Origin of the sequence: Ruegeria intermedia (assembly GCF_900129345.1) — a bacterium.
GTDB lineage: Bacteria > Pseudomonadota > Alphaproteobacteria > Rhodobacterales > Rhodobacteraceae > Ruegeria > Ruegeria intermedia.
This window is the reverse complement of record NZ_FQVK01000004.1, coordinates 110433-166917: the sequence shown is the minus strand read 5'-3', so window position 1 is coordinate 166917 and position 56485 is coordinate 110433. Positions and strand designations below refer to the sequence as shown.

Below are 56485 nucleotides of genomic sequence, written 5' to 3'. Positions count from 1 at the left end.
AATCGCTCAGATCGGCGAAACCATGCACGCGCAAGCGATAGAAGGTGCGGCCGCCGCTCGAGGTTTTCTGGATAACACGTTGTTTTCCCTGCATGTACTCGCCAAAGCGGCGGTACAGGCGATCCCATTCGGCGCGGGCCACATCGGGGCTCTCGAACGCGCCCAACTGGGCCAGACGCGTACCCTTGGCCAGCGAGTCCGGATCGACATCCAGGCCCATGGCCGATTTTACGGCAGCATTCACCGCATCCGCGTCGATTGCACCACCCACTGGAGCGGCGCGACGCAACCCGGCGGGGCGCGTCAGCGGACGCAGAGACCGCCGCACGCCGGGCAAGGCGGCAAGCTCGGGGTCGGGCAATTGGGCGGCCAGATCGGCCGGGTCGATGGCGGGTTCGTCCTCGGGCGTGGCCAGCGCGGCCAGTTGCACGCCCGGTTCCGGTTCGGCGGCGGCCAGGGCATCTCGCGTCAATTCCGAAGCCAGCGGCTCCACGGCGTCCTGCCGCAGCTGGGCAGCTTGCTGATCGGTGATGGTCTCTTCGACCTTGAGCACCGCCGGGGTCGGCTTCAACGCCCCCATCGGCGCGTCTTCGTCGGTCAGCGAGACCGGGCGCGGGGCAAGGATCAGCCGATCGGCCGGCGGCGCGGCCGTCCCGACGGCGGCCACGGCGTTGACCGCCAGGCCCTGGTGATCGGCAGGCGTTCCACCGGGGTTTTCGGGCTGCACCCGCATCGGGCCTTCGACCGCCCGCACCACCGGCACGCCGGACACGTCCCGCATCACCAGCTTGTAGCCCCAGACCGCCACTCCGGCCACCAGCGCCAAGGACGCAACCGCGCCGAGTACATTGACGATACGTCCCAGACCGGGGCCGACAGCGGCCAGCCCGTCATAGTCATGCATTTCGTCGGGATAATCGTACCCGTCCTCGGGGTTCACCTGATTCGCGTAATGCATATGCTCGGGGCCGGTGTGCCCCGAGAAATCGTAACGTGCCATATCCGCCTCACTGCCCGAATTGCGCCTGAAATCGCGGCGCGCGGGTCCTTTCTTGCCTACCTCGGACCGGCGGTTCGGGCGGTGTTGGTTACCGCATCTCCTGCGCCGGCGTGACCCCAAGAATACCCAAGCCCGCTGAAATCACAACCGAAACGGCCCGGGCCAGGGCGATTTTTGACTGGCTTGTGGCCACATCACCATCCTGCAGGAACCGCAGCGCGGGTTCGTCGTTGCCACGGTTCCACAAGGCGTGGAAATCCCCTGCAAGTTCATACAGATAGAAGGCGATGCGGTGCGGTTCGTTGGTGCGGGCCGCGATCTCGACCAGGCGTGGCCATTCGGCCAGTTTCCTGGCCACGGTCAGTTCCGCCGGGTGATCCAGCGCCGCCAGATCTGCCCCGCGCAGGGTTTCGTCGGTGGCGTCGATGCCCGCCTCGGCGGCGCGGCGCAGCACGCTCATCACCCGCGCATGGGCGTATTGCACATAGAACACCGGGTTCTCGCGGCTCTGCTCCAGCACCTTGTCGAAATCGAAATCCAGCGGCGCGTCGTTCTTGCGGGTCAGCATCACGAAGCGTGTCACGTCCGGGCCCACCTGATCGACCACGTCGCGCAGGGTGACGAAGTTGCCGGCCCGTTTCGACATCTTGAACGGCTCGCCGTTCTTCCACAGCTTGACCAGCTGGGTCAGCTTGATGTCCAGCGGCACCTTGCCGTCGGACAATGCCGACACGGCGGCCTTCATCCGCTTGACATAGCCGCCATGATCCGCCCCGAACACGTCGATCAGCGCGTCGAACCCGCGGGTCACCTTGTCATAGTGATAGGCGATGTCGGGGGCGAAATAGGTCCAGCTGCCATCGGATTTCTTGACCGGGCGATCCACGTCATCGCCATGCGCGGTCGAACGGAACAAGGTCTGCTCGCGCGGTTCCCAATCCTCGGGCTTCTTGCCCTTGGGCGGTTCCAGCACCCCCTCATAGATCAGGCCCTTTTCGTTCAGCGCCTCCAGCGCGGCCTCGATCTTGCCGGTGCCATAGAGTGATTTTTCCGAGAAGAACACGTCCATCTCGACGCCCAGCGCCTTCAGATCGGCGCGGATCAGATCCATCATCGCATCGGTTGCGAATTCACGCACCTCGGCCAGCCATTCGCTTTCGGGCTTGTCCAGCAGGCTGTCGCCGTATTTCTCCTTCAGCGCCTCGCCGATCGGGATCAGGTAGTCGCCGGGGTACAGGCCCTCGGCGATTTCCGGGCTCAGGCCGTTGGCCTCGCGGTACCGCTCATAGGCCGAACGAGCCAGCACATCCACCTGCGCGCCGCCATCGTTGATGTAATATTCGCGGGTCACGTCATGGCCGGAATAGGCCAACAGGCTGGCCAGCGCGTCGCCGAACACCGCGCCACGGGTATGGCCCACATGCAGCGGCCCGGTGGGGTTGGCCGAGACGTATTCCACGTTTACCTTCAGCCCCTGCCCCATGGTCGAGCGACCATAATCGGTGCCCTTTTCCAGCACCGCGCCCAGAACACCCTGCCAGACCGACGGCGCCAGACGCAGGTTCAGAAAGCCGGGGCCGGCAACCTCGGCGCTGGTGATCCGGTCATCCTCGGCCAGCTTCGCGGCCAGCGTCTCGGCGATGTCGCGGGGCTTCATCTTCGCAGGTTTCGCCAGCACCATCGCCGCGTTCGTGGCCATGTCGCCATGCGCCGCATCGCGCGGGGGCTCGACCGCCACGTTGTCAAAGCTCAGCCCCTCGGGCAGAGCGCCTTCGGTTTGCATCTGGGTCAGCGCGTCCAGAACAAGGCCGCGGATATCGGAGAACAGGTTCATTTCGGATGTCCTTTTGCTTGCCCGGCGGTTTATCACGCAAGGCGGCAAGGTCAATGCGGGCGATGGCCAAGGGCGCTTAACGCTCCAGCGGCGTTTTCCCGGTCAGGCGTGCGTGATCCTGCAGCGCGAACCGGTCGGTCATCCCCGAGATATAGTCCGACACGATCCGGGCCAGTTCGGTTTCGTCCGCGGCGGCCTCGATATCGCCATGCCAGTGCCGGGGCATCTGCCGGGGGTCGTTCAGGTAGATCGGAAACAGCTCCTCGACCACGCGGCTGACCCGGGCGCGCACCTCCATGACGCTAGGCGCGCGATACATGCGGGTGAACAGAAAAGCCCGTATCTCGCGCAGTTGCACCCATAGATCCTCCGAGAACCGGATGACCGGATGGCCCAGGTGGCGGATATCCTCGACCGATTGCGCCCTCGAGGCGGCCAGAATGGCGCGGGACGTGTCGATGACATCGGACACCATCACGCCGAACACCCGCCGCAAGGCCTCGTGCCGCCGACGATAGGGATCGAGGCCGGGATACTTGCGATCCACCTCCGCGTAGCAGTCACCAATGATGGGCAATTGCGTGATTTCGTCGTCGGTGAACAGCCCGGCGCGCAGCCCATCCAACAGGTCGTGGTTGTTATAGGCGATGTCATCGGACAACGCCGCCACCTGCGCCTCGGCACTGGCATGGGTGTGCAGCTCCAGATCGAAGGCGTCATTGCATTCGGCCAGCGCCCAGGGCAGATCGCCGGTGACCGGACCGTTGTGCTTGGCGATCCCCTCAAGGCATTCCCATGTCAGGTTGCACCCGTCGAATTCGGCATAGTGACGCTCGAGCCTCGTCACGATCCGGATGGCCTGGGCATTGTGATCGAACCCGCCATAGGGCGCCATCAGCGCGTGCAGCGCATCCTCACCAGTGTGCCCGAACGGGGTGTGACCCAGATCATGCGCAAGCGCGACAGCCTCGGTCAGTTCCGGATTCAGACCCAAAGCGCCCGCGATCGTGCGGGCGACCTGCGCCACCTCGATGGAATGGGTCAGCCTGGTGCGGTAGTTGTCGCCCTCGTGTTCAACAAAGACCTGCGTCTTGTGCTTGAGCCGCCGAAAGGCGCTGGCGTGAATGATCCGGTCCCTATCCCGCTGGAAGCAGGACCGAAAGCTGCTCTCCTCCTCCGGCACCAACCGCCCCCGTGCGCGGCTGGGGTCAGAGGCAAAACCTGCTCGCTCCAATGGTCTTGTCCTTGTCGCCCTTCTTCGGGTTTTCTATATTGTACGATGGTCAAGAAAGAAACCTTTGGAGTCCGGCATGAAACTGCCCCCCACAGTCACGGAACGCGCGTTTGAGCGGTTGGCCGAGATCGGCGCGGCCGACAACGGCAAGGCGCTGCGCATCGCCGTTGAGGGCGGCGGCTGCTCCGGCTTCCAGTACGAGATCGCGCTGGACGAGCCCAAAGAGGACGATCTGGTTTTGGAGGGCAAAGGCCAAAAGGTCGTCGTGGACGCAATTTCCCTGCCCTTCCTCGAAAACGCCACCATCGACTTCACCGAAGAGTTGATCGGCGCGCGATTCGTTATCGACAACCCCAACGCCACCTCATCCTGCGGCTGCGGCACGTCCTTTTCGATGTAGAGCATCGTGGGGGCTTTGCCCCCACACCCCCAGGATATTTTCAGCCAGATGAAGCGCAAGTCGGCCCTCCGACCCCAAAGCCGGAGGGCTTCACCTGGCGCGGTCATCGGCGTCCCCGCCTGTACCGCCCAATCTGTCTCCCACAACTTGGTTAATGCCCGGTTACTTCATCTGGCCTCAAATATCCCGGAGCGCGAGGCAGAGCCTCGCATTCCCGGCTTCCGGCTTGCCGTTGGGATGGTTCTGCGCGATAGGTTGCCTTAGTTCACTTGGAGGGCTCGCATGAAAATTGCCTCGTTCAACATCAACGGCATCAAAGCCCGCGCCGACGCCCTGCTGCGTTGGCTGGACGACGCCCAGCCCGACGTCGCCGTGTTGCAGGAAATCAAATCCGTCGACGAGAACTTTCCGCGAGAGATCTTCGAGCAGCGCGGCTACAACGTCGAAACCCACGGTCAAAAAAGCTTCAACGGGGTCGCGATCCTGTCAAAACTCCCGTTGGAGGATATCACCCGCGGACTGCCAGGCGATGATGACGACGATCAAGCTCGGTGGATCGAAGCGACCGTCGTGGGCAAGAAAGCGCTGCGGGTCTGCGGGCTGTACCTTCCGAACGGGAACCCCGCCCCCGGACCAAAATTCGACTACAAACTGGCATGGATGGAACGGTTGCATCGACGCGCGGTCGAATTGCTGAAGGCCGAGGAACCCGCCCTAATGGCAGGCGACTACAACGTCATTCCGCAGGCCGAAGACGCCAAACGCCCGGATGCCTGGCGCGAGGACGCGCTGTTTCGTCCCGAAAGCCGCGCCGCCTTTCGAAAAATACTGAACCTCGGGTTCACGGACGCGTTCCGCGCACGAACCCAAGGCCCTGGGCATTACACGTTCTGGGACTATCAGGCTGGTGCCTGGAACCGGAATGACGGGATCCGTATCGACCACTTCCTGCTGACCCCGCAGGCCACGGACCTGTTGCAGGATTGCCGGATCGATGCCGAGGTACGCGGGCACGAAAAGCCTTCGGATCACGTTCCGATCTGGGTGGACCTGGAACTCTGACCTGTCACGCCGTCGGATCGTAGTCGTAGATCCAGTCATAACTCCGCGTCAGCCTGCGACCGATCAGCGACAACGCCGCCTGCGCCGCAATCCGCGCTGGACCTTTCAGGTGGAAGTTGCGTGCGTTGCTTGCGGCGGCAGAGACCACCGCCCGGGCGCGGGGGCGGCGCCTGGCTTCATAGGCTGCGAGTGCGCGTTGGATGCCTGACTGGTCATCGAATGCACGCCTGAGGACCCAGGCGTCCTCGAGCGCGAGGCATGCGCCCTGGGCCATGAACGGCAAGGTCGGATGGGCCGCGTCACCCAACAGGGCCACACGCCCGTTCTGCCACTTCTGTGCCACCGGACGCAGGAACAGTGCCCAGATGTTCACCTTGTCGATACGGGCAAGGATTTCCCCCGTGACCCCGCCGAAATCGGCGAAGCGCGCCCGCAGGTCGCCGGCGTCGCCTTCCAGTTTCCAGCCTTCCTCGGTCCAGTCCGAGCGCTCCTCGATCGCGACGATGTTCATCTGCGATTGATCGCGCAGCGGATAGGTCACCACGTGGCGGCCCGGCCCCATGGTCAATGTAGCCATGGGGGTCGCCGTACGGTCGGCCCAGGGAATGGTCGCGCGCCACGCGACCTGATGGGTGAACCGGGGCGCCTCGGTTCCGTTCAGAACCGGGCGGAGATGGCTGCGCCCGCCGTCCGCCGCGATGACGCATTCGGCCCGGAGGCGGGTCCCGTCGCGCAACGAGATCTCGGCGTCCGAGGGGTGTTTGCGCACATGCGTGACCCGCGCGTTCAGACGCAGTTCTACCCCCGACCGCAGGGCCGCGTCGCGCAGCAGGTCCAGCAGATCTGCACGATGGTAGTAATACGTCGCCCCGGCCGCGGGCGGCGGCACCCGGCTGATGACGCGCCCGCGCCGATAGTCGCGCAACACGGTTCCGTGCGAGATCTGCGCGGCCTCGGGCGGAGACCCGGCCACCCCCAGCGCGCGCAGCACCGCCATTCCGTTTGCGCTGATCTGCAGCCCGGCGCCGACCTCGGCCAGCTCGGGCGCCTGTTCCAGCACGGTCACCTGCGCGCCGCGCTGCTGCAGCGCGACGGCGGCGGCAAGGCCACCGATCCCGCCGCCCACCACCGCAAATTTCAAGACGTCGATCTTCATGCAGCCGGCATAACGCAAAAACGCCGGAACCACAGGCCCCGGCGTTCGGATTCGTCAGAACTTTCCAGCGATCAATCGTCGCGGTGCACCTTTTCGCGACGCTCGTGCCGCTCTTGCGCCTCGAGCGTCATGGTCGCGATCGGGCGGGCATCCAGCCGCTTGAGCGAAATCGGATCGCCGGTGACCTCGCAATAGCCGTACTCGCCCTCCTCGATGCGGCGCAGCGCGGCGTCGATCTTGGCCACCAGCTTGCGCTGACGGTCGCGGGTGCGCAGTTCCAGCGCGCGGTCCGTCTCTTCGCTGGCGCGGTCGGCGACATCGGGAATGTTGCGGGTGTTGTCCTGCAGCCCTTCGATGGTGTCGCGGCTGCCCGCCAGAAGTTCGTGTTTCCAATTCAGCAGCTTGCGGCGGAAATACTCAAGCTGTCGTTCATTCATGAAAGGCTCATCTTCGGCCGGTCGGTAGTCTTCCGGCAGAAAAACTTCCTGCTTCATATCTGCTCCCTTGGCATGGCCGGAAACGTCTTTTGCGGTTGCATCGCCTGACATTCGGCACCCCCTTCTGCGCAGCATTTATCCCACGGGGCCGGGAATGTCACTATGCAAACGCCAGCCCGGTACGCCGCCGATGAAATTGGTACAAACATGAGACTTAGCGCACAAAATCGACTTTTTTCGTGAAACGGATCCGGCCATTTTGCGGCAGGTTCAACGCCGGATCGAACCGGGCGATCCGAATCAACCAGGGGGCGGTTGATTGGCCGGGCCCAACCCGCGACGCTGCGACCCGGGTTGTAAAAGATCACCCCTGCCGGTAACCCGGTGCCCGAGTTCTTTGCCGGCGCGCCGCGCGACAACCATCACGAGGGCTACATGACCACACGTTTCGAAGGCACCGCAGACTATGTTGCCACCGACGATCTGACCATCGCGGTGAATGCCGCCGTGACGCTGGAGCGACCGCTTCTGGTCAAGGGTGAGCCGGGAACCGGCAAGACCGAACTGGCCAGGCAGGTGGCCGCGGCGCTGGGCCTGAAGATGATCGAGTGGAACATCAAATCCACCACCCGCGCCCAGCAGGGCCTGTACGAATACGATGCCGTCAGCCGCCTGCGCGACAGCCAGCTGGGCGACGAACGCGTGAACGACGTCCGCAACTACATCAAGAAGGGCAAGCTGTGGCAGGCCTTCGAGGCCGATGAAAAGGTCGTGCTGCTGATCGACGAGATCGACAAGGCCGATATCGAGTTTCCCAACGACCTGCTGCAGGAACTCGACAAGATGGAGTTCCACGTCTACGAGACCGGCGAAACAATCCGGGCCAAGAACCGCCCCATCGTGATCATCACCTCGAACAACGAAAAGGAACTGCCCGACGCGTTTCTGCGCCGCTGTTTCTTCCACTACATCCGCTTCCCCGACGAGGCCACGATGCGCCGCATCGTCGAGGTCCACCACCCCGGCATCAAAGAGGCGCTGCTGACCACCGCCCTGACCCAGTTCTATGAAATCCGCGAGACACAGGGGCTGAAGAAAAAGCCCTCGACCTCCGAGGTGCTGGACTGGTTGAAACTGCTGCTGGCCGAGGATCTGGACGCCGAGGACCTGAAGCGCGACGGGGTCAATGCCCTGCCCAAGCTGCACGGTGCCCTGCTGAAGAACGAACAGGACGTGCACCTGTTCGAACGGCTGGCTTTCATGGCGCGCGCCAAGCGCTGAAGCTTGCCGGTCGTTGACCATTCCGTGATCGCGGCTTGCCTTGGGGCGCACCTGATGCCAGCATCGGCGCGCGCCCGTCCGAGGCCACCAATCGAGCAACCAGACCGCAAAGGCTCCCAAACGTGACCCAGCCGTGCATTCGCCCGCTGACCGCCCAGGACCGGCCGGAATGGACCGCACTGTGGCGCGCCTATCTGGCCTTTTACGAAACCGAGTTGCCGCAGGCGGTCTATGACAGCACTTTTGCGCGCCTGCTGGGCGATGACCCCCGTGACTTTTCCTGCCTCGTGGCCGAGCGCGACGGGCGATTGGTGGGGTTGACCCATTTCCTGTTTCACCGGCATGGCTGGAAGGTCGAGGATGTGTGCTACCTGCAGGACCTCTACGCCGATCCGCAGGTGCGCGGCGCCGGGGTCGGCCGCGCCCTGATCGAGGCCGTCTACGCCGAGGCCGACCGTCGCGGTGCGCCCTCGGTCTATTGGTTGACGCAAGAGTTCAACCACGCCGCGCGCCGGCTGTATGACAGGGTCGGGCAGCTGACCCCGTTCATCAAATATCAGCGTCCATGACAAGGCTGGCGGCCTTCGTCCTGGCCCTGGCGCTGGCGGGCTGCAGTACGGTCGAAACGATCGAACTGCCCGCCGAGGTCAAATCGACCGAAAGGCCCCTGCCCCCGGCCAAGTCCTTCGGCGCGCCGCGCCCGGTTCCGCCCACGCGCGCGAACGCCAACATCGCCGCAGATTTCCTCGACCTGTTCTTCTTTCTGGAAAGCGGCACCCCGTTGCCGGTGTTCACCCGGTTCGAAACCCCGATCACGCTGCGCCTGACAGGCACCCCGGCCCCTACCATGCAGGCCGACCTGAGCCGGGTGCTGACGCGCCTGCGCACCGAGGCCGGAATCGACATCCGGCAGGTCCCGGACGGGCCGGCCAACATCACCATCCAGGCCGTCCCCCAGCGCCAGATCCAGCGCGTTCTGCCGCAGGCGGCCTGTTTCGTCGTGCCCAACGCCCAAAGCCTGGACGAGTACCGCCGCGACCGGCGCAAACCCAAAAGCAGCTGGTCGGCCCTGCGCAGCCGCGAGCGGCTGGGCATTTTCATCCCCAACGATGTCAGCCCGCAGGAAATCCGCGATTGTCTGAACGAAGAACTGGCGCAGGCGCTCGGTCCGTTGAACGACATGTACCGCCTGCCGGATTCGGTGTTCAACGACGACAATTTCCATACCGTGCTGACCGGGTTCGACATGCTGATCCTGCGCGCCGCCTATGCGCCCGAACTGCGCACCGGCATGACGCGGGACGAGGTCGCGCAGGTGATCCCCGGCGTGATCGCCCGCCTCAATCCGCGCGGCGCCCGAGTGCCCGCCCAGGCGGTATCGGCCACGCCGCGCGCCTGGATCGACGCGGTACAGATCGCGGTAGGCAACGGGGCGCCCTCGCCCCGGCGGCTGCGCGCGCTGGACCGGGCGATGCGGATCGGCCAGCAGATGGGCTGGACCGACCACCGCCGCGCCTATCCGCATTATCTCAAAGGCCGGATGATCCAGTATGACGACCCCGAAGCCGCCCAGCGCGAATATGCGATTGCCCTGCAATTCCTGCGCGAAACGCCCGGAACCGAGGTGCATCAGGCCCATGTCATCGCCCAGATGGCCGCCTATGCGCTGGGACGGGATCGGGGGCCGGACATGCTGCCGCAACTGGACACGGCCATCGAAACGGCGCGACGGGCCGAGAACGCCGCGTTGCTGGCCACCCTGCTGCTGCTGAAATCCGAGGCGCTGGATCAGGCCGCCCGCCCCAAGGCGGCACGTACCGTCAGGCTGGACAGTCTGGGGTGGGCGCGCTACGCCTTCGGTTCTGAATTGGTGGTGCGCGCGCTGGTGCAGAACATCGCGCTGCGCAACCCGTGACACAGCAAACGGATGGCAGGCGAATGGGACTGGTTTGGGGCATGGCGATCGCAGGAGCGATTCTGGGCGCGCTGACGGCACGCAGGCGCAAGGGCAGCGGGGCCGACATCGCCCAATACGCCGCCGGATACGGCATCGCCTTCGCCCTTCTGGGGCTTGTGGCATCGCTGATCCTGGTTCGGATGGTGGGCTGACCGGATGTTCATTCCCTTTTTTGAAAACCTCAGAAAAGCCGGCATTCCCGTCTCGTTGCGGGAATACCTGACCTTTTTGGAGGGGATGAAAAAGGGGCTGGCCACCTATGACATCGAGGCGTTCTACTACCTCGCCCGTGTCTCGATGGTGAAGGACGAGCGCAACATCGACAAGTTCGACCGCGCCTTTGGCGCCAGCTTTGAAGGGCTGTCCGAGATCACCATGGATCAGGTGCTCGAGGCCGTGGACATCCCGGCCGAGTGGCTGGCCAAGATGGCCGAGAAGCACCTCTCGGACGAGGAAAAGGCCGAAATCGAAGCGCTTGGCGGGTTCGACAAGCTGATGGAGACGCTGCGCGAGCGGCTGAAGGATCAGCAAGGCCGCCATCAGGGCGGCAACAAGTGGATCGGAACGGCGGGCACCTCGCCCTTCGGCGCCTATGGCTACAACCCCGAGGGCGTGCGCATCGGCCAGAAGGAAAGCCGCCACCAGCGCGCGGTCAAGGTCTGGGACAAGCGCGAGTTCCGCAATCTGGACGACACGGTCGAGTTGGGCACTCGCAACATCAAGGTCGCCTTGAAACGCCTGCGCCGCTGGGCCCGCGAGGGCGCCGCCGAAGAGCTGGATCTGGACGGGACCATCCGCGCCACCGCCGAGCACGGATACCTGGACGTCAAGACCCGGCCCGAGCGGCACAATGCGGTCAAGGTACTGCTGTTTCTCGATGTGGGCGGCTCGATGGATCCGCATATCAAGGTGGTCGAGGAATTGTTCTCGGCCGCGCGGGCCGAATTCAAGCACCTGGAATATTTCTATTTCCACAACTGCCTGTACGAAGGCGTCTGGCGCGACAACCGCCGCCGGTGGGATGCGCAGACCCCCACGCATGAGGTGCTGCGGACCTACGGCCCCGACTACAAGTGCATCTTCGTGGGTGATGCGTCGATGTCGCCTTACGAGATCGCCTATCCCGGCGGCGCCAACGAGCACTGGAACGCCGAGGCCGGTCAGGTCTGGCTGCAGCGCGCGCGCGAACAGTGGACGTCGAACCTGTGGATCAACCCGGTGCCCGAGAAATACTGGGAATACACCCATTCCATCGGCATGATCCGCGAGATCTTCGAAGACCGGATGGTGCCGATGACGCTGGCCGGGCTGGAGCGCGGCATGCGCGAGCTGACGCGCTAGCGCCAGCCCGGCTTTGGTTTTATCCGGCGATTGCCTGGACGCCCAGGAACAGCAGACCCGACAGCAGGGCCGCCGCAGGCACGGTGATCACCCAGGCCGCGATGATCGTCAGGAAATGCGACCGGCGCACCAGCTTGCGGCGGCGGCGCTCTTCGGGGGCCAGCACCGGGCGTTCCGGCACGGCACCGCGCGCCTTGATCAGGCGCCGCTCGGCGTCCCATTCGCGGAAGAACCCGACACCGAACACCGCGCCCACGGCGATGTGGGTCGAGCTGACCGGCAGGCCAAGCCAGCTGGCCACGATCACGGTGATCGCCGCCGACAGCGCCACGCAATAGGCGCGCATCGGGTTCAGCTTGGTGATCTGGCTGCCGACCACCCGGATCAGCTTGGGCCCGAACAGGAACAGGCCGAACGAAATGCCGAAGGCGCCGATGATCATGACCCAGGGCGGAATGTTCACCGCATGGGTGAAATCACCCACCGCCGAAGCCTGAACGATCGCGGCCAGAGGCCCGACGGCATTGGCCACGTCATTGGCCCCATGCGCAAAGCTGAGCAGCGCCGCGGAAATGATCAGCGGGATGCCGAACAGGATCTTGAGCGATTTGTTGCGGTTCTCCAGCCCTTCGGCCTGACGGCGAATGACCGGAATCGTCACCATCCAGATCAGCACTCCGCTGACCAGACCGATCACCAGGGCCGTCTGCAGATTGATCTTGAACAGATGTTTCAGGCCTTTCAGCGCAAGGTACGAGGCAAACGCCCCGGCCATGATGCCGACCAGAACCGGAACCCATTTGCGCGCCGCGGCGATCTTGTCGTCCTGGTAGATGATCCGGGACTTGATGAACCACAGGAACCCGGCGGCGATGACACCGCCCAAAACCGGTGAGATGACCCAGCTTGCCGCGATCTGGCTCATCTTGACCCAGCTGACCGCGCCGAACCCCGCCGCCGCGATCCCGGCCCCCATGACGCCCCCCACGACCGAATGCGTGGTCGAGACCGGAGCACCGACCCAGGTGGCCAGGTTGATCCAGAGCGCGGCAGACAACAGCGCCGCCATCATGCCCCAGATGAAGACGGTTGCCGTACCCATGCTTTCGGTATTGATGATGCCTTTGGCGATGGTCGAGACCACGTCGCCCCCCGCGATCAGCGCGCCGGCGCTTTCGAAAACTGCGGCAATCGCGATGGCGCCGCCCATGGTCAGGGTGTTTGCGCCCACCGCCGGGGCCATGTTGTTGGCCACATCGTTCGCACCGATGTTCAGCGCCATGTAGGCTCCGAACATGGCCGCGATCACGACGATCATCGTGTTGCTGGCCTGTCCGAACAGCAATGCGGCCGCGATCCCGGCGATCACGATGAACACGAAGGCGATGCCCGATCCGACGACCGGCCGCCCGACCTGCGCCGCTGCGACCTCGAGGCGGGAAAACCGCCGCAGGTCACGATCCAGTGTTTCCAGGTGCCGGGCTTCGGAGTCTGTATTGGCCATTTGTCCCTCTTGCATAGCGCGCGCGCACGGCGCGCGCCGCGCCCTAGAGGGGTTTTGCCCGCACTTCAACCTTTGAAATATGGAACTTGCGATCTGACGCCGCGCGATTTCCGTCTCATGAACTGCCTAAAGTCGCCCATGTTGCCCAAAAGTGATGAGGAACGACTTGCCCCCGCATCCCGATCCGCCCATATCTGAAATATGTTGCGTCTGACCCCAATTCTGCTGGCGATCGCCTATGCTATTGTGATGTATCGGATTTCCGTCTGGCGCACCCATCGCGAGCTGGATGCGAAGTCGACCGAGCTGGCCGATCCCGAGTTGAAGCGCATGACCGACCGCCTGGCCGCCGCCTTGGATGTGGCGCGCGTGCCGGTCTATATCTATGAAATCGACCCGGTGAACGGGCTGGCCGCGCCGGATGGGCGCATCTTCATCACCCGTGGCTTCTATCGCAAGTTCCGCAACGGCGAGGTTTCGGCCGAGGAGATGGCCAGCGTCATCGCGCACGAGCTGGGGCATGTGGCGCTGGGCCATGCCCGGCGACGGATGATCGACTTTTCCGGTCAGAACGCGATGCGGGCGGCGCTGATGATGCTGCTCAACCGGTTCATTCCCTTCATCGGCGCGTGGATCGCAAATGCGCTGACCGCGCTGCTGGCCTCGCGCCTGTCGCGGGCGGACGAGTACGAGGCGGACGAATACGCAGCCGCCCTGCTGACCAAGGCCGGAATCGGGATCGGGCCGCAGAAATCCCTGTTTCACAAGCTTGAGGATCTGACTCAGCAGCGGGCGGGCGTGGTTCCGGCCTGGCTGATGAGCCATCCCAGGACGGACGAGCGGATTGCCGCGCTGGAGGCCCTTGAGCAACGTTGGGAGCGTGGCTGAAGGTTGGGATGCGAGAGGCCAGCCTCTCGCGCTCTCCGGGATATTTTGGGCCAGATGAAGAGGTCAGGCCGCCAGAGCCTTGCCGAGACGCGGCAAGCGGGCCTTTTTCATCAATGCGCGCAGGGTCCAGCTGTTGCCCGACAGCCGGTTGGCTTCGGTCAGGACAGATTGGGCCACCTGTTCGACACTGGTCGGGTCACTCTGCCAGATGCCGTGAAGGAAGCTGTCGGGGTCGATGCGGGCAAGGCCCTCTTCCGCAAGGATATTTCTTGGGAAATCCTTGGCATTCACGGTGATGATCGTATCGGCCGAAGCGGCGACCGCGGTGGCCAGCACATGCGTGTCGGCCGGGTCAGGAAGCCAGAGGCGCTGTTCGAGACCGGGTGACTCGGGGCGTTCGGCCTGCGGCCAATGTGCCTGCACCAAGGCGATTTCGGCCCGGGCCTGCGCCTCGCCCTCGGGGCCGAGTTTGCGGGCTGCACGGGCCCATTCCTCGAGGATGCGAGCCGACCAGAGCGGGGTGAAGTGGCCCCGCGCCGCCACGCCCAGCAGCATTTCGCGCATCACCGTCGGGTAAATGACGCAGGTGTCAAGAACCGCCTTCACAGCCGGTAGAACACGGATTTCAGATAGCCGCTCTCGGCCAGTTGCGGCAGTTGCGGATGGTCGGGGCCGGCAAAGCCGGTGTGGACCATCTGCGCCTGACGCCCGGCCCGGCCGATGCCGCGGGCGCAGGCCTCGCGGAACCGGGTCAGGTCGGCGGCATGTGAGCAGGAACACAGGCACAGATATCCCCCCGGTTTGACCAATGGCGCGGCCAGACGGGCGATCCGCTCATAGGCCCGCAGCCCGGCATCCAGCGCCTGTTTCGACGGCGCAAAGGCCGGTGGATCGCAGATGACCACGTCGAACTGCGCGCCTTCCTCGCCCAGTTGCGTCAGCACGTCGAAGGCATCGCCCTGCCGGGTTTCAAAGCGGTCGCCAAAACCCGAGGCGGCGGCGCCCTGCTCGGCCAGGGTCAGCGCGGCGGCCGAGCCATCGACCGACAGCGCGTGGTCGGCGCCACCGGCCAGCATGGCCAGGCCAAATCCGCCCACGTGGCTGAACACGTCCAGTACACGCGCACCGGGACCCGCCAGCCGAGCGGCAAAGGCGTGGTTGGGGCGCTGGTCGTAGAACAGCCCGGTTTTCTGGCCCCCGGTCAGGTCGGCCATGTAGGTTGCGCCATTCATCGGAACGGGCAGCGGAGCATCGGGCGCGGTGCCGCGCAGGGTCTGGTTCACGTCATCCAGACCTTCCAGCCCGCGGGTGCGGCCCGAGGCGTTCTTGAGCACGGTCGTCACCCCCGTCACCGCGACCAATGCGTCGGTCAGAAGGTCCAGATGCGCCTCGGCCCAGGCGGCATTGGGCTGGATCACACAGGCGTCGCCGAACCGGTCGATGATGACGCCGGGAAATCCGTCGGCCTCGGCATGGACCAGCCGGTAGAAGGGCGTATCGAACAGCCGTTCGCGCAAGTCGAGCGCCCGGCGCAGGCGGGTTTCGAACCACCCGGCATCCAGTTGCGCCGACAGGTCGCGATCCAGCACCCGGCACATGATCTTGGAGTTCGGATTGACCGCCACCAGCGCGATCGGCGCGCGTTTGTCATCCTCGAGCACGGCCAGCGCCCCGGGCGCGATCTTGCGGGTGCGCCGGTCGGTGACGATGTCATTGGCGTAGACCCAGGGAAAGCCGTGGCGCAGGGCGCGGGCATTGGCCTTGGGTTTGAGGCGGATTCTGGGGCGGTCGGGCGGGTCGGCTTGGGTCATGGCGCCCTCATAGTCGCGATTGCGCGGGCAGGAAAGCCCCGATTGGGTCACCGCGACCGGGCACGCCAACCGCCGCGCCGGCGCGGGGCCTGCGCGGTGTTCAGCCCTTCGCGCAGGACCTGTGTCATTGGATGATCGGCGTCGCGCGCGGCATAGGCGGCGTGCAACTCGGTCAGCGCCTGTTTCTGGTCGCGCCCGTCCGGCAGGCTGAGCGCCCAGTCCAGAAAGATGCTGCGGCATTCGGGCAAGGCGATGCCCTCGATGCGATAGGCCTCGCGGATCAGGCCCTTGGGGTCGTTGGGGTCGTCACTGCGCGGCATCGCGTTCCTCCTCGATCACCGCGCCTATGATGGCGGCGGCGGTGGAATAGTTTTCCTGCAATGCGGCCTGCAACTGTTCGACCTGCTCGAACCTGGTTGCCCGGCACAGAAAGGCCGTGCCCCCCTGCCCGATCTTGTCGGCCTCGATCACCTTGCCCGACAGCAGCCGCGCGGCGCATTGTACCTGCCAGAATAGGTCATAGGCCGTGCGCAGGACCTGCGCCTGAGCGACCTCCAGCAGCCCCGCAGCGACGGCGCCCTGCAGGCCCGAGGCCACATCGCGTTCCGCCGAGCCCGCCAGCAGCGCCCCGGCCTCGGCCAACAGCTCGATGTCGAGCAGGCGTCCGGGGCCGTTCTTGACGTCCCAGATCCCGGCGGGAGACTTGGCCGCCGCCAGGCGCGCGCGCATTTCCGAGACTTCGCGCAGGACCTGCCCCGCGTCCCGCGGGCGCGCGATGAAGTCGGCGCGGAAGGCCTCGATGTCGCGGGCCAGGCCGGGCTCGCCCGCGACCACGCGGGCGCGGGTCAGGGCCAGGTGCTCCCACACCCAGGCTTCGTTCTGCTGGTAATGGGTGAAGCTGGCCCAGCTTGTCGCCACCGGCCCCTGATTGCCCGAGGGGCGCAGGCGCATGTCGACCTCGTACAGACGCCCCTGAGACATGGGTGCGGACAGCGCGGTGATCAGCGCCTGGGTGAACCGCGCATAGTAGGTGCGCGTGGCCAAAGGCCGCGGGCCATCCGACATCTCCTCGCCCTGCGGGTCATAGATCACGATCATGTCCAGATCGGATTGCGAGTTGATCCGGCCCGCCCCCAGCGACCCCATCCCCAGCACCGCCGCGCCCCGGCCCGGCGCCGGCCCGTGCTTTCGCGCGAACTGATGCTCGACACAGGGCAGGATGGCGGCAATCACGGCCTGGGCCAGCTCGGCATATTGCCGACCGGCCTCAAGCCCGTCGATCAGCCCGCGCAGGTGATGCACGCCGATGCGGAAATGCCATTCCTTGCACCAGCGCCGCGCCAGATCCAGCTGGGTTTCATAATCGGTCTCGGCGGACAGGGCCGTGGCCAGTTCCTGCCGGAGCGCGGCCTGACCGGGCCATTCGGCAAAGAAGCTGCCGCCAATCACCGCATCGAAAACCTGCGCGTTCCGCGACAGGTGCGACGCCAGCGCGTGCGAGGTGCCGACGATATCGACCAGAAGGTCGATCAGATGCGGGTTGGCCTCGAACAGGGAAAACAGCTGCACACCGGCGGGCAAGCCGGCCAGAAACCCGTCCAGCGCCAGCAGCGCCTCGTCGGGGCGGGCGGTCTTGGCCAGCCGGGCCAGCAATTCGGGCTTGAGCCGCTCGAAAATGCGCGCGCCCCGTTGCGAGCGCAGTGCCGGATAAGTCGGCCAGCGGGCCAGAACGCCGGCGTCGAATTCGACCGGGGGCGCTGCGGTCGGCGCGGGGCCGGAGCCGGGCGCGAAAAAGCCCTCGGTCAGCTCGTGCACCTCGGTCAGGCGGCGGGTCAGATCGGCCGTCAGCTCGGCGCTGGTAGTGCCCATCAGGCAGGCGATGCGCTCGATCCCGTCGGGCGACTGCGGCACCTTGTGGGTCTGCGCGTCATGCACCATCTGGATGCGGTGTTCGACCTCGCGATGGGCGCGGTAATGGTCGGTCAGCTTGTCGGTCACGTCCTGCGGAACCCAGCCCTTGGCCGCCAGCGCCGCCAGCCCCGGCACCGTGCCGCGCACCCGCAGGTCGGGGTCACGCCCCCCGGCGATCAACTGTCGGGTCTGGGTAAAGAACTCGATTTCACGAATGCCGCCCTGCCCCAGCTTCATATCATGGCCGGGGATCGTCAGTGCCCCCCCGGTGCCCTTGTTCTCGCGGATGCGCAAGCGCATGTCGTGGGCGTCCTGAATGGCGGCGAAATCCAGATGGCGGCGCCAGACGAAGGGCCGCAGGGTTTCCAGAAACCGCTGCCCGGCGGCGATGTCGCCGGCACAGGGGCGGGCCTTGATATAGGCGGCGCGCTCCCATGTGCGGCCCAGGCTTTCGTAATAGCGCTCGGCCGCCTCGGTCGCCATGCAGACGGGGGTGACCGCGGGATCGGGGCGCAGGCGCAGATCGGTGCGGAACACGTACCCATCGGCCGTCTTGTCGCTGAGCGTGGCGCAGAAATTGCGCGTGGCCCGCACCATGCCCTGCCGCGCCTCGTAGAAATCACCGGGATCGTACCGGGTTTCGTCAAACAGCACGATCAGGTCGATATCCGAGCTGTAGTTCAGCTCGTGCGCACCCATCTTGCCCATTGCCAGGATCACCATCCCCGCGGCGGTTTCCACGTCGTCTTCGGTCAGGCCGGGCAGCTTCTTGCGCCGGATCAGCGCTGCGATCTCGGCCTTGGCCGCGATGTCCACGGCAAGCGCGGCGAAATCGGTCAGCGCGCCGGTGACCTGTTCCAACGTCCACGCGCCAGACAGGTCGGCCAGAGCGGTCAGCAACGCGACGCGGCGCTTGGCCAGCCGCAAACCGGGCTTCAACTGGTCGGGCGGCAGGGCGCGGGCCGCCGCCATGACGCGCTCCATCGCCTGCTGCGGGTCCCGCAAGGCCTGCGCCAGCCAGTCGCCCTCGCGCTGGATCAGGCCGTTCAGATAGGGGCTGCTGCCGGCGGCACCCAGGATCAACTCGGACTGATCGGGCGTCAGATCGGGCACGGCGGCAACGGCTTCGCGCCCCAGATCGGGGTCATAGGCGCGCGGAACACGGGTGATGGACAGGGCTTCGCTCATGCGCGCAAGGTGCACATTGCCGTCCGCCAAGGTCAATGGGGCAAAGCGGCCCCGCAGGGAAGATCCGCACGGACGCGCAAAAATGTAAATCTTTTTCACATTGATCCCTTGCAACCCGGCCGCGCGCCCCCATCTAGATCAATGTGAAAGCGTTTTACATCAAACCAGGAGAGCCCACATGACCGCATTGTCCGAACCCGCCGTCCCCCGCAACCCGGGATGGCTGCACCGCACCGAAGCCTGGCTGGACGACAAGGGCAAAGGCGCCTGGATCGCCGCCATGGTCCTTGGTTTCATCTTCTTCTGGCCCGTCGGGCTGGCCCTTCTTGCCTACATGATCTGGAGCAAACGCATGTTCAGCAAATCCTGCAGCCGCCGCCATTCGTGGCACAGCCACATGAGCGCGATGAAGCCCTCGGGCAACAGCGCATTCGACGCCTACAAGGCCGATACGCTGGCCCGGCTGGAGCGCGAGCAGCAGGACTTCGAAGCCTTCCTGCGCCGCCTGCGCGAGGCCAAGGACAAGGCCGAGTTCGACCAGTTCATGGACGAGCGCGCCCGCGCCAATGACGCGGACGACCAAGGCGAAACCGCCTGATGGACACTGGCCCTGCCCCGGTTTAGGGACAGGGCGCCCCCAACGGATATTCGGAACTTGCAATGACCCACCTGCCCGAACCCGACCGCCAGCCTGAATTCTATCAATCGGTGGCGATCAAACGTTTCTTCGCCTGGCTGTTCGACATCGCCTTCATCTCGCTGCTGTGTACGGTCGCGATTCTGCTGACCTTGGGCATGGGGCTTTTCGTGCTGGCGCTGATCTACGCGGTCGTCAGCTTTGTCTACCGGGTGGTCACCATCGCCAACGGTTCGGCCACGCTGGGCATGCGGTTCATGGGAATCGAGCTGCGCGACGCCTTCGGCGAACGGATGGACACCGGCAAGGCCGTGGCCCACACCGCCGGGTATTTCGTCAGCATGGCCTTCCCGATCCTGCAGATCATCTCGGTCATCATGATGCTGACCAGCGCCCGCAACCAGGGCCTGACCGATGCCTTCCTGGGCACGGTCATGCTGAACCAGCGCGCCTGAAGCCAACCGTTTCAGGGACTTGGCGACCCGGATTTGCGTTGCTATCATCCTCCCCGAGGAAACACGGGGCCTTCATGCGACACACGCTGCCGATTGCGCCGCAGTTCTATGTGACTGCACCACAACCCTGCCCCTATCTCGAGGGCAGGGTCGAGCGCAAGCTGTTCACCGCCTTGCAGGGCGAAGGGGCCGACCGCCTGAACAACGCCTTGTCGCAACAGGGGTTCCGGCGCTCGCAGAACGTTCTGTACCGGCCATCCTGCGCCGATTGCGCGGCCTGTTTGTCTGCGCGTATCGACGTGTCGAAATTTCGCCCGACAAAAAGCCAGAAACGCGCAGCCCGCCGCAATGCGCATCTGCAGCGGCGTGCGACCTCGCCTTGGGCCACCGACGACCAGTACGAACTGTTTCGCCGCTACCTTGATACGCGCCACGCCGACGGCGGAATGGCCGACATGGACGTGTTCGAGTTTGCCGCGATGATCGAGGAAACCCCGATCCGCAGCCGCGTGGTGGAATATGCCGACCCCGAAACAGGCAACCTGATCGCCGTCAGCCTGACCGACGTTCTGGATGACGGGCTGAGCATGGTCTACTCGTTCTACGACCCCGATCGGCCGCAGAACTCGCTGGGCACCTACATGATCCTCGACCATATCGAGATCGCGCGCGAGGCCGGCCTGCCCTATGTCTATCTGGGCTATTGGGTGCCGGGCAGCCCCAAGATGGGGTACAAGGCCAAGTTCGCGGGCCTCGAAGTCTATGTGGGCAACAGGTGGCAACCGGTCCGCGAGCCCGAGGCCTTCTCGAACAGCGAAAGCCATCCGCTGGCGACTGCCCCGATTGCCGAACAGGTCGCAAGCATCCAGCTTCCCGACCGGCACCCAACCAAGGGCTGAACATCCATGCAGCAGACGTTGCACGCCGTCACCCTGGTGGTGCCGGACTATGACGACGCGATCGCGTTCTACACCCGGACGCTGCGCTTTCGACTGACTCAGGATGTCGATCTGGGCGGCGGCAAACGCTGGGTCCTCGTCACCCCGCCGGGCGGTGGTGCCGGGCTGGTGCTGGCCAAGGCCGATGGGGCCGATCAGCAGGCCGCCATCGGCAACCAGACCGGCGGCCGGGTGGGTTTCTTCCTGAGTACGGATGATTTCGCCCGCGATCACGCGGACATGCGGGCCAAAGGCGTGCTATTCGAGGAGGCGCCGCGCCACGAACCCTATGGCATCGTGGCCGTCTGGCAGGACCCGTTCGGAAACCGCTGGGATCTGATCCAGTTCACCTGACAACCGGCGTCAGCCGGCACCAAAGCAAAGGGGGCCATGCGGCCCCCTTTTCACTTTGAGAACGCCATCCACCAATCAGTTCGGGATCAGGTCCGGCACGATGGTCACGATCGACGGGAAGAACCACAGGATCGCGATCCCCACCACCTGGATCAGCACGAAGGGGATGATCCCGCGATAGATATGGCCGGTCGTCACCTCTTTTGGCGCCACGCCGCGCAGATAGAACAGCGCGAACCCGAATGGCGGCGTCAGGAACGAGGTCTGCAGGTTCACCGCCACCATGATCGTCACCCATTTCGGGTCGAACGACCCGCCATAGATCACCGGTCCCACGATCGGGATCACGATGTAGATGATCTCGAGGAAGTCCAGAACGAAGCCCAGGATGAACAGCACCAGCATCACGATCAGGAAGACCGTGAATTCGTTGTCGAAGCTCTTGAGGAACTGCTGGATATAGTGCTCGCCGCCAAACGAGATCACCACCAGGTTCAGCAGCTGCGAGCCGATCAGGATGGTGAAGACCATCGAGGTCACCTTGGCGGTTTCCCGCACCACGGGCGTCAGCACGCCGCTGGTGAACAGAACCCAGCACGCAAACAGCAGGCCGAACAGCGCGTACAGATAGGCGGCATAGGCCAGGATGAACGCGATCCAGCTTTCGACCGAGACGCCGCCCTGGTTGATGCGCAGGTCAAAGTTCACGCCAAGCAGCAGACAGATGATGACGGCGAAGGTGGACCAGATGATCACCTTGCCCGACCGCCCCTGGTCCTGCAGCTTGCGATAGGCCGCCAGCATGATGGCCCCGCCCGCGCCCAGCGCCGCTGCCGGCGTCGGGTTGGTCACGCCGCCCAGGATCGAGCCCAGAACCGCGATGATCAGAACCAGCGGCGGGAACACCACGCGGATCAGATCGTTGGTCGCACAGCGCGCAGCCGCCGCCTTGCAGCCATACATGGCCAGCCCGAAAGGCAGCGCCAGCAGCAGGAAGGTGGCCCCCGACGAGGTGGTCGGCGCGATCAGCAGCACATCGACCAACAGCATCAGGATCAGCCCGATGGCCCCCACGATCAGCGGCTGCGGCGATTGCGAGGGCGCGATGCCCCGACCCATCACCAGCGTCAGCCCCAGCAGCACGACCGTGACCGCAACACCGGTGCCGATCGGCGCGGCTGCGGCAATCTTGGCTTCACGCGCGGCGGCCAGTTCTTCCTCGCTCAGACGATGGGCCTCTTCCGCGCCACCGGCGGCGTCGATGGCCTGCTGCTCGGCCACGGCCTTGTCCCAGGCTTCCTGCCCGTGCAGTTCGATCATCGAGGCCTTGCACTCTTCGGACACGTTGGTGCGCAATGAGGCCGCCTCACCGATGTCGGAAAAGCCCGAAACGGTGATGTTCTGGCTGCCGATGACGCCCAGGTTGCCCAGCAGAACCGCACCCACGATCAGCGCGACCGGCGCACCCAGCAGCCAGGTCAGGCCTTCCGAGCGGGTGATCGGCTCACCGCTGCCGCCCGACAGTTCGACCGCGGGTGCCTTGTGCGGGTTCAGCAGCGCGTAACCAAAGGCATAAAGCGCATAGAGCAGCGCCAGCATGATCCCCGGCAGCAATGCCGCCTGGAACAGCGTGCCCACCGAAACCACGGCCGGCTCGCCCAGATAGGTCAGCGCGTCGCTGCAGCCCGCCTCGACCGCGCGGGTCTCTTGCGCCGTCGAATACAGGTCACCCGCCAGCGTGCCCAGCAGAACGATCACGATCGAGGGCGGAATGATCTGCCCCAGCGTGCCCGAGGCCGCGATCACCCCCGTCGCCAGTTCCGGCGAATAGTTGTTGCGCAGCATGGTCGGCAGGGCCAGCAGGCCCATCGTCACCACGGTCGCGCCGACAATCCCGGTCGAGGCCGCAAGGAATGCCCCCACAACCACGATCGACACCGCCAGACCACCCGGCAGCGGGCCAAAGACGCGCGCCATCGTGGTCAGCAGATCGTTGGCGATCTTCGAGCGTTCCAGCGTGATGCCCATCAGCACGAACATCAGCACCGCCAGCAGGGTCTCGATCGACTGACCGGCCAGAACCCGTTCGTTGATGCGGTTCACGATGAAGGACACGTTGCGGTCCAGCGCGGTTTCCCAGCCCGAGGCGAAGACCGGCTCGGCGATCCTTGGCAGGTCCGGGTATCGGAACACGGATATCACATCGGGTTTCACACCCGAATTCACGATGTCCCGATAGGCTTGCGAGCTTGTGTCGATCGCCTGGTGGATCAACAATCCGGCGCTGTCCAGCGCGGCGATGATCCCGAAAGAGATGATGCCGGCCCCGCCGATGGCAAACGCCACCGGAAAGCCGCTGAGAATCCCGCCAAACAGGCAGAAGAATACGATAATGAGGCCTATCTCGACGCCATCAAGTCCGAATAGCATTGTCTTGGTCTCCGTCCTTAATGTGTGCCTTCGTAGGCTTCTTCGCCCTCGCCAAGGCTATCCTTGTCGAGGTATTTTCCAGCGCTTTCCGGGCCTTCGACGAATTCGAGATAGGACCGGTAGAAGAACGCGATCGCGTGCAGGAACACCATCGCCGCAAAGGCCACAAGCAGGATCTTGAACAGGAAGTAGGCATTGAAGCCGTTGGGGCTGAAACCGATGGTTTCGACGTTCCAGCGAAGCGCGCGGGATTTCATCACCAGCCGGTCCAGCGTGTCACTGGCCGAGGGTTTCGGCACGATCAGATGCCGCCACATGAAGAACCAGCCATACATCCAGACCAGCACGGCGATGGGCATCATGAACAGGATCGAGCCCAGCATGTCGACCACGCGCTTGGCCCGGTGCGAGATGCCGGCATAGATCAGGTCAACCCGGACATGTCCGCCCTGAACGAAGGTGTAGGTGCAGCACAGGCAGACGACCAGCGCGTTGTACAGCTTCAGCTCTTCGGCGTACCAGCTGATGTCCATCTGAAACGGGATACCCAGGCCGAACGCCATGTCGGGCCGCGCGAAGACACGCTGCATGAACACGATGACGATCTGCTGGATCACCATCAGCAGGCCCGCCCAGGCAAAGAACCGGCCCGTCGTGTTGGCAAACCCTTCCAGAACGCGCACGACGCCCCACATGAAATTCCGGCGGTAGATGCCGATGGCCGTCATCACAAGAAAGGCCGTGAAGACCACGAAGAAGAACTCGACCGACCCGCCGTAATAGACGAAGCGCATGATCGCTTCCTTGTTCGACCAGTCCAGCCACAGCTGCGGATGCGTGATCGCGTATCCGAAATTATAGAAGGCTTCGGCGATGTTCTGAACGAACCAGAGCAGTCCGTTCCACAGGGCGCCGAAGAACGAGATACCGTTTTCGTCCTGCATGATGTCCCCAGGTCCCGTCAGTTGCGATGCTGATTATACCGGATTTTGGCCGATCCGCGCATCTGCAACAGAAATGGCTTCCCCGCACGGGGCGCGGGGAAACCGAGTGATTGCCGTGCGGCCAGTTAGCCCAGAACGCGGTCGCGCTGCGCGGTGTAGACGCCCGACGACATGTTCAGCCACGACGACGAGGCCTTCATAGATGCCATCGCGCTGTCATAGACCTTCTTGAACAGCTCGTCGCCCATGTTCTCGGCCAGAACTTCCTGGCTGGCCTTGCCGAAGGCGTCCCAGACGCTGTCGGGGAATTCCATGACCTTCACGCCACCGGCCTGCAGACGCTGCAGCGCCGCGCCGTTGTTGGCCAGGAACTGCGCCAGGTTCCACTGGTGCGCTTCGGCGGCCGCGATCTCGATGATCTTCTGGTGTGCCGGCGACAGGCTTTCGAACACCTCGCGGTTGGTGGCCAGCGACAGGCCCGCGCCCGGCTCGTGGAAGCCGGCGGTGTAGTAGATCTTGGTGATCTCCTGGAAGCCGGCCTTTTCGTCGGCCCAGGGTCCGATCCACTCGGTGCCGTCGATGGCGCCGGACGACAGCGCCTGGTACACTTCCGAACCCGGAATGTTCTGGACCGACGCGCCCAGCTTGCCCAGCGCCTTGCCGCCCAGGCCCGGCATGCGGAACTTCAGGCCGTTGAAGTCCTCGGGGCTGTTGATCTCTTTCGAGAACCAGCCACCGGCCTGCGCACCGGTGTTGCCCGCGATGAACGATTTCAGGCCGAAGATCTGGCCCAGTTCGTCATGCAGCTCCATGCCGCCATCGTGGTAGTACCAGTTCACCAGTTCCTGCGCGGTCATGCCGAACGGAACGGCGGTGAAGAAGGCATAGGCCGGGTGCTGGCCGACGAAGTAGTAGTCGGCGGCGTGGTACATGTCGGCCTGGCCCGACGACACGGCGTCGAACACTTCGAACGCGCCGACCAGTTCGCCGGCGGCCTTGATGTCGACGGTCAGGCTGCCGTCGGACATTGCGGTGATGCTGTCGGCACAACGCTGGGCGCTGTCGAACACGCCCGCCAGGCCGCGGCCCCACGAGGTAACCATGGTCAACGTGCGCTTGCCCTGCGCGTAGGCCGGTGCCGCCAGCGCGGTTGCCGCCGCGGCCGAGCCGCCCAGTGCCGATGTCTTCAGAAACTTGCGACGATCCATATCAGGTGATCCTCCCCTTCATTCATTCACGGCCCGGGCGCACCCGGACCAGTCGCTTCGAGTGACGACACGTTAATCAAGGGCGCTTGAAAGTGAATACCTACTACTGCGTAGAGCGCGCGATTTTTTGGTCCGGCATGGTGGCAAATTCGGCTGTTACCGCTATCGGCGGCGTGACTTCCGAGCGCGGAACGGCGCAGGATGCCCAATCTCTTTGCAATTGGGGCGCGGCTTGCGTATCGATTCGTCCATGGGGAAACTTCGATCTCTGATCTCGCTGACCTATGCGCAGAAACTGTCACTGGTCGCCGCCATCCCGCTGGTGCTGGCGGTGGCGGCAATCGCGCTGATGGTGGCCATCGAATCCCGCGCCACGGCCGAGCGCGAGATCCAGGCGCTGGAACGTCGCCTGATCGAGGCCAAGAAGCAGGAGTTGCGCAACTATGTCACCCAGGCGCGCAACGGCTTTGCCTATATCTACGGCCGCGCCGCCCCCGATGACGCCGAGGCCAAGGAGACCGTCGCCCAGATCCTGTCGGCGATGATCTACGGCAAGGACGGGTTCTTTTTCGTCTATGACTATGACGGCAACAACCTGGTCAGCCCCCGCCAGACCGAGTTCATCAATCGCAACTGGGAAGGTCTGACCGACAGCAACGGCGTGCCCGTGGTGGACGAGTTCATCCGGCTGGCCCGCCAGGGCGCGGGCTGGCACAGCTTCATGTGGCAGAAGCCCTCGACCGGGGAAGAGGCGATGATGATCGCCTATGTGGTCGGCCTGCAGGACTGGCGCTGGGCCGTGGGCACCGGCGTGTTCATCGACGACATCGTGGCCACCGTCGCCAATGCCCGCGCCGAGGTCGAGGCGCGCGTGCAGCGCACCTTCCTCTATATCGGCGGCATCGTTCTGGCGGCGGTGCTGGTCGTTTTTGCCTCGGGGATGCTGCTGAACATCCGCGAACGCCGCCTGGCCGATGCCAAGCTGAAAGAGCTGACCAAGCGGGTCATCGACGCGCAGGAGGAGGAGCGCGGCCGCGTGGCGCGCGAACTGCATGACGGGATCAGTCAGATCCTTGTGGGTGTGCGCTATGCGCTGGACAATGCGCGCCGGCGCCTTGCAAAAGGTGACCATGACGGCGCACGTGCCCCGCTGGACAAGGGGATCGACAATCTGGGCACCGCCATCACCGAGGTGCGCCGCATCAGCCGCGACCTGCGCCCGGGCGTTCTGGAAGATCTGGGCCTCGGCCCCGCGCTCAAGGCGCTGACCGACGATTTCCGCGAACGCACGGGGATCGAGACCGAGTTTTCCACCGTCGTGTTCCGCAACCGCCTGGACCATGACAGCAAGATCGCGCTCTACCGCATCGCGCAGGAGGCGCTGACCAATATCGAGCGCCATTCCGGCGCGACGCGGGTGACGATCGACCTGCGCGGCCACAAAAAGGGCGCCACGATGCGCATCACCGACAACGGGCGCGGCTTGCGCAGCCGGCCGGGCCAGATCAGCACCGGGATCGGCCTGCGCAACATGCAGGAGCGGATCGAACAGCTTGACGGGACCCTGCGCATTCTGTCATCACGCGGCGCGCAGAGCGGAACGGTGATCGAGGTCAGCCTGCCGCTGAGCCACCTGCTGCCGCCGCAGGAAGACGCGACACCCAAAAGAAAGGCCGGTTCCTGATGACAGACACGACCCGAGTCCTGATCGTCGACGATCATCCGATGGTTGCCGAAGGCATCCAGTCGATCCTGGAAAGCTATGACGACATCCAGGTGGTCGGCACTTTGGGCAACGGGCAAGAGGCGATCGACCAGGCCGTGCAACTGCGGCCCGACGTGATATTGATGGATCTGAACATGCCCGGCATGGGCGGGCTGAGCGCCACCGAGATCATTCTGGAACGCCTGCCCCAGACCCGAATCCTGATCCTGTCGATGCATGACAGCCCCGAATACATCTCGACCGCGCTGAGCCACGGCGCCAAGGGGTACATCCTCAAGGACGTGCCGACCGACGAGATCAAGCAGGCCATCGACGCGGTGATGCGCGGCGAGCGTTATCTGTGCACCGGGGCCAGCGGATCATTGGAGCCCAAGGGCGACAGCACCCGCGAGGCGCTGACCGGGCGTGAACAGACGATCCTGCTGGAACTGGCGCAGGGCAAGTCGAACAAGGAAGTGGCCCAGACGCTGGGCATCTCGGTCCGCACGGTCGAGACCCACCGCAAGAACATCAAGCGCAAGCTCGGCATTTCCTCGACCGCCGGCCTGACGCGCTATGCGCTGGAACATGGCGTGCTGCAGGGCACCGGCGTCGGGTACTGACGCGGGTCAGTCCAACAGACGGTCCGCCCGCCGCCCCGCACGCGCCAGGTGATGCGGCAGCACCCGGCCGTACAACTGTTTCGTCCGCTCTATGCCGCCGCACATCCCCTCGGCCTCGACGAAGGAAAAGATCCCCACATAGCGCGGCCGCGGGCCGCTGACCGGCGCCACGCGGTGCAGCGAATAGCGGCCGCGAAAGATCTGCAGGTCACCGGGCTGAAGTTCGATCTGCCGAACGGCCCCGAAGTTGCCATCGAGTATCGCGGCCACCTTGTCGAAATTCTCGTGTTCAGGCGTGCGCAGGTTGGGCGCGTATTCGAACGCCCCGCCCCGTTCGGCATTCTGGATCGCCAGCGTCACGGTGAAGTTGTTGGTGTCGAAATGCCAGGGGAAGCCCTGCCCTTCCTCGACCACGTTCAAAATCACGTCGGCCAGAGGATCATCATAGCGAAAGAACCGATCCTCGGGTTCGTTCAGGGCCGCGCGGATGAAGGGCAGAAAGCCGTCATATTCATAGATGCGCCGCAGCGGGCCGGTCGGGAGGAAGTTGTCGGCCGGGACGAATGCGTTCGACCGGTCATAGAACCGTCGGATCGGATGACCGATGCCGAACCGCGGGTCGTCCCGAGTGAAATAGGCGTTGGTGCGGTTGAAGCTGCGGTGCGCGCGCGGGGCGACGGATTCGGCCTCGGCCAGCAACTGCGTCAGGCCGCCCTGATGCACGAAACCGGGCAGCACCGCGCACCCGTCCGCGTCAAGCTCGCGCCGGATATCCGCGATCAGCCGCTGATAGGCCGCCGAGTCCGGCCGGTCGATGGGATAGCGGCCCAAATCCACCAGATCCACAAGCATGCGCGCCTCCGTCGTTGCCCTTTCCGGTTCAGCCTGAACCGGCGGCGCGCGCGGCTCATGCCCGTTTCGGACATCGGCCTGCCGCTTTCTGACCTCGGGGCCCGCGCCCGCGGCGCCATTCGCGGAAATTCCGGCCATGCGTCAATCTGCGCAATAAAATGTCGCAAATTTCGACCTCAGGGACAGGAAATTGGCCAGATTGCCTGTTGACGCCCCGTCCCCCCACCCATAATGTCCCTGCACGCAAAAAGGAGCCTCTGGCGATGAAAACGCTAGTCGTAATCGTAGGAACCACGCGCATGGGCCGGTAACGGTAGACCATAATCGAACCCATGCGCCTCCGAAACTTCGGGGGCTTTTTTATGTCAAACGCAAGACACATGTCGCGAACGGAGCAAAGCAGATGACACGTGAGATGACCGGCGCAAAGATGGTGGTCCAGGCCCTCAAGGATCAGGGCGTGGACACGGTATTCGGGTATCCCGGCGGCGCCGTCCTGCCGATCTATGACGAGATCTTTCTGCAGAACGACATCCGTCACATCCTGGTGCGGCATGAACAGGGCGCGGTCCACGCCGCCGAAGGCTATGCCCGCTCGACCGGCAAGCCCGGCGTCGCGCTGGTGACCTCGGGCCCCGGCGCGACCAACGCGGTGACCGGCCTGACCGACGCGCTGATGGATTCGATCCCGATCGTGGTTCTGACTGGTCAGGTGCCGACCTTCATGATCGGCTCGGACGCGTTCCAGGAGGCCGACACCGTGGGCATCACCCGCCCCTGCACCAAACACAACTGGCTGGTCAAGGACACCAATTCGCTGGCCGCCACCCTGCACGAGGCGTTTCACGTCGCCACTGCCGGCCGCCCCGGACCGGTTCTGATCGACATTCCCAAGGACGTGCAGTTCGCGACCGGTACCTATACCGGGCCAAAGGCCTCGACCTCGCATTATCAACCGGCGGTCAAGGGCGATCTGGACGCGATCACCGAATTGGTCGCCGCCATCGAAACCGCCAAGAAGCCCGTGTTCTATACCGGCGGCGGCGTGATCAATTCGGGGCCTGCCGCCAGCCAACTGCTGCGCGAGCTGGTGGACGCGACCGGCTTTCCCATCACCTCGACCCTGATGGGCCTGGGCGCCTATCCGGCTTCGGGCAAGAACTGGATCGGGATGCTGGGCATGCACGGCCTGTACGAGGCGAACATGGCCATGCATGACTGTGATCTGATGATCAATGTCGGCGCCCGGTTCGACGACCGGATCACCGGGCGCATCGACGCGTTTTCGCCCAAGTCGAAAAAGGCGCATATCGACATCGACCCGTCCTCGATCAACAAGGTGATCCGGGTGGACATCCCCATCGTCGGCGACGTGGCGCATGTTCTGGAAGACGTGCTGAAAGTGTGGAAGGCGCGCGGGCGCAAGACCAACGCCGAAGCCGTCGCCACGTGGCAGGTCCAGATCTCGGACTGGCGCAAGGTGAACTGCCTTGCCTACACCAACAGCGAAAAGTCGATCAAACCGCAATACGCGCTGCAGCGGCTCGAGGCGCTGACCAAGGACCGCGACCGCTATGTCACCACCGAAGTGGGCCAGCACCAGATGTGGGCCGCACAGTTCCTGGGGTTCGAAGACCCCAACCGCTGGATGACCTCGGGCGGGCTGGGCACGATGGGCTATGGTTTCCCGGCCTCGATCGGGGTGCAGATGGCGCATCCCGACGCGCTGGTGATCAACGTCGCGGGCGAGGCCAGCTGGCTGATGAACATGCAAGAGATGGGCACCGCCGTCCAATACCGCCTGCCGGTGAAACAGTTCATCCTGAACAACGAACGCCTGGGCATGGTGCGCCAATGGCAGGAACTGCTGCACGGCGAGCGCTATTCGCATTCCTGGTCCGAGGCCCTGCCCGATTTCGTCAAGCTGGCCGAGGCCTTCGGGGCCAAGGGAATCATGTGTTCGGACCCGGCCGATCTGGATGACGCGATCATGGAGATGATCAACTACGACGGTCCGGTGATCTTTGACTGTCTGGTGGAAAAGCACGAGAACTGCTTCCCCATGATCCCCTCGGGCAAGGCCCACAACGAGATGCTGCTGGGCGAGGCGGAAACGCAGGGCGTGATCGATTCCAAAGGCTCGGTTCTGGTCTGAGCGGCTGCACATCCGGCGCAAGAAAGTTCAAGAAAGGGACATAAATGTCTGCCCTACATATCAAAAAAGGCTCCAACCGCCATTCGGCCTACAACCTGCGCCCGACATTTTCGGACGTGCAGGAGCGCCACACGATCGCCGTTCTGGTCGAGAACGAACCGGGCGTTCTGGCGCGGGTGATCGGGCTGTTCTCGGGGCGTGGCTACAACATCGAAAGCCTGACCGTGGCCGAGGTCGACCACACCGGCCACCTCAGCCGTATCACCATCGTGACCACCGGCACGCCGCAGGTGATCGAGCAGATCAAGGCGCAGCTGGGCCGGATCGTGCCTGTGCACGACGTGCATGACCTGACCGTCGAAGGCCCCTCGGTCGAGCGGGAACTGGCGATCATCAAGGTCGTGGGCGAAGGCGAAAAGCGCGTCGAGGCACTGCGCCTGGCCGACATCTTTCGGGCCAACGTGGTGGACAGCACCTTGAATTCCTTCATTTTCGAGATTACCGGCACGCCAGAAAAAATCGACGCCTTTGCCGACCTGATGCGCCCGCTTGGGCTGACGGAAATCGCCCGGACCGGCGTGGCCGCCCTGCTGCGCGGCAGTTGACGGGTCGCCCCCCACCGCGCAAGGGGGGCGCTTGTCTTCAAGTCCACTCCAACCCATCGCCGGTCAGTGTCAGCTGATCGGCCCCAATAGTTTGCGCAAAACCCCCAAAAGCCTGTTGCGTTTGGCCTACAAGGCGTTAGTTTGATGGCGGTTCTTTCCGATAGGAAAGCTCTTGGGGAAAAATATGCGGTATATCGATCCGAGCCGACGGCGGACGCTGCGTCGGAACAGTCGTGTCGCGTTGCCATAGGCCATGTCCGGACAAGGCATGGGTCACAAGGCACGCAAACCAGAGGAATTGCGCGCCATGCTGGGCGCGAACCTCCGGCAGTTGGTCGGCAGCTACGCTTCGGTGTCCGAAGTCTGCCGCCGTCTGGGCATCAATCGCACCCAGTTCAATCGATATCTGTCCGGCGAAAGCTTTCCCCGGCCCGATGTGCTGGACCGGATCTGCCGCTTTTTCGGGGTCGATGCCCGCATCCTGCTGACCGCGCTGTCCGAAATACAAAAAAACGACCCCGTGCCCGCGCCCCAATTCCTGCTGGAATTTTTTGGCGCGGACCGGGGACTGGCGGACGAAACCCCTCTGCGCGGCGGGTTTTACCACGTCATGGAGACCGATCCCGGAGACCGTCCGGAAACCCGCCACCTGTTGCTGTTTGCCCGAAACCAGGGCAGCTGCGCGACCGTGCGCGCCTTCGGCCCCGTCACGCCGGGCGCGACTCCGGCCTCACGTGAACTGCGCGGCCTGGCCTTCCGCTCGGGCGCGACGACACAAATCATGATGGGGCATCGCGGTGCCACCGGCACCCGGATCTACGTTCTTGCGGACGGGACCGCTCCGGCCGCGTCAGCACGCATGGGCTACAGCGTCAGGCCGGGCGCAAACGCCTGCGACTGCCGAAAGTTGGAACTGCGGTTCCTGGGGCAAGATCTGAGGGCGGCGCTGGGGGTCGCGCGGCTGGCCCGGTCCTGACCCCTCAGCAGGCCGCCACCATGTCGTTGTGAGAAAAACCCGGGTCGCGGACATGACAGCGGGCCGGCGGTGGGACTGCTTAGGCTGGGTGGCAACCGAGGAGGACCCCATGGCCAGCACCCTGACCGATCTGTCTGCCGTTCGTCAAAGCATCGAAACCGCGCTGGGCCTGCCCAACGCGCACTATACCGACCCCCGGCTGCACGCCGAGGAGAGCCAGGCCCTGCTGCTGGACGGCTGGTCCGGGTTGGCCGTCACCGCCGACGTGCCCGAACCGGGCGATGCGGTCCCGATCGAGTTTCTGGGCATCCCCCTGCTGTTGCTGCGCGACCGGTCGGGCCAGGTGCGGGTGTTCCAGAACATCTGCCGCCACCGCGGCATGATCCTTGTCTCGGAACCGCGCAGGATCGAAGGCGCGATCCGCTGCCCCTATCACAGCTGGTGCTATTCGACCGAAGGCCGCCTGGTGGCGACCCCGCATGTGGGCGGGCCGGGCCACAACGCGCATGACGCGGTGAACCGGTCCGAACTGGGCTTGATCGAGGTGCGCAGCCATATCTGGCGCGAGGTGGTCTGGATCAACGTGTCGGGAACCGCTCCGGCCTTCGAGGATGCCAACGCCAGGCTGATTGAACGCTGGGCCGAGTTCGACCAGCCGCTGTACCATGGCGGCCCCGACAGCGCCTTCCGGCTGGACGTGAACTGCAACTGGAAGCTGGCGGTCGAGAATTACTGCGAAAGCTATCACCTGCCCTGGGTGCATCCCGGGCTGAACAGCTACTCCCGGCTGGAGGACCACTATCACATCCAGGAGCCCGGCCTGTTTTCCGGCCAGGGAACCTTGGTTTACCGCCAGCTGACCGGCGAGGACGGCCGCACCTTCCCCGATTTTCCGGGGCTGAGCGCCAAGTGGGACACGGCCGCCGAATACATCGCCGCCTTCCCCAACGTGTTGCTGGGCGTGCATCGTGACCACGCCTTTGCCATCATCCTGCGCCCCGAGGCGCAGGATCGCACATCGGAACATATCCACCTGTTCTATGCCGCCCCCGACACCGATTCCGACCTGCGCGCGCGCAACACCGAGCAATGGAAACTGGTGTTCGAGGAAGACGTGTTCGTGGTCGAAGGCATGCAGCGCGGTCGCGCGGCGCCCGGGTTCGACGGCGGGCATTTCTCACCGGCGATGGACGGGCCGACACATCTGTTCCATGACTGGGTCGCACAGCGGCTGATCGCACGCCGCGACAGGCCCGCCGCCGAATGAGCGCACTGGACGACCGTCTGCTGAACGCCCATGCGGCCGGAGACATCCCGGCCCTGGCGGTTCTGTATGAACAAGCCGCAGACGCGCAGACGGACGGGGACGCAGCGGCGTTCTTCCTGACCCACGCCTATGTGCATGCGCTCGAGGCGGGCCTGCCGGCGGCCGACCGGCTGCGCCAGCGCCTGATCGACATGGGGCGCGAAGTTCCGCAGGCGTGACCGCGCCGATCAGGTCGGGGCGGTCTCGTCACCGTCATCGTCCTCGGTGATCTGCCGGTACAGGTGCCAGCTGGCATGGCCGAACAGCGGCAGCACGATCAGCAGGCCCAGAAACCACGGGATCATGGCGATGAAGGTGGCAACCGCAATGAACGCGCCCCACCCCAGCATCACGCGCTTGTTCACCGCAACATAGGCATAGCTGGAAATCATCGCCGTCACGAAATCCAGTTCACGGTCCAGCAGCATCGGAATCGACAGCACCGAGATCATGTAGAGCAGGATCGCGAAAAGCGCCCCGACCACGGCTCCGACGGCCAGCATGGTCAACCCGTTCGGTGTCAGAAACACCTCGAGCGACGAGGACACGTTGGTCATGGTCGACAGCCCCATGAACAACGCAAAGATCATGTGACCCAGAAAGAACCAGAACAGGAAGATCACCACGATAATGGCGCAGATCGACGGCAGTTGCCGGCGGCCCTGCTGGATCACAACGCCGAAGATGGCGCCGAAATCCAGCGGTTCGCCCTGTTCCAGCCGGTGCGAAACCTCGTACAGCCCCACCGCTGCAAACGGCCCCAACAGCGGAAACCCGATGGCCGCCAGCACCAGCCAGAAACTGGTGCCCGTCTGCACCGTGATCCAGGCCATCAGCCAACCGACCAGAACGTAGAACCCCGCGAACAGCAGACCGAAGATCGGCGCGCGGCGATAGTCCTGCCAGCCCCGGCGCAGCGCCGTGCGCAGCATTTTGCGGCTGGCGGGTTTCAACTTTGGAACTCCGAATGGCCTGTCCATGTTCCGTCTGTCCTCCCAGTTCCTTCAAATCTCGGGCGGCCGCTGCTGCGGCCAATGCGTCACCGCATGATAGGCAGCCCCGATCGACAGCAGCCGGGCATCGCTGCCGCGGGGTCCGAACAGCTGCATGCCCATCGGCAGGCCGCCCGGACCGAACCCGGCCGGAACCGACAGGCAGGGCAGCCCCAGCAGGCTGACCGGCGTCACCACCTGCATCCAGCGGTGATAGCTGTCCATCTCGACCCCGGCGACGCGGCGCGGATACGGCCAGTCCACCGGAAACGGCCAGACCTGTGCCGCCGGCAGCACCAGCGCGTCAAATTCGGAAAACAGCGCCACCGCCCGCCGGTGCCAGTCTGACCGGGTCACGCTGGCGGCCTGCAATTGCATCGCGGTCAGGGCCAGCCCGCGCTCCAGCTCCCACAGGGCGCTGTCCTTCAGGGCGTCTCTGCGGTCGGCCAGGGGTTGCAGCCCGGCCGCCACGCTGAACGAGCGCAACGTGATCCAGGACTCCCAGATCCGTTCAGCATCGAAGGGGGGCGGCACCTCCTCGACCGTTGCGCCCAACTGGGTGAACAGCGTCAGTTCGCGCGCGCACAGCGGCAGGATGCCGTCTTCGGTCGGGAACGCCCCGCCCCAGTCGCCCAGCCAGCCGATGCGCATGTCCTCGAGGCTTCTGACCGGCACGGGCGAGACCGGATCGCTGTCGAACGACAGGGGCTGGCGCGGGTCCGCGCCCGACATCACGTCCAGCAGCAGCCCGATATCCTCAGGGCTGCGCGCCATCGGGCCCAGAGTCGAAAGCTGATGCAGATACAGATCGCCCACCGGGTCGGACGGAATGCGGCCCCAGGTCGGGCGGAAGCCGTAGACATTGTTCCAGGCGGCCGGGTTGCGCAGGCTGCCCATCATGTCGGACCCATCGGCCAGCGCCAGCATCCCCGTGGCCAAGGCAACCGCCGCCCCGCCCGAAGACCCGCCGCAACTGCGCGTCAGGTCATAGGGGTTGCGGGTGGCGCCATAGACCGGGTTGAACGTATGCGACCCCAGCCCGAATTCCGGCGTGTTGGTCTTGCCGATCAGAATCGCGCCGGCCGCGCGCAGGCGGGCCACGATCAGGTCGTCGGCATCGGGCACATGGCCGCGAAACAGGGGAGAACCCTGGGTCGAGGGAATGCCGGCCACGTTCACCAGATCCTTGACCGCCATCGGCAGACCGTGCAGCGGGCCATGCCGGGCATGGCCGTCGGCCGCCCGCGCCTGCGCCATCAGTGCGTCTTCGTCCTGTAGCGCCACGATGGCGTTCACCCGGTCGTTGACCTGCGCGATCCGGTCCAGCGTCGCGCGCATGACCTCGACGGCCGAAACCTGCCCCGCGCGCAGCTTGCCCAGCAGTTCGACGGCCGAAGTTTCGATTGGGGTCATGGGGTTGCGTCCAGGCTGTGATCGAACTCAGCCTAGCGATGGACGGGTTGCATTTAAACCCGGTGTTTTGGATGTATCTATTGCCGGCGCCGCGCGATCAGTCGTCCGACTGCGCCTCGGCCCGGCTCTTGCCCGATACGTTCATCGCCAGAGTGGCCGCCATGAACCCGTCCAGATCACCGTCCAGCACGCCCTTGGTGTCCGAGGTCTCGTAACCCGTGCGCAGGTCCTTGACCATCTGATAGGGCTGCAGGACATAGGACCGGATCTGGTTGCCCCAGCCGGCATCGCCCTTGGCTTCGTGCGCAGCGTTGATCTCGGCGTTTCTGCGGTCCAGTTCCATCTGGTACAGGCGCGATTTCAGCGCCTTCATGGCGATGTCGCGGTTCTGGTGCTGCGATTTTTCCGAGCTGGTCACCACGATGCCGGTCGGGATGTGGGTGATCCGCACCGCCGAGTCGGTGGTGTTGACGTGCTGACCGCCCGCCCCCGAGGACCGGTAGGTATCGACACGGATATCGGCCGGGTTCACTTCGATCTCGATATTGTCATCCACCACCGGATAGACCCAGACCGAGCTGAACGACGTGTGCCGCTTGGCCGCCGAGTCATAGGGCGAGATGCGCACCAGCCGGTGCACGCCACTTTCGGATTTCAGCCAGCCATAGGCGTTGTGCCCCGAGATCTTGTAGGCCGCCGACTTGATCCCCGCCTCTTCGCCCGGGGTTTCCGACTGCAGCTCGACCTTGTAGCCCTTCTTCTCGGCCCAGCGGACATACATCCGCGCAAGCATCGAGGCCCAGTCGCAGCTTTCGGTGCCCCCGGCGCCCGCGTTGATTTCAAGGAAGGTGTCATTGGCGTCGGCCTCGCCGTCCAGCAGCGCCTCGAGCTCTTTTTCGGCCGCCTTGTCGCGCAGCTTCTTCAGGGTCTCTTCGGCATCCTTGACGACCTCTTCATCGCCCTCCATCTCGCCCAGTTCGATCAGTTCGATGTTGTCGTTCAGATCGGTCTTGATCGACTCGTAGGTCTCGATGGCATCGACCAGAACCTGCCGTTCACGCATCAGCTTCTGCGCGTTTTCGGGGTTGTCCCACAGGTTGGGGTCCTCGACGCGGGCGTTGAACTCCTCCAGCCGGTGCGGCGCGGTTTCATAGTCCATACGCTGGGCCAGCAGCTCCAGCGATTTTTGGATCTCGGCCACGATGTTCTGGATTTCGGCGCGCATGGTCAGGTCCCAACTTGCTCAATCAGGCCTGCGTGATAGCAAGAGGTTCAGGCCACCACAAGATGACCCGCGCGGGTTTGCACAGCTTTCCCGCGCTCGGCGGCAGATCAGTACAGTCCGCCGCCCTGCAGGTCGCCCTGGCTGGCCTTCGGCCCCACGATGACCGTTTCGCCGGTCGAAGTCTGAACCTGGCGGCCTCCGCTCGTGACCTCCTCGAACAGAGGCAGGTCGGACCCCATCGCGAAACCGCCATCATACACGCGGTCGATGAACCCATCGACACCATCGCGGAAGTATTCGGCCACGACGTAATCGCCCGTCGCATCATCCGGCAGCCGCGCGCCGCTGAACCGGTCGATCTTGATGAAATGGCCGCCCGGAGGCACTTCGAACGGGCCGCCGCCGTATTTCGCGACCGCCTTTTCCATGAAGCTCTGGAAGACCGGCCCGCAAAGCGTGCCGCCATAGGCCCCCCGCCCCATCGGGCGCGGACGGTCATAGCCGATATAGCAGCCGGCGACGATGTTCGAGGTGAAGCCGATGAACCACGCGTCCTTGGACTCGTTGGTGGTGCCGGTCTTGCCGGCGGTCGGCACCGGCAGATTGACCACGCGGGATGCGGTGCCCCGTTCCACCACGCCCTTCATCATCGAGGTCAGCTGATAGGCGGTAATCGGGTCCATCACCTGTTCGCGGTCATCCACGATGGTGGGGGCCGCGTCAGGTTCCAGCCAGCTGGAATTGCAATCCAGGCATTGCCGGTCATCATGCCGATAGATCGTCTTGCCGAACCGGTCCTGGATCCGGTCGACCAGCGTGGGTTTGACCCGCTCGCCACCGTTGGCGAACATCGCATAGGCCGCAACCATCTTGTAGAGCGTCGTCTCCTCGGCCCCCAGCGCGTTGGCCAGGTACGGCCCCATGTTGTCGTACACGCCGAACCGTTCCGCATAACCCGCGACCACGGGCATCGAGACCTCTTGCGCCAGACGAATGGTCATCAGGTTCCGCGACTGCTCGATCCCGGTGCGCAGCGGCGTAGGGCCGTAGAATTTGTTGGTCGAGTTCTTGGGCCGCCACAGGCCCTGCGGCGTGTTCACCTCGATCGGCGCATCCACCACGATGGTCGCCGGGCTGTAGCCACTGTCGAGGGCGGCGGCATAGACGAAGGGCTTGAAGGCCGAACCGGGCTGGCGCAGCGCCTGGGTGGCGCGGTTGAACACCGAATCCTGGTACGAGAACCCGCCCTGCATCGCCAGAACGCGGCCCGAGTTCACGTCCATCGCGACGAAACCGCCCTGAACCTCGGGGATCTGGCGGGCCGACCACTGGCCGTCTTCGGCGGCCACCACGAGGATCACGTCGCCGCGCTTGAAATTGGCATGGAAATCGCCCTGCATCCACTTGATGTCGCTGCGCGGGATGATGCCGTCGGCCGGCCCGTTTTCGACCCCCACGGTCAGTTGCTGGTCGGCAACGTCCAGCACCACCGCCGGATACCACGGCGTGGGAAGCACCACGTCGCGCGGAACCTCCAATTTGGCCAGCTCTGCGCGCCATTGTGCCTCGTCGGCCAGTTTCTCCTCGGGGATGGTCAGGCCGGTTCCGCGCCATTTCCCGCGCGACCGGTCGTATTTCTGCAACGCCTCGCGCAGGGCGCGTGCGGCTTCGACCTGCATCTCTTCGTCCACCGTGGCGCGTACGGTGAAACCGCCGGTAAAGAATTCGCCCTCGCCGAAATCCTCGCTCAGCTGGCGGCGGATCTCGTCGGTGAAATAGTCGCGCGGCGGCAGCGCGGTGCGGAAGCTTTCGAAATCGCCGTTCTGGACCGAGCGCAGCGGTTGCGCCACCTCGGTCTCATAGGTCGCCTTGTCGATGTAGCCGTTCTGGTACATCTCGCGCAGCACATAGTTGCGCCGCGCCAGCAGGCGATCCTTCTGCCGCACCGGGTGATAATCCGACGGCGCCTTGGGCATGGCCGCCAGGGTCGCCGCCTCGTGCGGGGCCAGTTCCTGCAAGGTCTTGTTGAAATAGGTCTGCGCGGCAGCGGTCACGCCATAGGAGTTCTGACCCAGGAAGATCTCGTTGAGATAAAGTTCGAGGATCTGTTCCTTGTCCAGCGTCTCTTCCAGGCGGGTGGCCAGGATGATTTCCTTGATCTTGCGCTCGGCCCGGCGATCGCCCGACAGAAGGAAGTTCTTCATCACCTGCTGGGTGATGGTCGAGGCCCCGCGCACGTTTTCGCCCTTGGACTTCACCGCCTCGATCGCGGCGGCGATGATGCCGCGCGGGTCATAGCCCTGATGGGTGTAGAAGTTTTTGTCCTCGGCCGAAATGAAGGCCTGCTTGACCAGGTCCGGGATTTCCTCGGACGGGGTGAACAGGCGGCGTTCCTGGGCGAATTCGTCGATCAGGTGGCCTTCGCCCGAATAGATGCGGCTGATGGTGGGCGGCTTGTACTGGGCCAGCGACTCGTGGCTGGGCAGGTCGCGGCCGTACATCCAGAACACCGCGCCGATCACCAGCGCCGCCATGAAGATACCAAGCGTCACGAGGCTGAAGATCGCCCCGAAAATCGAAAGAATGAACCGGATCACGTTGCTGCCTTTTGTTCGCGGTGCCGCCTATATAGTGCCGCTGCACACAAGGGTCAAAGCACCCGCGCCGATACTAGCCGTTTTGCGCCGCAGGGTCACTGCCCAATCAGGCCGCGGCGGGCCAGATCCTGCTGCCGCCAGGCCTGAAGCCCCTGAAGGATGCCACGCGCCATGGTCGATCGCCATTCGGGATTTTTCAGGTTTTTCAGGTCTCTGGGGCTGGACAGGAACCCCAGTTCGATCAGAACCGACGGAATGTCGGCGGACTTGAGCACCGAAAACGAGGCCCGGCGGACGGGGCGGCGGTTCATTGGCCCGCCCTGCTGCGCCATGCCGTTGGCCAGGCTCTGGGCCAGCGCCTCGGTGCGGGGTTGGGTCTCTTGCCGGGCCATGTCCAGCAGAACGTCGGCGATCTGGTCGTCCGAGCCGCTCAGATCGACGCCGGCGATCAGGTCGTCGCGGTCGTGCCGCTCGGCCAGTTTGCGGCTGGCCACGTCCGAGGCCTCGTTGGACAAGACATAGATCGTGGCGCCGTGGGCCTGCCCCTCGGACAGCGCGTCGGCATGCAGCGAGATGAAAACATCGGCCGCGGCGCGATGCGCCAGCGCGATCCGCCGTTCCAGCGAGACGAAATGATCGTCGGCCCGCGTCAGGACCACTTCGAACCCGCCCGCGCGCAGCAGTTCCTCGCGCAGTTCGCGGGCAAAGGTCAGCATCAGGGTCTTTTCGTTGGTTCCGCCCGCCTCGGCGCCGGGGTCGATGCCGCCATGGCCCGGGTCAAGCATCACCCGCAGCGCCCGTCGGTCATCCGTGCCGCGCTGCGCCGGCACGTCGGCCGGGGGCGGCAGATCCCATCCGGGGGTTTGCGGCGCGCCCGCGTTTGCGGCGAAGCTTTCGAAATCGGTGCCTTTCAGGTTCAGGATCAACACCGCCGCGCCCGAGGCCGGATCGACCCGCATCGCGGCCCGGTCCACCGCCAGCGGCGCCCCCAGTTCCAGCACCAGACGCGACCAGCCGGGCACATAGGCCCCGAACCGAACCGCGCTGATGCGCCGAGTCTGCAGGAAGGCCTCGCGGTTCAACCCGCTCCAGTCGACTTCCTTGAAGTCGATCACCATCCGGTACGGATCCTGAAGGGTGAAGATGCGATAGGGCACGCCCTGGCTCAGCCCCAGCTGGACCTGCACGCCCGCGCCGTCATCGTCGATGATCCGGCTCTGCTCGGGCAGCACGCGCGCCAGGGCGTTGAAGTCCTGCGCCCATGCCGCGCCGGTCAGCGCCCAGATCAGGGCGAGTGCGAGAAGGATCCTGCTCATGGCCTCAAGTTTTCCCGAGATCGTGTGTCAGCAGCCTATCGCAGCGCGGCCGGTTTGTGAACGCCTCAGGCCGACTTCTGCGCGGCCTGGCGATCCGCCATGAAGCTGCGCAGCCGTTCCAGGCCCTGCTCGATGTCCTCGGTCGACCGGGCGTAGGAAAAGCGCAGGGTCGTATGGCCGCGCATCGGGTCGAAATCCAGCCCCGGCGTCACGGCGACGCCGGCCGTGTCCAGGATCTCGGCGGCAAAGGCGCGGCTGTCGTCGGTCAGGTCCGAGACATCGGCATAGACATAGAACGCCCCGTCCGGCGGCGCGATGTTGGTGAACCCGGCCTCGGGCAGGCCCTTCAGCATCAGGTCGCGGTTGCGGCGATAGACGGCCAGGTTGCCCTGCAACTCGTCCTCGCAATCCATCGCGGCCAGCGCGGCGACCTGGCTGGCATGAGGCGCGCAGATGAACATGTTCTGGGCGATGCGCTCGACCACGCGAACCTGATTCTCGGGCACAACCATCCAGCCGACCCGCCAGCCGGTCATCGAGAAATACTTGGAGAACGAGTTGATGACATAGCACTCGTCGGTCAGTTCCAGCGCAGTGACCGCCTTGGCCTCGTATTCCAACCCGTGATAAATCTCGTCGCTGATGAACGAGGCCCCCTGCGCCTGTGCGGCCTCGATCAGCGCGCCCATGGCGGCGTGGTCCAGCATGGTTCCGGTCGGGTTTGCCGGCGAGGCCACCATCAGCCCCTGCAGGTCGAGCCCGTCAAAGTCCCGTGGCACGGGTTGCAGGCGGTTTTCCGGTGCGGTCGGCAGATCGACCGGCACCAGACCCAGCGCCCGCAGGATCTGCCGATAGGACGGATAGCCCGGCGCGCCGATCCCCACCCGGTCGCCGCTGTCGAACAGCGCGGTGAAGGCCAGCAGGAATCCGCCCGAGGATCCGGGCGTGATGACCACCCGTTCGGGGTTCAGATCAACGTCGTACCACTCGCCATACATCCGGGCGATGCGTTGCCGCAGCGCAGGCAGACCCAGCGCAACGGTATAGCCCAGCGGGCCTTGTCGCATCGCGTGGGCAAGCGCATCCAACGCGCCTTGCGGGGCGCCGGTTCCGGGCTGGCCGACCTCCATGTGAATGATGTGGCGCCCGGCCTCTTCGGCGCGGCGCGCGGCCTCCATCACGTCCATCACGATGAAGGGATCAACGCCCGACCGGGTTGAGTTTCGCATGCCCATCTCCCATGTTGCGACCATGGCTTTTGAACGCGGATCCCGGCTGGCGTCAATCCCGGCATTTCTGCTGGCGGCGGCGCTGTGGATCGCGGCCGCCGCACAAAGCCACGCGCAAAGCCTGATCCGCGACCCCGATATCGAACACGGGCTGCGCGAACTGGCCTTTCCGATCCTGCGCGCGGCGGGACTGAACACCAACCGCGTGCGCGTTCTGGTGGTCAAGGACGATACGTTCAACGCTTTCGTGATCGACTACAACACGATCTATGTGAACCACGGGCTGATCCTGAGCGTCGACAGCCCCGAGATGCTGCAGGCCGTGATCGCGCACGAGGCCGCGCATATCGCCAACGGGCATCTGGCCCGGCGGGCCGAGAACCTGCGCGCCGCCCAGCGGGCCGCCGGGTTCGGAACCGCGCTGGCCATGATCGCCGCGGCCGCCGGGGGCGGCGAGGCCGCAGCCGGGATCGCAGCCGGAACATCCGCCTCGGCGCTGCGCAGCTTTCTGGGCCACACCCGCGCCGAAGAGGCCTCGGCCGACCGCAGCGCGGCCGGATACCTGCGCTGGGCCGAGATCTCGCCCAGCGGCATGGTCGCCCTGCACCGGAAATTCGCCGGCCAGGAATTGCTGAGCGAGGCCAATCAGGACCCCTACATGCGGTCGCACCCCACCAGCCGCGAGCGCCTGCGCGCCGCCGAGGCCTTTCTGGATGAATTCGGCGACCGCGCCAAACCCGACCCGAACGCCGACTATTGGTTCGCGCGGGTCAAGGGCAAACTGTCGGCCTTCCTGCGCTCGCCCAGCTGGACCCTGCGCCGCGCCAGGGAAGAAAGCGCCCGGGACATCCGCCTGATGCGCGAAGCCGCCGCCCATCACCAGAACCGCAATCTGGGCGCGGCCCTGTCGGCCATCGACGGAGCCTTGGCGATCCGGCCCGAGGATCCGTTCTATTACGAGTTGAAAGGTCAGATCCTGCTGGAAAATCGCCGGTTTGCGCAAGCGGTCGACGCCTATGCCAAAGCGATGGAACTGGCGCCGCGCGATGCGCTGATCATGGCCGGGTACGGGCGCGCGCTGCTGGCCGAAGGACGCATGAAGGACGCCCTCCAAGTGCTTGAAAAGGCACGCGCCCGCGACTATCGAAACCTGCGGCTGATGCAGGATCTGGGGGTGGCCTATGCCAAGCTGGGGCAACCCGGCATGGCCGCGACCGTCACCGCCGAACGCTATGCCCTGCAAGGCCGGCTGGCCGATGCGGGCATCCACGCAAGACGCGCCGTCGGGCAGTTGCCCGAAGGCTCACCGGGTTGGCAACGGGCACAGGATGTGCTGATTGCCGCAGAACGCGCTGAGAAATCGAAAAGGAAACGGAAATGATCCTCAGACACGCCGCACCTGCCCTTCTGGGGCTTTCCCTGATATCCGGCCCGGCGCAGGCGCTGGACCTGAGCGCCATGAGCCCCGACGAAAAGGCCGAGTTCGGCGCGGCCGTGCGCGAATATCTGCTGGAAAACCCCGAGGTCATCATCGAGGCGGTCAACATTCTGGAGCAGCGCAACGCCGCGGCCGAAGCCGCCGCAGACAAGGACCTGGTCGCGGCCAATGCCGAGGCGCTGTTCGATGACGGCTACAGCTGGGTGGGCGGCAACCCGGACGGCGACATCACTCTGGTCGAGTTCATGGACTATCGCTGCGGCTATTGCCGCCGCGCGGTGCCCGAGGTCGACGCCCTGCTCGCGCAGGATGGCAACATCCGCTTTGTCATCAAAGAGTTCCCGATCCTGGGCGACGCCTCGGTAATGTCGTCGCGTTTTGCGATCGCGACCAAGCATGTGGCCGGCGACGACGCCTACAAACAGGTGCATGACGCGCTGATGGAATTCGGCGGCGACGTGACCGAGGTGGCCCTGCGCCGCATTGCCGACGGGCTGGGGCTGGACGGCGATGCGATCGTCGCCGCAATGGACAGCGACGCGGTGACCGAGGAAATCGCCCAGACCCGCGAACTGGCGCAACGGCTGAAAATTTCGGGCACGCCCAGCTTCGTGCTGGGTACGGAAATGCTGCGCGGCTATCTGAAGGCCGATCAGATGCAGCAGATCGCCGACGCCGTGCGCGCCGAACAGGGGTAGTCAGCCAGAAGGTCGAGACCGGATACTTCACGGCAGAGGAAAGCCGCAGCCAAGCGCTGCGGCTTTTTCTGTTTCTATTCAGCCGCCTCGGCGGCGGCGTCCAGCTCGGCCGCCTTCTTTTCCACCTGCTCGACGATGTGGTCGATCATCTGTTCGTTCGACATCTTGTGGCTGGCCTTGCCTGCCAGGTAAACCATGCCCGAGCCCGCGCCCCCGCCGGTAAAACCGACATCGGTCATCAGCGCCTCGCCGGGGCCGTTCACGACGCAGCCGATGATCGACAGGCTCATGGGCGTCTTGATGTGTTCCAGCCTCTTTTCCAACGTCTCGACCGTCTTGATCACGTCGAACCCCTGCCGCGCGCAGGACGGGCACGAGATGATGTTCACGCCTCGATGGCGCAGGCCCAGCGATTTGAGGATCTCGAACCCGACCTTCACCTCTTCGACCGGATCGGCGGACAGGCTGACGCGGATCGTATCGCCGATCCCCATCCACAGCAGGTTGCCCAGCCCGATGGCCGATTTGATCGTGCCGCTGACCAGACCACCGGCCTCGGTGATGCCCAGATGGATCGGGGCGTCGGTGGCCTCGGCGATGCCCTGGTAGGCGGCGGCCGACAGGAACACGTCGCTGGCCTTCACGCTGATCTTGAATTCGTGGAAATCGTTGTCCTGCAGGATACGGATATGTTCCAGCCCGCTTTCCACCATCGCCTCGGGGCACGGCTCGCCGTATTTCTCCAGCAGGTGCTTTTCCAGACTGCCCGCGTTCACGCCGATGCGGATCGAGCAGTTGTGGTCGCGCGCGGCCTTGATGACCTCTTTCACGCGCTTTTCGTCACCGATGTTGCCCGGATTGATGCGCAGGCAGGCGGCACCGGCCTCGGCGGCCTCGATGCCGCGGCGATAGTGGAAATGGATGTCGGCCACGATCGGCACCGGGCTTTCGCGCACGATCTCTTTCAGCGCCTTCGACGACGCCTCGTCCGGGACCGAAACGCGCACGATATCCGCCCCGGCCTCGGCCGCCGCCTGCACCTGCGCCACGGTCGCGGCGACATCGGTCGTCAGCGTGTTGGTCATGGTCTGAACGGCAATCGGCGCGTCGCCGCCCACCGGAACGTTTCCAACCATGATCTGGCGGGATTTGCGGCGATAGATGTCGCGCCAGGGGCGCACGTGGTTCAGAGACATGAAAACGGATCCGCGTCAGCCTGGGGTCTGGCCTCTAGATAGTCCGGGGGCAAGCCCGCCGCAATGCCAAGATCACTCGTCCGGGGTTTCGGTGGCCTGGGTCTGAAGCTCGGCCACCAGACGCCGCAGCGCGCTGTTGTCCTCGGACGCAAGATCGGCAACGGCATAGTTTTCGGCAACCGCGTCCTTGGACAGGATCACGCCCTTGGCCACGGTTCCGGGCTTGCCGACCGGGCCGTAATGCTGGCCGTCCATCGAGAAATACACGCTGCCCGATGCCCCGGCGCGCAGTTGCGGGGGCTCTTCGGTCAGCGGCACCTCGAAGACGTTGCCGTTTTCGACCGTGCCCAGCGTGCCCTCGAAGATCACGCTGCCATCGGCCGCGGTGACCCGCATCCAGGCAGGTTCGACCGCCACGATCCTAAGCGCGGTGTCCACCTTTTCGACAACCTGCGGCAGAGGTGTGCGCTCGACGGTGTGCACCTCGGCCATGGCCACCTCGGGCAATTCCGGCGGGCGGAAGGTCCCGACGGTGCGCGGATCGAGCGTCGAGATCGGTGCGTCGCGCGCCACCAGAACCGGCACGTCCAGCGCCTGCGGCCGATACAGACGATCCAGCGCCTCGGCACCGGGGGTTTCCAAGCCGTCGAGGTCCTCGTCGGTGTCGGACCGGATCGCTGCCAACGGATCGAGATCGGCCAGTACCATCGGCGCCTGTTCGACCGGGGCGACCTGCACCTGCTGGATCTTGTTGAGAACCGACCAGCCGCCATAGCCGATGCCGCCGATCAGCGCCAGCAGGACCAGCGAAGACCCGATCGCCCGGGGTTCAATCTGGCTGAGGACGGACTCGCGGCCCGGAAGATAAGGCGTGTTCGGCGAAATGAACGGATCGCGCCCCATCGGTCCGCGCGCCGGCAAATCACCACCGCCCTTCTTGACCACCGAGGCCTGGGCCGACATGCCATGCGCCACCGAAAACCCGCTTTCCTTGCAGAAGGTTTCAAAGGTTTCATCCGGGTCCATGCCCAGATACCGGGCGTATGAACGCACATACCCGGCGATGAAGCCGGGTGTGTCGAACGCATCGGGGTCGGCGTTTTCGATGGCGGCGATGTAATTGGCCTTGATCCGCAGTTCGCGCTGGACATCCAGCAGAGACTTGCCCTTGGTCGCCCGCTCGCCGCGCATGACATCGCCCAGGCGCACCTCATAGTCGTCAAACCCTTTTGGCCTGACTTCCACGTCTTGCTCGGAATTGCGCTGTGTCCTGCGCCCAATCATCCCTGCTGCCCCAAACTGCCTGCCGCGTGTTACACGCAAACGGCGAATCATCCCCACAACGAATCGTCCGTTTTCTTTTGTTAGCGAAAGCTTAACACGCGTCAAACATGTTGCACATGTCAGACAGAGACTACCCGGCAAGTTCGGCGCGATTTAGCGCACAATGTGACCAAAGTTCGTCCATCGCCTGAACCAGACGGTTCATTTCGTCCGGCCCATGAACGGGCGACGGGGTAAAGCGCAGACGCTCGGTCCCGCGCGGGACGGTCGGGAAATTGATCGGCTGGACATAGATGCCGTAGCTTTCCAGCAGCATGTCGCTGAGCTTTTTGGTGTGCACCGGGTCGCCCACGATCACCGGCACGATGTGGCTGCCGTGATCGATCAGCGGCAGGCCCAGCCCCTTCAGGCGCAGCTTCAGGATCTTGGCCTGGGTCTGATGCTGCTCGCGCAGTTCGGGCGCACGCTTGAGGAAGGCGACCGAGGCTGCGGCGCCCGCGGCGACCGCCGGCGGCAGCGACGTGGTAAAGATGAAACCCGGCGCGTAAGAGCGCACGGCGTCGCACATTTTCGCGCTGGCCGCGATATAGCCCCCCATCACGCCATAGGCCTTGGCCAGGGTGCCGTTGATGATGTCGATCCGATGCGCCAGCCGGTCCCGCTCGGTCACGCCGCCGCCGCGCGGGCCGTACATGCCCACGGCATGCACCTCGTCGATATAGGTCAGCGCGCCGAACTCGTCGGCCAGGTTGCAGATTTCCTCGATCGGGCCGAAATCGCCATCCATCGAATAGACCGATTCAAAGGCGATCAGCTTGGGCGCTGCCGGATCGTCGGCCTGCAGCAACTCGCGCAGATGGGCCACGTCATTGTGACGGAAGATGCGCTTGGCGCCCCCGTTGCGGCGCACGCCCTCGATCATCGAGGCATGGTTCAGCTCGTCGGAATAGATGATCAGCCCCGGAAACAGCTTGGGCAACGTGCTGAGCGTGGCGTCGTTGGCGATATAGGCGCTGGTGAACAGCAGCGCCGCCTCCTTGCCGTGCAGATCGGCCAGCTCCGCCTCGAGCTGCTTGTGATAGACGGTCGTGCCCGAGATGTTGCGGGTCCCGCCCGATCCGGCACCGGTTGCGTCGATCGCTTCGTGCATCGCCTGCAACACGACAGGGTGCTGACCCATGCCCAGATAATCGTTGCCGCACCAGACCGTGATGTCCTGCTGCGACCCGTCGGGGCGCGTGCGTACGGCATGCGGGAACTGTCCGTTGCGACGTTCGATATCGATGAAGGTCCGGTAACGTCCCTCTTCATGCAGCCTGGCAATCGCCGTATCGAGCTGAGCTGTATAGTCCAAAGGACCCTCCTTCATGACCCTTTCGCGCGGCCGGGCGTTTCCTCCATGCCATAATACCCGATTTTCAGGCAACGTCCGCTATTTGTTTCCTGCCCCTGCCTAGAGCGCGGGGCCCCGTCGCAACTTTGATTTGCATCAATTATCCTCTCGGACCCGCCGCGACAAGTAAACTCGACGCCATCAAGCGCGAGGAAACGACGCAGGCAGGGCGCCCCAGATGCCCGCGTGTTTCCGATATTGTTCGCCGTTTCCCGGCGGCTTGGGCTGGACGGCGCCGCTGACGCTGATAGGTTCGGCGCAAATTCGAAACCATTCAGGAGCCCCCGATGTCGCTTGACGATGTTCTGAGCAAGATCGACGCTGATCTTTCCGCCTCGATCGACCGGTTGATGGAATTTCTTCGGATCCCGTCCATCTCGACCGATCCGGCCTACAAGGAAAGCGTTGACAAGGCTGCGGACTGGCTGGTTGCCGATCTGCAGAGCATCGGCATCGAGGCGGAAAAGCGCACCACGCCGGGCCACCCGATGGTCGTGGGTCATGTCGGCGATGATGCCGACGCGCCGCACCTGCTGTTCTACGGGCACTATGACGTTCAGCCGGTCGACCCGCTGAACCTGTGGAACCGCGACCCGTTCGACCCGGCGCTGGAAGAAACCGAGCACGGCCAGGTGATCCGCGGGCGCGGCGCCTCGGACGACAAGGGCCAGCTGATGACCTTCGTCGAGGCCTGCCGTGCATGGAAGGCCGTGCATGGCAAACTGCCCTGCCGGATCACCTTTTTCTTCGAAGGTGAAGAAGAGTCTGGGTCGCCCTCGCTGGTCCCGTTCCTCGAGGCCAACAAAAACGAGTTGAAGGCCGATCTGGCGCTGGTCTGCGACACGTCGATGGTGTCGCGCGGCGTACCCTCGATCGCCTCGCAGCTGCGCGGCATGCTCAAGGATGAATTCACGATCATCGGCCCGCGCATCGACCTGCACTCGGGCCACTACGGCGGCCCCGGCCTGAATCCGCTGCGCGAAATCGCTCGGATCGTCGCCTCGTTCTACGACGAGGAAACCGGCCGCGTTGCAGTCGACGGCTTCTACGAAGGCGTGCACGAGGTTCCCGCCGACCAGCTGCGCCAATGGGAGAATTGCGGCTTTGACGAGGCCGAGTACCTCAATTCGGTCGGCTACACGCAACCGCACGGCGAAAAGGGCTATTCCACTCTCGAGCAGCAATGGGCACGGCCGACTCTGGAAATCAACGGGCTGTGGGGCGGCTACAACGGGGCGGGATCGAAAACGGTGATACCCAGCGAAGCCCATTGCAAGATCACCTGCCGACTGGTCGGCGACATGGACCCCGACAAACTGCGGGACAAGATTCGCAAACACGTCGAAGACCGCCTGTCGCCCGACGCCAAGGTCGTTTGGGACAATGACCTCGAAGGCTCCCCCGCCTCAGTAATGAACCTGGACCGGCCGGAATTCGAAGCCGCCCGCAGCGCCCTTTCAGATGAATGGAACCGCGAGGCCGTTTTCACCGGCATGGGCGGCTCGATCCCGGTCGTGGGTTATTTCAATTCCGTTCTGGGGCTGGATTCGATGCTGGTCGGATTCGCGAACGACGATGACGCCATCCACTCGCCCAACGAAAAGTATGACGTGAATAGCTTTCACAAGGGCATCCGCTCGTGGGCCCGCATCCTCGACGCCTTAACCCGCTGAGCCGAAGCAATTTGCGAGGCTCTGCCTCGCGCTCCGGGATATTTGACGCCAGATGAAGAATACCACCGCACTTCATCTGGCCCAAAATATCCCGGGGGAGCCGCGCGCAGCGCGGCGGGGGCAGAGCCCCCTTCCGCGTTCCACCATGTTCCGATTTGCAGCTAGAAGTGGATGGCGCGTCCGTAAGCATCCAGAACGGCCTCGTGCATCATTTCCGACAGCGTCGGGTGCGGGAAGACGGTGTTCATCAAGTCTTCTTCCGTGGTTTCCAACTGGCGTCCCACCACATAGCCTTGGATGAGTTCGGTCACCTCGGCACCGACCATGTGCGCCCCCAACAACTCGCCCGTCTTGGCATCAAAAACTGTCTTGATCATGCCCTCGGGTTCTCCCAGCGCGATGGCCTTGCCGTTGCCGGTGAAGGGGAAACGGCCGACCTTGACCTCATAGCCCAACTCCTTGGCCTTGGCTTCGGTGTAGCCGACCGATGCCACCTGAGGGTGGCAATAGGTGCACCCGGCGATGCTCTCGGGTTTGACGGGATGGGCATGCTTTCCGGCGATCAGTTCCGCGACCATGACGCCCTCGTGACTTGCCTTGTGCGCCAGCCACGGTGCCCCCGCGATATCGCCGATCGCATACAGGCCGTCGACTCCGGTACGGCAGAATTCATCCGTCACGACATGGGTCCGGTCGATCTTCACACCCAACGCCTCGAGCCCCAGATTCTCGACATTGCCGACGATCCCGACGGCAGAGATGACCGTGTCAAACTCGAGGTTCTCGGTCTTTCCGCCGGTTTCGATATGGGCGGTCACCTTGCCCTTGCCGCGGTCAAGCTGCTTGACCATGGATTTTTCCATGATCTTCATGCCCTGCTTGATGAACGCCTTTTTGGCGAAGGCGCTGATCTCGGCATCCTCGACCGGCAGAACGCGGTCCATGACCTCGACCACCGTCGTATACGCACCCAAAGCGTTGAAGAAGCTTGCGAATTCGATCCCGATCGCGCCCGAGCCGATGACCAGCAGCTTCTTGGGCATCCGAGGCGGCTGCAGCGCATGCTTGTAGGTCCAGACCAGGTCGCCGTCGGCCTCGAGCCCCGGCAACTCACGCGCGCGGGCCCCGGTGGCGAGGATGATGTTGCCGGCGGCCAACTCCTCGGTTCCCTTGTCGGTCTTGACCGAAACCTTGCCGCGTGCGGGGATGGTCGCCTCACCCATCACCACGGTAACCTTGTTCTTCTTCAGAAGGTGCCCGACGCCACCGGCCAGTTGCTTGGCCACACCGCGCGACCGCTTGACCACGGCGTCGATGTCATATCCGATCTTCTCGGCGCTCAGCCCGAAATCCTTGGCGCGCTCCATCAGGTGGAACACCTCGGCCGACCGCAGCAGCGCCTTGGTCGGGATGCAGCCCCAGTTCAGACAGATGCCACCCAGGTGTTCGCGCTCGACGATTGCGGTCTTCAGGCCCAGCTGGGCCGCGCGGATGGCAGCGACATAGCCGCCGGGGCCAGCCCCGATTACGATCAGATCAAAGGATTTTGCAGCCATGTTTACCTCTCGGCGCGGGTCGATTGAAAACTAGTTTAGTGCTAAACTATTTCTGCGGGCGCTTCAACATCGCTGCCTGCGACATTGGTGACGTAAGGTCACAAAAGCAAAAACCCAGCCCGTCAAGGCTATTGCAGCGCCGGGCTGAAGGCTAGAAAAGATACCAAATCGATTGGCAACACGTATTTGACCGAGACATAGGAGGCCCAGGCCATGGCCCGAACACTAAAGGATCTGCTGCTTGCCCTGCTGAACGCGACACTGATCCTGCTGGCCCTGTGCCTGTTTCTCGGCTGGAAACTGGCGCAGAGCGTCGAAAACATTCAGGACCGGTTCCAGCAGAATCTGCAGATCGTGCGCCCCTTTCAGGAGGAGGCCCGCACCATCAGGGCAGATTTGAACGCGTTGCGGGACGAGTTGGAGGCCGTTCGCGCAGACAGTACCGATGTGGGCACTGGACAGAAGCTGGCGCGAACGCTGGACCGGCTCGACCAGAGCCTGGCAGCCCTGGACCGGGCACAGGATACCCTGACACAGCTTGCCGAAACCCCGGAACTGTTGATCGACCGGGCCGTCTCGACCGCCATCGACACCACCAGTCAGCGCCTGATGACGCTGCGCGGCTGCGGGGCGCAGGACAGCTAGGCGATCGCCTGCAACTCGCGCACCGTGGCGCCGTATCCGCCGTTGCTGACATAGGCGGCCTCGGGCGCCGTCGTTTCCCGCGACAGCGCGGCGTTGCGATAGGGGAACCGCCCGAATTTCCGGATCACCTCGCGATGCGCGCGGGCATGCAGCAGGTTGTCTCGGCCATGCTCGGGCATGCGCTCGCACATCAGCCGCACACAGCGTTCCTGGTCGCACAGGTTCTCGGAATGCATCAGCGGCATGTAGAAGAACTGCCGCGCCGGTTCGTCGATCTTCAGGTCCCAACCCTTGTCGATGGCGCATTTGGCCGCCGCCAGCGCCGCCCTGTCGGACGCGAAGGCCCGGGCGCTGCCCCGGAACATGTTGCGCGGAAACTGGTCCATCAGGATGATGTAGGCCAAGGCCCCGCTGGGATAGGTCAGCCACAGCGAAAATTTCCCCTGGCACGCCGCTTCCCAAGTCGTCAGGAACTTTTCCCGGATCTGGGCATCCAGCGCCTCATCCTCACGGTACCACCCCTGGGGGCCGACTTCATCCAACCAACAACTCAGTACTTCTTCAGGACCAACCATCCCAATGACTCCGTGTGTTCTCCCCCAAGAGACGTAGGGTCATTTAAGGGCCTTTTACAGAATTGTTACAGTAACATATTGCAACATCGGCGACACAAATCCGGCGCTCAGGCCTGAGTTTCGGCCTCTTCGTCATCCTGCGCGGCCTCGATGGCGATTTCCTGCGCAACTTCCAGCGCGACCGGCGAGGCGGTGGGATAGAGCGGCGCAAGCGCGGCGGTCTCGTCCACCGGCACATAGGCCCGCTGGGTCATCCGGTACAGCGCATAGGCGGCCATGGCGAACAGCAGCGCGGCGATGAACAGGAAATACCCGGACGGCCCGAACACCGCCTCGCCCATCAGCCAGCCGGTGATCAGCGGACCGGTGATCGCCCCCAGGCCGTTGATGAACACCAGCCCGCCGGATGCGGCAGCCATGTCGTCATATTCCAGATAGTCGTTGGTATAGGCGATCAGCAGCGAATAGAGCGGGTTCGACATGCCTCCGATCACGAAGGCGGCGGCCAGCAGCACAGCGAAGGTCATACCGAACAGCATGCCCACCAGCGCCGCAGCCCCCCCGACGACCGAAACCAACAGGATCAGCACCCGCCGGTCCATCCGGTCCGAGAACCACCCCAGCGGATACTGCAACAGCAACGCGCCGATGTAGAAGGTTGCCACGAAGGTCGAAATCTCGACCAGCGTCAGCCCGGCGCGGGCGCCATAGACCGCGGCCATGCCGAACTGGGCCGAAAAGACGCCCCCCAGCAGGAACATGCCAACGCAGCCCAGCGGCGAGGTTTCCATCAACTGTTTCAGCGTCATCGGCTTGGTCGTGTCAAAGGCCGGCGTCGGCGAGATCGACAGCAGGATCGGCGCAAACGAGACCGAGACCAGGATCGAGGCGATCACGAAGGTTTCGTACCCCGCCGGATCGCCCACCAGCATCAGCGCCTGCGCGCTGACGATGCCGATCATCTGGACGATCATGTACAGCGACAGCGCCTGCCCCCGGTTTTCATTGCTGGCGGCATTGTTCAGCCAGCTTTCGGCCGTCACGTACACGCCGGAAAAACAAAAGCCGATCACCACGCGCCCCAACGACCATGCGATCGGGTCGGTCAGCATCGGATACATGATCATCACCGCCGAGATGAACGAGGCCAGCGCTGCGAACACCCGCACATGCCCGACCCGCCGGATCATCTCGGGGGCCAGGCGCGAGCCGCCAAGGAAGCCCACGAAATAGGCCGACATGACAAAGGACATCTGCAGGGTCGAGAAGCCCTCGATCTCGCCCCGCACGCCCAGCAGGGTACCCTGCAGGCCGTTGCCGATCATCAGCAGGCCCATTCCAAGAAGAAGCGCCCATGCGCTGGCAAGTACCTGAAGCATGACGGCCCCCAATATCCGCGAAACAATACGTTTGGTTAGAGGGCCAAAAGACGCCCCGGTCGCGCTTGTCTACGACATTTCCCGGATTCGGTCCGGCGATCGCGCCCTCTAAGGGATCAAAAGCGACGCGTCACCATAGGAAAAGAACCGATACCGGCTGGCAATGGCGTGATCGTAGATCCGCAGCATCCGGTCCTTGCCCATCAGCGCCGAGACCAGCATCAGCAGGGTCGATCTGGGCAGATGGAAATTGGTCATCAGCGCATCGGTCACATGGAATTCGAAACCGGGATAGATGAAGATGTCGGTCTCGCCTTCCCAGGGTTCGATCTGTCCGCCGCGCGCGGCGCTTTCGATCAGGCGCAGCGCGGTGGTGCCCACGGGAATGACGCGGCCGCCAGCGGCCTTGGTGGCGGCGATCTCGGCCGCGGCCTGCGCGCTGACGCGCCCCCATTCGGCATGCATCTTGTGGGTGGTCACGTCCTCGACCTTGACCGGCAGGAAGGTGCCGGCGCCCACGTGCAGGGTGACATAGGTGAAATTCACGCCACGCGCGGCCAGCGCCCGCAGCAGCGCCTCGTCGAAATGCAGCGAGGCGGTGGGCGCCGCCACGGCACCGGAATGGCGCGCCCAGACCGTCTGGTAATCCGTCTTGTCCCGCTCGTCCGCCGGACGCTTTGCGGCGATGTAGGGCGGCAGGGGCATCGCCCCGGCTTGCTCAAGCGCGCGGTCGAAATCCTCGCCCGTCAGGTTGAACCGCAGATGCGCCTGCCCGTCCACGACGCGGTCCAGAACCGCCGACAGATCGTCCGAGAACACGATCTCTTCGCCGACGCGCACCTTTTTCAGCGGCTTCAGCAGTGCTGCCCAACTGCCGTCGGCCTGCGGGTCCAGCAAGGTGGCCTCGACCGCGGCCGACACCGGGCCCTGCGCGCTGTTGCGGTGGCGCCGCCCCGACAGACGCGCGGGAATGACCCGGGTGTCGTTCAACACCAGCCGGTCGCCCGGCCGCAGCCAGTCGGGCAGGTCGGACACGCGCGCATCGGTCAGGTCATCGCCCCGCGCCACCAACAGACGCGCCGACGAGCGTGGGCTGGCGGGCCGGGTGGCGATCAGGTCTTCGGGCAGGTCGAAATCGAAATCACTCAGCTTCATGCGCGCGCCTTACACTGCCCGAACGGATTTGGCCACCGATCCCGGTCAACGATCTTCGCCCCGCGTACCCAGGGACGGACTGGGGCCGTCGCGTTGCGGCGTTGCGTTCGGGCCGTCCGAAACCGTCGGCGCCGGTTGCCGCATCAGATTGCGCAGGAACAGCGGCGCCAGCCCCGACAGCGGATTGACCGAGACCTGCGGCGCCGAGAACGGGCCGACCAGCTTGTAGTTGAAGGCGAAAACACCCTCGCCCTTCTGGGTCAGAACGCTGCCGATGGCGTTGACCAGGTAGATCGGCGAAATCGCGCCCTGTAGGTTCAGGAATTTGCGCTTCAGATCGACCGTGCCGTCGAACGACAGCCCCAGCGATGGCCCGACCGCGCTGCCGCTGAGGATCTTGACCTGCGTCGGCGTGATTCGCATCGCACTCTCGATCGACGAGAACTGGATCCCCTGCCCGGACATCTCGTCCAGCAGCCCCACCAGGCTGATCGCGTTCAACAGGGCCGCCATGGCCGGGGCATCAGTG

At 64.5% G+C, this 56485-nt stretch carries 51 protein-coding genes (2 of these 51 only partly in view); 23 read left to right on the top strand and 28 right to left on the bottom strand.

Translation table 11 applies throughout. From position 1 onward, the window contains the following. From F3H26_RS04770 to F3H26_RS04760, 3 genes are all read right to left on the bottom strand, one after another. Positions 1-1000: the 5' portion of an SPOR domain-containing protein gene (locus tag F3H26_RS04770; RefSeq protein ID WP_188127689.1), read on the bottom strand. The gene continues 65 nt to the left of window position 1, outside the view; 1000 of the gene's 1065 nt are visible here — the first part of the coding sequence; its start codon is at positions 998-1000; its stop codon lies beyond the left edge, outside the window. An 88-nt stretch (positions 1001-1088) separates the two neighbouring features. Continuing rightward, positions 1089-2834, bottom strand: a complete 1746-nt coding sequence (gene argS, locus F3H26_RS04765) for an arginine--tRNA ligase (RefSeq protein ID WP_149774925.1) — start codon at positions 2832-2834, stop codon at positions 1089-1091. Positions 2835-2910: 76 nt separating this feature from the next. After that, positions 2911-4068 (bottom strand): deoxyguanosinetriphosphate triphosphohydrolase, encoded by a 1158-nt coding sequence (locus tag F3H26_RS04760; protein ID WP_149774924.1) that lies wholly within the window; start codon positions 4066-4068, stop codon positions 2911-2913. Positions 4069-4144: 76 nt separating this feature from the next. On the opposite strand from F3H26_RS04760, the gene F3H26_RS04755 reads away from it, so the two are divergent. Both F3H26_RS04755 and xth read left to right on the top strand, forming a co-directional pair. Next, positions 4145-4468 carry a HesB/IscA family protein gene (locus tag F3H26_RS04755; RefSeq protein ID WP_149774923.1) on the top strand — a complete coding sequence of 108 codons (324 nt, stop codon included), beginning with the start codon at positions 4145-4147 and terminating at the stop codon, positions 4466-4468. 282 nt (positions 4469-4750) lie between these two features. Further along, the gene (gene xth / locus F3H26_RS04750) at positions 4751-5530 is read left to right on the top strand and encodes an exodeoxyribonuclease III (protein ID WP_149774922.1); all 780 of its coding nucleotides are present in this window, start codon (positions 4751-4753) and stop codon (positions 5528-5530) included. 4 nt (positions 5531-5534) lie between these two features. Here xth and F3H26_RS04745 read toward each other — a convergent pair whose 3' ends face one another. Next, a complete protein-coding gene (locus tag F3H26_RS04745) occupies positions 5535-6686 on the bottom strand; it encodes an FAD-dependent oxidoreductase (RefSeq protein WP_149774921.1) in 1152 nt (383 codons plus the stop codon). Positions 6687-6757: 71 nt separating this feature from the next. Continuing rightward, positions 6758-7180, bottom strand: coding sequence for an RNA polymerase-binding protein DksA (gene dksA, locus F3H26_RS04740; RefSeq protein WP_149774920.1), 423 nt, complete (start codon positions 7178-7180; stop codon positions 6758-6760). 378 nt (positions 7181-7558) lie between these two features. On the opposite strand from dksA, the gene F3H26_RS04735 reads away from it, so the two are divergent. The 5 genes from F3H26_RS04735 (at position 7559) to F3H26_RS04720 (ending at position 11702) form a co-directional block, all read left to right on the top strand. After that, complete coding sequence (locus F3H26_RS04735) at positions 7559-8404, top strand: AAA family ATPase (protein ID WP_149774946.1); 846 nt, start codon at positions 7559-7561, stop codon at positions 8402-8404. 122 nt (positions 8405-8526) lie between these two features. Then, positions 8527-8973: a GNAT family N-acetyltransferase gene (locus tag F3H26_RS04730; protein WP_149774919.1), complete on the top strand. Its 447-nt coding sequence runs from the start codon at positions 8527-8529 to the stop codon at positions 8971-8973. Then, a complete protein-coding gene (locus tag F3H26_RS04725) occupies positions 8970-10319 on the top strand; it encodes a DUF2927 domain-containing protein (protein ID WP_149774918.1) in 1350 nt (449 codons plus the stop codon). The genes F3H26_RS04730 and F3H26_RS04725 overlap by 4 nt, the downstream gene beginning before the upstream one ends. Before the next feature lie 23 nt (positions 10320-10342). Continuing rightward, complete coding sequence (locus F3H26_RS19375; RefSeq protein ID WP_188127688.1) at positions 10343-10513, top strand: hypothetical protein; 171 nt, start codon at positions 10343-10345, stop codon at positions 10511-10513. A 4-nt stretch (positions 10514-10517) separates the two neighbouring features. Then, the gene (locus F3H26_RS04720) at positions 10518-11702 is read left to right on the top strand and encodes a vWA domain-containing protein (protein WP_149774917.1); all 1185 of its coding nucleotides are present in this window, start codon (positions 10518-10520) and stop codon (positions 11700-11702) included. Between the two features lie 19 nt (positions 11703-11721). Here F3H26_RS04720 and F3H26_RS04715 read toward each other — a convergent pair whose 3' ends face one another. Then, a complete protein-coding gene (locus F3H26_RS04715) occupies positions 11722-13206 on the bottom strand; it encodes an inorganic phosphate transporter (protein ID WP_149774916.1) in 1485 nt (494 codons plus the stop codon). Between the two features lie 201 nt (positions 13207-13407). Here F3H26_RS04715 and F3H26_RS04710 point away from each other — a divergent pair, with 201 nt between their 5' ends. Further along, positions 13408-14094, top strand: a complete 687-nt coding sequence (locus F3H26_RS04710) for a M48 family metallopeptidase (protein ID WP_149774915.1) — start codon at positions 13408-13410, stop codon at positions 14092-14094. Between the two features lie 63 nt (positions 14095-14157). Here F3H26_RS04710 and F3H26_RS04705 read toward each other — a convergent pair whose 3' ends face one another. Genes F3H26_RS04705 through F3H26_RS04690 form a run of 4 tightly spaced genes read right to left on the bottom strand, consistent with a single transcriptional unit; the run spans position 14158 to position 19004 of the window. Continuing rightward, on the bottom strand, positions 14158-14700 hold the full coding sequence (locus F3H26_RS04705; RefSeq protein ID WP_149774914.1) for an RSP_2648 family PIN domain-containing protein: 543 nt from the start codon (positions 14698-14700) through the stop codon (positions 14158-14160). Next, the gene (locus tag F3H26_RS04700) at positions 14697-15905 is read right to left on the bottom strand and encodes an RSP_2647 family RNA methyltransferase (protein WP_149774913.1); all 1209 of its coding nucleotides are present in this window, start codon (positions 15903-15905) and stop codon (positions 14697-14699) included. Before F3H26_RS04700 ends, F3H26_RS04705 begins: the two co-directional genes overlap by 4 nt. A gap of 47 nt (positions 15906-15952) precedes the next feature. Beyond that, positions 15953-16225 (bottom strand): hypothetical protein, encoded by a 273-nt coding sequence (locus tag F3H26_RS04695; RefSeq protein WP_149774912.1) that lies wholly within the window; start codon positions 16223-16225, stop codon positions 15953-15955. Beyond that, the gene (locus F3H26_RS04690) at positions 16212-19004 is read right to left on the bottom strand and encodes a [protein-PII] uridylyltransferase family protein (protein WP_149774911.1); all 2793 of its coding nucleotides are present in this window, start codon (positions 19002-19004) and stop codon (positions 16212-16214) included. The genes F3H26_RS04695 and F3H26_RS04690 overlap by 14 nt, the downstream gene beginning before the upstream one ends. 178 nt (positions 19005-19182) lie before the next feature. On the opposite strand from F3H26_RS04690, the gene F3H26_RS04685 reads away from it, so the two are divergent. The 4 genes from F3H26_RS04685 (at position 19183) to F3H26_RS04670 (ending at position 21388) form a co-directional block, all read left to right on the top strand. Next, positions 19183-19602: a DUF2852 domain-containing protein gene (locus F3H26_RS04685; protein WP_149774910.1), complete on the top strand. Its 420-nt coding sequence runs from the start codon at positions 19183-19185 to the stop codon at positions 19600-19602. 62 nt (positions 19603-19664) lie between these two features. Beyond that, a complete protein-coding gene (locus tag F3H26_RS04680) occupies positions 19665-20096 on the top strand; it encodes an RDD family protein (RefSeq protein ID WP_149774909.1) in 432 nt (143 codons plus the stop codon). A gap of 74 nt (positions 20097-20170) precedes the next feature. Then, complete coding sequence (locus tag F3H26_RS04675) at positions 20171-20995, top strand: arginyltransferase (RefSeq protein WP_149774908.1); 825 nt, start codon at positions 20171-20173, stop codon at positions 20993-20995. 6 nt (positions 20996-21001) lie between these two features. Beyond that, complete coding sequence (locus F3H26_RS04670; protein WP_149774907.1) at positions 21002-21388, top strand: VOC family protein; 387 nt, start codon at positions 21002-21004, stop codon at positions 21386-21388. A gap of 75 nt (positions 21389-21463) precedes the next feature. Here F3H26_RS04670 and F3H26_RS04665 read toward each other — a convergent pair whose 3' ends face one another. The 3 genes from F3H26_RS04665 to F3H26_RS04655 all read right to left on the bottom strand — a co-directional run bounded on the left by F3H26_RS04665 (position 21464) and on the right by F3H26_RS04655 (position 25970). After that, a complete protein-coding gene (locus F3H26_RS04665; RefSeq protein ID WP_149774906.1) occupies positions 21464-23818 on the bottom strand; it encodes a TRAP transporter large permease in 2355 nt (784 codons plus the stop codon). 17 nt (positions 23819-23835) lie between these two features. Next, a complete protein-coding gene (locus F3H26_RS04660) occupies positions 23836-24762 on the bottom strand; it encodes a TRAP transporter small permease subunit (RefSeq protein ID WP_149774905.1) in 927 nt (308 codons plus the stop codon). 125 nt (positions 24763-24887) lie between these two features. Beyond that, positions 24888-25970, bottom strand: coding sequence for a TRAP transporter substrate-binding protein (locus F3H26_RS04655; RefSeq protein ID WP_149774904.1), 1083 nt, complete (start codon positions 25968-25970; stop codon positions 24888-24890). Positions 25971-26220: 250 nt separating this feature from the next. Between F3H26_RS04655 and F3H26_RS04650 the strand changes: the two genes are divergently transcribed. Both F3H26_RS04650 and F3H26_RS04645 read left to right on the top strand, forming a co-directional pair. Beyond that, positions 26221-27654: a cache domain-containing protein gene (locus F3H26_RS04650; protein ID WP_149774903.1), complete on the top strand. Its 1434-nt coding sequence runs from the start codon at positions 26221-26223 to the stop codon at positions 27652-27654. After that, the gene (locus F3H26_RS04645) at positions 27654-28298 is read left to right on the top strand and encodes a response regulator transcription factor (RefSeq protein ID WP_149774902.1); all 645 of its coding nucleotides are present in this window, start codon (positions 27654-27656) and stop codon (positions 28296-28298) included. Before F3H26_RS04650 ends, F3H26_RS04645 begins: the two co-directional genes overlap by 1 nt. 6 nt (positions 28299-28304) lie before the next feature. Here F3H26_RS04645 and F3H26_RS04640 read toward each other — a convergent pair whose 3' ends face one another. Beyond that, entirely contained in the window at positions 28305-29150 is an 846-nt protein-coding gene (locus F3H26_RS04640; protein ID WP_149774901.1) for a HalD/BesD family halogenase, read from the bottom strand. Between the two features lie 403 nt (positions 29151-29553). Between F3H26_RS04640 and F3H26_RS04635 the strand changes: the two genes are divergently transcribed. The 5 genes from F3H26_RS04635 (at position 29554) to F3H26_RS04615 (ending at position 34371) form a co-directional block, all read left to right on the top strand. Further along, complete coding sequence (locus F3H26_RS04635) at positions 29554-31305, top strand: acetolactate synthase 3 large subunit (protein WP_149774900.1); 1752 nt, start codon at positions 29554-29556, stop codon at positions 31303-31305. A gap of 44 nt (positions 31306-31349) precedes the next feature. Beyond that, the gene (gene ilvN / locus F3H26_RS04630; RefSeq protein WP_149774899.1) at positions 31350-31910 is read left to right on the top strand and encodes an acetolactate synthase small subunit; all 561 of its coding nucleotides are present in this window, start codon (positions 31350-31352) and stop codon (positions 31908-31910) included. 268 nt (positions 31911-32178) lie between these two features. After that, the gene (locus F3H26_RS04625) at positions 32179-32886 is read left to right on the top strand and encodes a helix-turn-helix domain-containing protein (RefSeq protein ID WP_149774898.1); all 708 of its coding nucleotides are present in this window, start codon (positions 32179-32181) and stop codon (positions 32884-32886) included. Between the two features lie 109 nt (positions 32887-32995). Next, positions 32996-34153, top strand: a complete 1158-nt coding sequence (locus F3H26_RS04620; RefSeq protein WP_149774897.1) for an aromatic ring-hydroxylating oxygenase subunit alpha — start codon at positions 32996-32998, stop codon at positions 34151-34153. Beyond that, positions 34150-34371 (top strand): hypothetical protein, encoded by a 222-nt coding sequence (locus tag F3H26_RS04615; protein ID WP_149774896.1) that lies wholly within the window; start codon positions 34150-34152, stop codon positions 34369-34371. Before F3H26_RS04620 ends, F3H26_RS04615 begins: the two co-directional genes overlap by 4 nt. A gap of 9 nt (positions 34372-34380) precedes the next feature. On the opposite strand, the gene F3H26_RS04610 is transcribed toward F3H26_RS04615, so the two are convergent. The 6 genes from F3H26_RS04610 to F3H26_RS04585 all read right to left on the bottom strand — a co-directional run bounded on the left by F3H26_RS04610 (position 34381) and on the right by F3H26_RS04585 (position 42964). Further along, the gene (locus F3H26_RS04610; protein WP_149774895.1) at positions 34381-35172 is read right to left on the bottom strand and encodes a DUF2189 domain-containing protein; all 792 of its coding nucleotides are present in this window, start codon (positions 35170-35172) and stop codon (positions 34381-34383) included. 24 nt (positions 35173-35196) lie between these two features. Continuing rightward, positions 35197-36597: an amidase gene (locus tag F3H26_RS04605; protein ID WP_149774894.1), complete on the bottom strand. Its 1401-nt coding sequence runs from the start codon at positions 36595-36597 to the stop codon at positions 35197-35199. A 97-nt stretch (positions 36598-36694) separates the two neighbouring features. Next, positions 36695-37822 (bottom strand): peptide chain release factor 2, encoded by a 1128-nt coding sequence (gene prfB, locus F3H26_RS04600; RefSeq protein WP_149774893.1) that lies wholly within the window; start codon positions 37820-37822, stop codon positions 36695-36697. A 107-nt stretch (positions 37823-37929) separates the two neighbouring features. Continuing rightward, positions 37930-40419, bottom strand: coding sequence for a penicillin-binding protein 1A (locus F3H26_RS04595; RefSeq protein ID WP_149774892.1), 2490 nt, complete (start codon positions 40417-40419; stop codon positions 37930-37932). 95 nt (positions 40420-40514) lie between these two features. Beyond that, on the bottom strand, positions 40515-41735 hold the full coding sequence (locus F3H26_RS04590; RefSeq protein WP_149774891.1) for an N-acetylmuramoyl-L-alanine amidase: 1221 nt from the start codon (positions 41733-41735) through the stop codon (positions 40515-40517). 65 nt (positions 41736-41800) lie between these two features. Then, on the bottom strand, positions 41801-42964 hold the full coding sequence (locus F3H26_RS04585; RefSeq protein ID WP_149774890.1) for a pyridoxal phosphate-dependent aminotransferase: 1164 nt from the start codon (positions 42962-42964) through the stop codon (positions 41801-41803). Here F3H26_RS04585 and F3H26_RS04580 point away from each other — a divergent pair. Both F3H26_RS04580 and F3H26_RS04575 read left to right on the top strand, forming a co-directional pair. Beyond that, positions 42963-44345, top strand: coding sequence for a M48 family metalloprotease (locus tag F3H26_RS04580; protein WP_149774889.1), 1383 nt, complete (start codon positions 42963-42965; stop codon positions 44343-44345). The two genes, F3H26_RS04585 and F3H26_RS04580, sit on opposite strands and share 2 nt — an antisense overlap. Further along, positions 44342-45100: a DsbA family protein gene (locus tag F3H26_RS04575; RefSeq protein ID WP_149774888.1), complete on the top strand. Its 759-nt coding sequence runs from the start codon at positions 44342-44344 to the stop codon at positions 45098-45100. Before F3H26_RS04580 ends, F3H26_RS04575 begins: the two co-directional genes overlap by 4 nt. Positions 45101-45174: 74 nt before the next feature. Here the strand turns inward: F3H26_RS04575 and ispG are convergent, their stop codons facing one another. The 3 genes from ispG to hemA form a co-directional block, all read right to left on the bottom strand. Next, complete coding sequence (gene ispG, locus F3H26_RS04570) at positions 45175-46296, bottom strand: flavodoxin-dependent (E)-4-hydroxy-3-methylbut-2-enyl-diphosphate synthase (protein ID WP_149774887.1); 1122 nt, start codon at positions 46294-46296, stop codon at positions 45175-45177. Between the two features lie 72 nt (positions 46297-46368). Then, positions 46369-47580, bottom strand: a complete 1212-nt coding sequence (locus F3H26_RS04565; protein ID WP_149774886.1) for a helix-turn-helix domain-containing protein — start codon at positions 47578-47580, stop codon at positions 46369-46371. A 130-nt stretch (positions 47581-47710) separates the two neighbouring features. Continuing rightward, positions 47711-48934, bottom strand: a complete 1224-nt coding sequence (gene hemA / locus F3H26_RS04560; RefSeq protein WP_149774885.1) for a 5-aminolevulinate synthase — start codon at positions 48932-48934, stop codon at positions 47711-47713. A 326-nt stretch (positions 48935-49260) separates the two neighbouring features. On the opposite strand from hemA, the gene F3H26_RS04555 reads away from it, so the two are divergent. Next, entirely contained in the window at positions 49261-50646 is a 1386-nt protein-coding gene (locus F3H26_RS04555) for a dipeptidase (RefSeq protein ID WP_149774884.1), read from the top strand. Positions 50647-50807: 161 nt separating this feature from the next. Here the strand turns inward: F3H26_RS04555 and lpdA are convergent, their stop codons facing one another. Beyond that, positions 50808-52202, bottom strand: a complete 1395-nt coding sequence (gene lpdA / locus F3H26_RS04550; protein ID WP_149774883.1) for a dihydrolipoyl dehydrogenase — start codon at positions 52200-52202, stop codon at positions 50808-50810. A 213-nt stretch (positions 52203-52415) separates the two neighbouring features. On the opposite strand from lpdA, the gene F3H26_RS04545 reads away from it, so the two are divergent. Beyond that, on the top strand, positions 52416-52847 hold the full coding sequence (locus F3H26_RS04545) for a hypothetical protein (RefSeq protein ID WP_149774882.1): 432 nt from the start codon (positions 52416-52418) through the stop codon (positions 52845-52847). Here the strand turns inward: F3H26_RS04545 and F3H26_RS04540 are convergent. The 4 genes from F3H26_RS04540 to F3H26_RS04525 all read right to left on the bottom strand — a co-directional run. Further along, positions 52844-53422 (bottom strand): DUF924 family protein, encoded by a 579-nt coding sequence (locus F3H26_RS04540; protein WP_149774881.1) that lies wholly within the window; start codon positions 53420-53422, stop codon positions 52844-52846. The genes F3H26_RS04545 and F3H26_RS04540 overlap by 4 nt on opposite strands. A gap of 107 nt (positions 53423-53529) precedes the next feature. After that, on the bottom strand, positions 53530-54801 hold the full coding sequence (locus F3H26_RS04535) for an MFS transporter (RefSeq protein ID WP_149774880.1): 1272 nt from the start codon (positions 54799-54801) through the stop codon (positions 53530-53532). Positions 54802-54909: 108 nt separating this feature from the next. After that, positions 54910-55956: a tRNA preQ1(34) S-adenosylmethionine ribosyltransferase-isomerase QueA gene (gene queA, locus F3H26_RS04530; RefSeq protein WP_149774879.1), complete on the bottom strand. Its 1047-nt coding sequence runs from the start codon at positions 55954-55956 to the stop codon at positions 54910-54912. A 45-nt stretch (positions 55957-56001) separates the two neighbouring features. Further along, on the bottom strand, positions 56002-56485 hold the 3' portion of the coding sequence (locus tag F3H26_RS04525) for a YhdP family protein (RefSeq protein WP_223162427.1). Its footprint extends 2879 nt past the window's final position; 484 of the gene's 3363 nt are visible here — the last part of the coding sequence; its start codon lies off the right edge, out of view; it ends in the stop codon at positions 56002-56004.

Excerpts from the sequence above, each read along its gene's own strand:
- argS (WP_149774925.1), bottom strand. The coding sequence starts at position 2,834 with ATGAACCTGTTCTCCGATATCCGCGGCCTTGTTCTGGACGCGCTGACC.
- F3H26_RS04755 (WP_149774923.1), top strand. The coding sequence starts at position 4,145 with ATGAAACTGCCCCCCACAGTCACGGAACGCGCGTTTGAGCGGTTGGCC.
- xth (WP_149774922.1), top strand. The coding sequence starts at position 4,751 with ATGAAAATTGCCTCGTTCAACATCAACGGCATCAAAGCCCGCGCCGAC.
- F3H26_RS04745 (WP_149774921.1), bottom strand. The coding sequence starts at position 6,686 with ATGAAGATCGACGTCTTGAAATTTGCGGTGGTGGGCGGCGGGATCGGT.
- dksA (WP_149774920.1), bottom strand. The coding sequence starts at position 7,180 with ATGAAGCAGGAAGTTTTTCTGCCGGAAGACTACCGACCGGCCGAAGAT.
- F3H26_RS04735 (WP_149774946.1), top strand. The coding sequence starts at position 7,559 with ATGACCACACGTTTCGAAGGCACCGCAGACTATGTTGCCACCGACGAT.
- F3H26_RS04725 (WP_149774918.1), top strand. The coding sequence starts at position 8,970 with ATGACAAGGCTGGCGGCCTTCGTCCTGGCCCTGGCGCTGGCGGGCTGC.
- F3H26_RS19375 (WP_188127688.1), top strand. The coding sequence starts at position 10,343 with ATGGGACTGGTTTGGGGCATGGCGATCGCAGGAGCGATTCTGGGCGCG.
- F3H26_RS04720 (WP_149774917.1), top strand. The coding sequence starts at position 10,518 with ATGTTCATTCCCTTTTTTGAAAACCTCAGAAAAGCCGGCATTCCCGTC.
- F3H26_RS04715 (WP_149774916.1), bottom strand. The coding sequence starts at position 13,206 with ATGGCCAATACAGACTCCGAAGCCCGGCACCTGGAAACACTGGATCGT.
- F3H26_RS04710 (WP_149774915.1), top strand. The coding sequence starts at position 13,408 with ATGTTGCGTCTGACCCCAATTCTGCTGGCGATCGCCTATGCTATTGTG.
- F3H26_RS04700 (WP_149774913.1), bottom strand. The coding sequence starts at position 15,905 with ATGACCCAAGCCGACCCGCCCGACCGCCCCAGAATCCGCCTCAAACCC.
- F3H26_RS04695 (WP_149774912.1), bottom strand. The coding sequence starts at position 16,225 with ATGCCGCGCAGTGACGACCCCAACGACCCCAAGGGCCTGATCCGCGAG.
- F3H26_RS04690 (WP_149774911.1), bottom strand. The coding sequence starts at position 19,004 with ATGAGCGAAGCCCTGTCCATCACCCGTGTTCCGCGCGCCTATGACCCC.
- F3H26_RS04685 (WP_149774910.1), top strand. The coding sequence starts at position 19,183 with ATGACCGCATTGTCCGAACCCGCCGTCCCCCGCAACCCGGGATGGCTG.
- F3H26_RS04680 (WP_149774909.1), top strand. The coding sequence starts at position 19,665 with ATGACCCACCTGCCCGAACCCGACCGCCAGCCTGAATTCTATCAATCG.
- F3H26_RS04675 (WP_149774908.1), top strand. The coding sequence starts at position 20,171 with ATGCGACACACGCTGCCGATTGCGCCGCAGTTCTATGTGACTGCACCA.
- F3H26_RS04670 (WP_149774907.1), top strand. The coding sequence starts at position 21,002 with ATGCAGCAGACGTTGCACGCCGTCACCCTGGTGGTGCCGGACTATGAC.
- F3H26_RS04665 (WP_149774906.1), bottom strand. The coding sequence starts at position 23,818 with ATGCTATTCGGACTTGATGGCGTCGAGATAGGCCTCATTATCGTATTC.
- F3H26_RS04660 (WP_149774905.1), bottom strand. The coding sequence starts at position 24,762 with ATGCAGGACGAAAACGGTATCTCGTTCTTCGGCGCCCTGTGGAACGGA.
- F3H26_RS04655 (WP_149774904.1), bottom strand. The coding sequence starts at position 25,970 with ATGGATCGTCGCAAGTTTCTGAAGACATCGGCACTGGGCGGCTCGGCC.
- F3H26_RS04650 (WP_149774903.1), top strand. The coding sequence starts at position 26,221 with ATGGGGAAACTTCGATCTCTGATCTCGCTGACCTATGCGCAGAAACTG.
- F3H26_RS04645 (WP_149774902.1), top strand. The coding sequence starts at position 27,654 with ATGACAGACACGACCCGAGTCCTGATCGTCGACGATCATCCGATGGTT.
- F3H26_RS04640 (WP_149774901.1), bottom strand. The coding sequence starts at position 29,150 with ATGCTTGTGGATCTGGTGGATTTGGGCCGCTATCCCATCGACCGGCCG.
- F3H26_RS04635 (WP_149774900.1), top strand. The coding sequence starts at position 29,554 with ATGACACGTGAGATGACCGGCGCAAAGATGGTGGTCCAGGCCCTCAAG.
- ilvN (WP_149774899.1), top strand. The coding sequence starts at position 31,350 with ATGTCTGCCCTACATATCAAAAAAGGCTCCAACCGCCATTCGGCCTAC.
- F3H26_RS04625 (WP_149774898.1), top strand. The coding sequence starts at position 32,179 with ATGGGTCACAAGGCACGCAAACCAGAGGAATTGCGCGCCATGCTGGGC.
- F3H26_RS04620 (WP_149774897.1), top strand. The coding sequence starts at position 32,996 with ATGGCCAGCACCCTGACCGATCTGTCTGCCGTTCGTCAAAGCATCGAA.
- F3H26_RS04615 (WP_149774896.1), top strand. The coding sequence starts at position 34,150 with ATGAGCGCACTGGACGACCGTCTGCTGAACGCCCATGCGGCCGGAGAC.
- F3H26_RS04610 (WP_149774895.1), bottom strand. The coding sequence starts at position 35,172 with ATGGACAGGCCATTCGGAGTTCCAAAGTTGAAACCCGCCAGCCGCAAA.
- F3H26_RS04605 (WP_149774894.1), bottom strand. The coding sequence starts at position 36,597 with ATGACCCCAATCGAAACTTCGGCCGTCGAACTGCTGGGCAAGCTGCGC.
- prfB (WP_149774893.1), bottom strand. The coding sequence starts at position 37,822 with ATGCGCGCCGAAATCCAGAACATCGTGGCCGAGATCCAAAAATCGCTG.
- F3H26_RS04590 (WP_149774891.1), bottom strand. The coding sequence starts at position 41,735 with ATGAGCAGGATCCTTCTCGCACTCGCCCTGATCTGGGCGCTGACCGGC.
- F3H26_RS04580 (WP_149774889.1), top strand. The coding sequence starts at position 42,963 with ATGCCCATCTCCCATGTTGCGACCATGGCTTTTGAACGCGGATCCCGG.
- F3H26_RS04585 (WP_149774890.1), bottom strand. The coding sequence starts at position 42,964 with ATGCGAAACTCAACCCGGTCGGGCGTTGATCCCTTCATCGTGATGGAC.
- F3H26_RS04575 (WP_149774888.1), top strand. The coding sequence starts at position 44,342 with ATGATCCTCAGACACGCCGCACCTGCCCTTCTGGGGCTTTCCCTGATA.
- ispG (WP_149774887.1), bottom strand. The coding sequence starts at position 46,296 with ATGTCTCTGAACCACGTGCGCCCCTGGCGCGACATCTATCGCCGCAAA.
- F3H26_RS04565 (WP_149774886.1), bottom strand. The coding sequence starts at position 47,580 with ATGATTGGGCGCAGGACACAGCGCAATTCCGAGCAAGACGTGGAAGTC.
- F3H26_RS04555 (WP_149774884.1), top strand. The coding sequence starts at position 49,261 with ATGTCGCTTGACGATGTTCTGAGCAAGATCGACGCTGATCTTTCCGCC.
- lpdA (WP_149774883.1), bottom strand. The coding sequence starts at position 52,202 with ATGGCTGCAAAATCCTTTGATCTGATCGTAATCGGGGCTGGCCCCGGC.
- F3H26_RS04545 (WP_149774882.1), top strand. The coding sequence starts at position 52,416 with ATGGCCCGAACACTAAAGGATCTGCTGCTTGCCCTGCTGAACGCGACA.
- F3H26_RS04540 (WP_149774881.1), bottom strand. The coding sequence starts at position 53,422 with ATGGTTGGTCCTGAAGAAGTACTGAGTTGTTGGTTGGATGAAGTCGGC.
- F3H26_RS04535 (WP_149774880.1), bottom strand. The coding sequence starts at position 54,801 with ATGCTTCAGGTACTTGCCAGCGCATGGGCGCTTCTTCTTGGAATGGGC.
- queA (WP_149774879.1), bottom strand. The coding sequence starts at position 55,956 with ATGAAGCTGAGTGATTTCGATTTCGACCTGCCCGAAGACCTGATCGCC.